Here is a 57,616-nt window from a genome sequence, read left to right on the forward strand (position 1 = left end):
TCCAGATCGGTCGCACCGGCGAGGACCACGGCTACTGGAGCGGCGACCTGACCGCCGACGTCGGCCCGACCCCGCTGCTGCGGCACCGCCTCGAACTCGGCGCGGACGCCCTCACCGACGACGCCTTGTCCAGCCCGCGCGCCCTGGAGAGCATCCTCACCTACCCCGACGACCGGCAATCGGAAACCACCGGCCTGGACGAGGCCCTGCTCCCATTGGCCGCGGGCGGCACACTCTTCACGCGCACCGCCCGCCTGCTCACGGTCTGATCGCCCGGGCTCCCGGAAATGCCGCCGGGCGGCACGCTGTTCGCGTACCGCCCGGTTGTCACGTCGATGGCTTGTGGCCGAACGACTCTCAGCACTCGGTGAGGTTCACGGCGAGTCCGCCGCGGGCCGTTTCCTTGTACTTGACGCTCATGTCGGCGCCGGTTTCCTTCATGGTCTTGATGACCTCGTCGAGGGAGACCTTGTGGGTGCCGTCGCCGCGCATGGCCATGCGGGCGGCGGTGACGGCCTTGACCGCGGCCATGCCGTTGCGTTCGATGCAGGGGATCTGGACCAGGCCGCCGACCGGGTCGCAGGTCAGGCCGAGGTTGTGTTCCATGCCGATCTCGGCGGCGTTCTCGACCTGTTCGGGGGTGCCGCCGATGGCCTCGGCGAACGCGCCCGCGGCCATCGAGCATGCGGACCCGACCTCACCCTGGCAGCCGACCTCGGCGCCGGAGAGCGACGCGTTCTCCTTGATGAGCATGCCGATCGCCCCTGCGGTGAGCAGGAATCGGATGATGCCCTCCTCATCGGCGCCGGGCACGAAGTTGACGTAGTGCGAGAGCACCGCGGGCAGCACCCCGGCCGCGCCGTTGGTGGGCGCGGTGACGACGCGCCCACCCGCCGCGTTCTCCTCGTTGACCGCCATAGCGTAGATGGTCGTCCACTCGGTGCGGTGCATCATCGGATCGCCCTCGGCGCGCAACTGCCGGGCCGAGGTGGCCGCGCGGCGGCGCACCTCCAGCCCGCCGGGCAGAATCCCCTCACGATTCAGCCCGCGGTTGACGCACTCCCGCATGACGTTCCAGATCTCTAGCAGCCCGGTGCGGATCTCCGCTTCACTGCGCCAAGCCTTCTCGTTCTCCATCATGAGAGAGGAGATCGAAAGCCCGGTCTCACGAGCGTGCTTCAGCAACTGCGCGCCGCTGCTGAACGGGTAGGCCAGCACCGTGGTGTCGTCCTTGTCGGGATCGGCGCACACCGAGTCCTCGTCCACCACGAACCCGCCGCCGACCGAGTAGTACGTCTTCTCCAGCAACGGAATCCCATCGCGGTCGTAGGCGAACAGCGTCATCGCATTGGCGTGGTACGGCAGCGCGCGCCGCATGTGCAGGATGAGCTGGGTCGGCTCGTCGAACGGAATCTCGTGCGTATCACCGATCTCGGTGCCCAGCAGCCGCAGCCGCTTGGTGCGGCGGATGCGCGCCACATCCTCATCGGCGACATCCGGATCGATGGTGCTGGGGGAGTGACCCTCCAGCCCGAGCAGCACCGCCTTGGGGGTGGCGTGGCCGCGGCCGGTCGCACCGAGCGAACCGAACAGTTCGACGCGGACCGAGGCGGTCTGGGACAGCAGGCCGTCTTCCTTCAGGCGGTTGGCGAAGAACTGCGCCGCGCGCATCGGGCCGACAGTGTGCGAGGAGGAGGGGCCGATACCGATGGAGAAGAAATCGAAGACTGAGAGTGCCATGACCAGACCTTTGACTGCTCGGGCTTTGGATGGGGGACGGATTGATCAGGCGGGCTGCAGATTACGGTCCGACTCGGTGCCGATCACGTCGTCGAGCGGAACGATCTCGTTCTCCTGCTCGGGCGCGGCGTCCAGCACCGGATCCGGACCGGGCAGACCCGACTCGTGGGCCTTCACGCCGGCACGCACGGCCCAGTAGTAGGTGGCCAGCGCGGCCACGGCGACCAGCGCGATATCGATGCCGCCCGGAATCAGGCCGGTGCCACCGAAATCGGGTGAACCCAGGGCGGACACGGTCGCCATGAAGATCAGGAAGGCGATCATCCACCAGGCCGGAGCCAGCTGCTGAGCGATGGTGCGCTCACCACGCTTCCACAGCACGGCCACCGCGATCGGCACGGACAGCAGCGTGATGAACACGATGCGGCCGGTATTGGGCCAGTGCGTCCAGTACAGCGCGCAGGCGGCCAGGGTGAAGGCCAGCGGGGTGATCACATTGGCCAGCGGAAGCCGGAAGGGCCGCGGCAGTTCGGGCTTGGTCTTGCGGAACACGCCCACCGCGATGGGGCCGATCAGGTAGGAGATGACCATGGCCGCGGAGACGATGCCGGCCAGCGCGTGCCAGCTGTGGCCGACGGTCAGCAGCAGGATCAGCGAGAAGGCGAGGTTCAGCCACATGGCCGGGCGGGCGGTGCCGTACTTGGGGTGCGACTCGGCCAGCTTCTTCGGGAAGAAACCGGTCTCGGCCAGGTTCTGCACCATGTACGAGGCCGAGGCCACGTTGGCGATATTGGCGCCCGACGGCGAGATGAACGCGCCGAACTGGAGCATGATGACCAGCCAGCCGAGCATCAGCAGCTTGGCGATATCGACGAACGGCGAGTTGAAATTGATTCCGACCCAGCCGTGTTCGGCGAGCTGCTCCGGCGGGACCGCACCGATGAAGGCGACCTGCAGCAGCATGTAGATGACCAGGCCGATCGACAGCGCGCCGACCAGCGCGGCCGGAATGGCCTTGCCCGGATTCTTCGCCGCGCCACCGAGATTCACCACGGCCTGGAAACCGTTGAAGGCGAACACGACACCGCAGGTGGACACCGCGGTGAGCACCGCGGCCCAGCCGTTGGGCGCGAAACCGCCGTAGCCGTGGAAGTTCTCGGTGTGGAAACCCGACGCGATCAGGGAGACGACCGCGAGCACCGGGATGCCGAACTTCACCGCGGTGAGCAGGTTGTTCACCTTGGCGAGCAGGCCGACGGACCAGTAGCAGCACAGCCACAGCACCACGGTCAGCACGAACGCCATGCCCATGCCCGCGAGCGTCAGCGAGCCGTCCTCCATCAGGCCCTGTGCCCAGGAGAAGCTCCACGACGACATGTACTGCGTACTGGCGATGGATTCGATCGGAATGAGCGCGGCGACGGCGATCCAAACCGCCCAGCCGGTAATGAAACCGAGCACCGGGCCGTGCGAGATGGAACCGAAGCGGGCCATGGATCCCGGGAACGGGTAGGCGGCGCCCACCTCCGCGTAGGACATGGCGATCAGTCCTATGAACACCGCACCGATCACCCAGGCGATAATCGCGGCCGGCCCGGCAACCTGGGCGGCCTGTCCGGCTCCGAAGAGCCAGCCCGATCCGAAGATCGAACCAATGCCAATCATGATCAGGGCGAAGAGACTCAGCCCTTTGCGGTTCGCGGTAGGTATTTCCATACCTTGGACACTACGGAGCAAACTCTCCGCGTTTAACGGACAAATGTCCTCAGTAGCACCGGTGTTGGATCACGTCAATGGCGCTCCCACCCGCTCTCCGGATCACATATTGGGCGCCCAGCACATGACCTGCAACACATTTTCGGGGTGTGAATTGGCGGATGCGCGCAGGCCGTCAGTGATCGGCGGCCCGCCGGTGAAAGGTCAGCGGCATGGCGTCGAGGTGGAAGGCTGTCGCCGTGGTTTCTCGATCGCGACTGAAAACGACTCGGGTGGTGCCCATTCCGAACGCGGTCAGATCCGCGCGGAAGACGTACGGGTCCTTGTCGTCGTCGGGCCACAGTGAAATGGCCCGGGACAGTTGGGGTATCGGGCTGATCACGCGCAGCGCGAGTGAGCCGCGGTGCACGGTGATGTGTGCCGCGGGGAGGAACCACTTCTGGATGTCGCGCAGTGCGCCGGGGAAGGTGTAGCGGCCACACAGCTCGGTCCAGAGCTCGGGACGCTGCGGCAGATCGGTTCGGATCGTCTCCGGCGCGACACCGAGCAGTGTCCGCATCAAGGCGGACATCTCGGTGCCCAGCCACTGCTTGCCGCCGCGCACGCCATTGGTGAACGCCAGGATGCCCACGTTGTCGTCGGGGGCCAGGGTCAGCTGGGAACTGAATCCGGAGACCAGCCCGTCGTGGTCGACGGTGGCGTGGCCGTCGAGGTCATGGCGGAAGAATGCCAGCCCCATGCCCGGAATGCGAGGATCCGGTTGATACTGCGGCGCGAACATGCTCGCGAGTGTCGCGGGCTGCCCCACCGATCCGTACTGATTGCGACCCGCACCCAGCAGAGCGGCGACGTAGCGGGCCATGTCGCGGGTGCTCGAATAGATCGCGCCGGCGCCCACGGTCACGATGTCGCGATCGGGCGGTACTCGTGGCGATGTCGGCCGATCCGTGACCGTGGAACCAGCACAGCTCCCCGTCTCGCACCACCGCCGCCGCGAAACCCACTGCGGCATGGCGATGCAGCAGCCGCTGCACCTCTCGGGATAGGTCGTCGCTTTCGGACACGATGGATCCTCCGCCCACTCGTCGCCCGTCCGAGCCATGGACCGGCGCCTCGGAGTTCGACCCTGCCCGAATGCGGGTCCCGGCACCGGAGTCCGCCGCCCTCGCCCGCCGGAACCAACGTCACCGGCGCACGCGGTGGTATCCCTCGCGTGCGCGGCGGGAACCGGACCTCACCGCCGGTTCCCACCGCGAGCGCACATCAGCTCATCGCAGAGCTTCGTTCAAGCGGGCTGTCGTCGAAAGGAATTCAGCGAAACACTCAGTCGCCGACGACGCGGGGTGGTGCGTTGAACGCATTCACCGCGCCCACAGCGGCACCGACCGCGGCACCCGCGGCGGCTGCGGGAATGGCGATGACCGCAGCGCCGAATGCGGCGCCGAGGGCGGGACCGGCGACCAGGCCGACCGGAACGAAACCGGCGCCGACGACGAGCCCCACGACACCGCCGACGGCGGCGGAGGTGAGCTCGATCGGGGCGGCGGTGGCGGCTCCGGCGACAGCGCCCAGGGCGGCGGTGCCGATGGTCTGCCCGGCAATGCGGTCGGAGCGGGAACGCTCCATGCCGATCGAGTCGAGGAAGGTGGCGAGATTCGCCTCGACCTGCGCGGCATTGTCATTGATCTGGATCGACTGTTCCTTGTCGATCCAGTCGGGAGCCGGGACCTGCACATCGCCGAACCGGAACATGCCGGGCGGCGGGGCGATCGGCGGCACGGCCGGAACCGGGGCGGGCGGGTGCAGCACGCCGACGGGGGCCAGGTAACTCTTGTCCGGTGCCTGTCGCGACCATTGGATGGAGCTCTTGGTATCGCCCGGAATGTGCAGGCCCTCATAGGGATTCACATTCGGGGAGTCGGCCGCGGGCCACTGGGGCTTGGGCGCGTCGTCGTGCTGCGCCACCGGAGCGACGTCGGACGGTGCGGCATTGGCTGCGCCGGATCCGACAATCGCCAGGACTAGCGGTACCGCGCCTGCCGCCACCACGTTTCCGACCTTGTTGCGATGGGGGTTCAGTGCTCGGTGCTTACCTGCGGCCATGCAATGCCTCTCTTCAGGGGAACATCGACGCTCGACATTCGAACCCACCGGTCACCCGGATTGGTGGGGAAACGGACGATCGAAAATCGTTGTCATAACTGAGAATTAGCTAACTGGCCGGTAGCTGGACACCGAAAAGGCCGGAATCCCTGGTGAGGGATTCCGGCCTCGTTAGAGCGGCTATCACCCGTCGATAGCTGATGCGTCGGCTACCGCGGTGCCCTCATCGACCGTGGTGGCCTCGTCGACCGGGCCGACCGGGGTGGCCGGAGCCAGGTAACCGTTCACAGCGCCCACGGCACCGCCGATGACGGCGCCAACCGTCGCGGCGGGCACCGCGATCAGGGTGGCGGCCGCCGTCGCGCCCACCGCCGGGCCGAAGACCCAGCCCGCGGGTGCGAACGGTGTGCCCGCCATCGCGCCGATGAACCCGCCCATGACCCCACCGGCGATCTCCAGCGGGGCGGCCACGCCCACACCCACCGCCGCGCCCACGGCCGCGGTGCCCACGGTCTGCGCGGCCATGCGATCCGAACGGCTCGGCTCGAAACCGGCCGAATCGTAGGTGCGGGCCAGCTCCGCCTCCGCGCCCGCGGCGAGCGCGTTCACCTGGGCGGCCTGCTCCGGATTCAGCCAGGCCGGAATGTCGACCTGGGTGTCGCCGAAGCGCAGCTTGCCCTCCGGTGCGGCGATGGGCGCGACATCGGGCGCGGCCATCGGATCGGGCTGGTGCAGCTTGCTCTGATCGACCGGCGCGAGCGGCGCGTTGGGGATGTCCCGCACGCCGGTGGCCGAATTGCGGCCGACCCGCACGGGCATGGCCGGAGCGGGCTGATCGACCAGGCTGCCCGGCTCGAGCGCGTCGGCCGGGGTGGCCTCGGCGGCAGCGCCCTCGACCTCGGCGGCGGTGGCGTCGAGGTAGGTGTGCACCCCGTCGGCCATGGTCTGCGGGACCGGCACCGCGATCTTGCCGAAGGGCGTGTCGATGACCACGCCCGGCTTCGCGTCGGTGCCGTCAGGCGCGGTGGCGGCGGGCTGATTGTCGACCACGGCCGGCTGGTTCTCGTCGGACGAAACCGGCTCGGCCGCACTGGTTCCCGCGGTGGCGAGGGCGGCGACCAGCGGAAGCGCGCCCGCGACCGCCAGGGAACCCAGGCGCCGTCGCACTGTGCTCGATTCGCGAACCAAATCGACCGGTTGGCGTTTGCCCATGAATGACCTCTCTCCCGAATGTCAACGGATGTCGAACATTCGGATCCGGCCGGTGTGCCGGATTGGTCGGGACACGCGGCCCGGTCAGGCCATTATTGATACCGCGCGGGAGGTTCGGTTCAGCCCGCGCGCTGTCCCGTGGATTCGCCGGGTTTGTCGGTCGCCACGGATTTGCCGTTCCCCGAGGAGGATTCGACGCCGATCTGCTTGGCCAGCTGCGCCGCCTCGGTGGGATCGTCGAGCGCCTCGAGCGCGAGCCGCGCGAACACCCACTGCTCGGTCGCGGCCATCTGACCGCGGTGGCGGCCCAGGAAGGAGACGAACCATTCGAGCACGGTGACGAAGCGGCTGCGGAAGCCGACCAGGTACCACAGGTGCAGGCCCAGCCACGCCAGCCAGGCGATGAAACCGCTGAACTCGAGCTTGCCGACCTGGCAGACCGCGTTGAACCGCGACACCGTGGCCATCGAGCCCTTGTCGAAGTACTTGAAGGGCTTGCGGTCCTCGACCTTCTGCTTGCCCGCGACCTCGGCCTTGATGGCCTTCGCCGCGTAGGTGCCGCCCTGGATCGCGCCCTGCGCCTGCCCGGGCACGCCCGGCACCGACATCAGGTCGCCGACCACGAAGACGTTCGGGTAGCCCTTGATGGTGAGGTCCGGCTCCACGATGACGCGGCCGGCCCGGTCGACCTCGGTGCCCTTGGACTTGTCGGCCAGGATCTTGCCCAGCCCGCTGGCCTGCACACCGGCCGACCACACCTTGCACGCGGATTCGATGCGCCGCACGGTGCCGTCCGGGTCCTTCACGGTGACGCCGCGCGCGTCCACATTGGTGACGATGGCGTTGAGCTGGATCTCCACGCCCATCTTCTCCAGCCGGTGCTGGGCCTTCATGCCGAGCTTGGGGCCCATGGGCGCGAGCACCGCGCCGGCGCCCTCGACCAGGATGACGCGGGCGTCGCGGGTGTCGATATTGCGGAAGGTGCCGTCGAGGGTGCGGTCGGCGAGTTCGGCGATCTGCCCGGCCAATTCGACGCCGGTGGGTCCCGCGCCGACCACCACGAAGGTCATGAACCGGTCGCGGGTCTCCTGATCGGTGGCCAGCTCGGCCTCTTCGAAGGAGCCCAGGATGCGCGCGCGCAGCTCGAGCGCGTCGTCGATGGTCTTCATGCCGGGCGCGTAGGTGGCGAAGTGGTCGTTGCCGAAGTAGGACTGCTGCGCGCCCGCGGCCACGATGAGGCTGTCGAACGGGGTGACGTAGTCCTGGTTGAGCAGGCGCGAGGTGACCTGGCCGCCCTCGACGTCGACATCGGTGACCTCACCCATGATGACCCGCACGTTCTCCTGTTTGCGCAGCACGATGCGGGTGGCGGGCGCGATCTCGCCGACGGACAGGATGCCGGTCGCGACCTGGTACAGCAGCGGCTGGAACAGGTGCGTGGAGGTCTTGGAGATGAGAGTGATGTCGACATCGGCCTTGCGCAGGTGCTTGCAGGCGAACAGTCCACCGAACCCGGACCCGATCACCACGACCCGATGGCGCTGTGCGACGGATTTCTCGGCGTTCATCTAGTTCCTGCTCCTCGCCAGACGGTGAAACTACGACAACTCACCCGTAACGGTAGTGCAGTGTGAGTCGCGACGACCAATCAGGACCGACCGAAAACAGACCTTTTAGACAACCTTCTCGAACATACAAGATCGGCGGTCGTTAGGCCGGGATTCCCGGGCGGTCCCGTGGCGAGGGTCCGTCAGTGTTCTCGGAACAGCTGTTCAGCGGCCGCTGAACAGCAATTGGGCCACGTGCGTGGTGGTTTCGGAGCCGTCGGCGTAGCCGCCCTGATCGCCCTGTTCGGTCATGATCGCGAGGGTGTAGCGCTCACCCGGCCCGGCGAAGCCGACCGAATTGACCACCCAGCCACCCTGTTCGTCGGACCAGCCGTTCTTGAGGCCCGGGTTCATGGCCGCGCCCGCGCCCCACACGCCCCAGTGCTGGTTGGTGTCGACTCGGCGCATGCGGTCGACGAGGTAGGCGCGGTCGTCGGGGTGCATGCGGGTCAGCACATTGTCCATGAGCCGGTCCAGGTCGGCGGGGGAGCACTGCTGGAAACCCCAGTCCGGGAACAGCTTGACCTGCTCGAGGGAGGTGGTGGGCGGCATGGGGACCAGACCGGTCATGCCGTTGGCGCGGAAGGCGTTGTTGAAGGCCATCCGATCGAAGCCGGCGTACTTGTTCCAGAGGATGTCGGCGGCATTGTCGTTCGAGGTAGCCAGCATGGACTCCATGAGCGCGCGGTCGTCGGGGCCCAGCTGGATGGCGCCGATGCGGGCGCGGTTCAGCAGATCCTCCGCGATTGCCAGCTTGATGGTCGACGCGGTCCAGAAGTTGGTGTCGGCGTTGCCATTTCGATAAACACCGCCGGTGACGCGGTCGCGCATGACATAGCCGGTGACGCCGGGGCGGCTGGCGATGTAAAGGTCGGCCGCGGCAATGCGGTTGCTCATATCGGCATCGAATCCGGCGACCGGACCGCGGGTATGGACGAGCCCATTCGCATTCGCGGGCGCCGCGCCCGCGATCGGGACGAAGGCGGGTGCGGCCGGAATCAGGGCCGCGGCAGCGAGGACACAAGCGGAGGAGGCCACGCGCCGGGCCTTGGGGGAACGCACGAGGGAACACAATAGAGGGGACAATGCCCGATACGCACGTCTTGCAGGACAACCGCGCTTCTGTTATCGAATCGACACTGTCGCACCGATTTTCGTGCTCGTCAGCGGAAAGCCGCCTGTAGCTCTTCGATACTGCGGCCATTGAGGCGATAGCAGTGCTCGAATGCCTCGGTGTGCCGCTCGCGCGGCCAGGACTGTAGAACCACGCCGCGCCCGTAATGTCGGGAGTTGACGAGTTCCCAGCGGTCTCCCACCCGGCGAACCGTGAAACCGGTTCTGGGCACCAGGGGAATCACCGACGCAGACATCGACGCGAACCAGCCTTTCGGTACAAAATCTCCAGCCTCACCAACGAAGACCTCCCCGAAACGCACTGTCGCATACCACACTCGAATTTCGGGGTGACGCGCCCTAGCAAACCATCGGCGTGTGGCAGGTGTCACCCGGCGAGCCGTGAGGCGTGGTGTTTGCATGTCGTTCGCCGACTGTATAAACACAGCACGTGCACATTCACCGGGCCGAACGGGCGGACACGCTTGCCGACGCGCTGGCCGAGCTGCTCAGCGATCCGCTCGGTGATCCGTTCACCCCGGAAGTGGTCGCGGTTCCCGCCAAGGGAATCGAGCGCTGGCTGACCCAGCGACTGGCGACCGTACTCGGTTGCGGGGGTGCGGCCGGAAGTGTCACCGGGGTTGACGGCATTTCGGCCAATATCGATTTCGCGGACCCGGCCGCCTTGGTGGCGACGGTGCTCGCGGAGGCGACCGGTGTGGATCCCGAACAGGATCCGTGGTCGCCGGAGCGCTTGGTGTGGACGCTGCTGCCGGTGCTCGACGAGGTGCTGTCCGAGTCGTGGGCGGCGGTGCTGGCACGGCATCTCGGGCACGGGGACGCGGGCGGGTACCGGGTCGGGCGCCGGTACGCCACGGCGGCGCGGATCGCGTCGCTGTTCGACAGTTATGCCGCGCAGCGTCCGGCGATGATGACCGACTGGGCCGACGGCCGCGATACCGACGGGGCCGGGAATGCGCTGCCGCCGGATCTGCTGTGGCAGCCGCTGCTGTGGCGGCGGCTGCGCGGGGTGGTGGGGGTGCCGAGTCCGGCCGAGCGGCTGGGCGCGGCGTGTGCGCGGCTGCGGGCGGAGCCGTCGATCGTGTCGCTGCCGGAACGGATTTCGCTGTTCGGGGTGACACGGCTGACCACCGATCAGCTGGAGGTGCTCTCGGCACTGTCGTCGGGGCGGCAGGTGCACCTGTGGCTGGTGCATCCCAGTCCGGCGCTGTGGACCAAGCTGGCCGATGCCGAGGTGATCCCGAATTCCGGTGTGCGGGTGCGGCATCCGCTGCTGGCGGCGCTGGGGCGGGATGTGCGGGAGCTGCAGCAGCGGCTGTCGGGCTACGACCACATCGATACCTATCATCCGCGGCCGGAGGCGGTGGGGCCGCGGACACTGCTGTCGGAGCTGCAGGCGGCGGTGCGGCAGGACCGGTGGTCGCTCATGCCGGAGCCGAGCCTGGCCGACGGGACGATCGCGGTGCACTCGTGTCATGGGCCGTCGCGGCAGGTCGAGGTGCTGCGGGATGCCTTGCTCGGAATCTTCAGCGCCGACCCGACGCTGGAGCCGCGCGACGTCATCGTCATGTGCCCGGATGTCGAGAGCTACGCGCCGCTGGTGCGGGCGGCGTTCGGGCAGTGGTCCCTGGACGGGGCCGAGCCGGGGCATCCGGCGCACGGGTTGCGGGTGCGGCTGGCCGACCGGGCGCAGCGGGCGGTGAATCCGCTGCTGGATGTGGTCGGGACACTGCTGGAGTTGGCCGACGGCCGCGTCACTGTGACGGAGGCGCTGGATCTGTGTGCGGCGGAACCGGTTCGGCTGCGCTGCGGATTCGACGACGACGATATCGAGCGGCTGCGGGAATGGGCCACCGAGACCGGCGCGCGGTGGGGGATCGGGCAGCGGCAGCGGCAGGCGTTCGGGCTGGGGGACTTCGCGCAGAACACCTTGAACGCGGCGGTGGATCGCATTCTGCTGGGGGTGGCGGCGGGCGAATCCAGCGAGGACTGGCTGGATCTGGTGCTGCCGCTCGATGACGTGGACAGCAATGACATCGATCTGTCGGGGCGGTTCGCGGAATTCGTGGACCGGCTGGCGGTGTGCCTGCGGGATCTGCGCGGGTCCACGCTGGAGGAACCGGCCGGGTCGGCGCGGCCGGCGGCGGAGTGGGCGGCGGTGCTCGGGCGGGCGCTGGATCTGCTGACCGAGGTGCCGGTGACGCAGGGGTGGATGGCGGTGCAGGCACGCCGGGAGCTGGCCACGGCGCTGGAGCCCGCAGGGCGGATTCCGTTGCGGCTCAGTGATATCGGGGCCTTGTTGACGGCGCGGCTGGCTGGGCGGCCGTCGCGGGCCAACTTCCGGACCGGGGAGCTGACGGTGTGCACCATGGTGCCGATGCGGTCGGTACCGCATCGGGTGGTGGTGCTGCTCGGACTCGATGACGAAGTGTTCCCGCGTACGGGTGGTGTGGACGGTGACGATGCGCTGGCGCGGCATCGGCTGCCCGGGGATCGGGATCCGCGCAGTGAGGATCGGCAGTTGCTGCTGGACGCGATCATGGCGGCCGGGGAGCGACTGGTGTTGCTGCACACCGGATCCGATCCGGTGTCGGGTGCGCATCGGCCGCCCGCGATCCCGCTGGCCGAACTGCTCGACACCGTGCGCGCGCACGTCGGGGCGGCCGCCATGGATCGGGTGGTGACGCGACACCCGTTGCAGCCCTTCGATCGTCGCAATTTCCGGGTCGAGGAGCCGTTCAGTTTCGACACCGTCGCGCTGGCGGGTGCGCAGGCCGCGGGGCGTGCGCCGACGCCGCGGCCGCTGTTCCTGCCGACACCGCTGCCGGAGGTCGAACGCGGTGATGTGGAGCTCGCGGATCTGGTGTCCTTCGCCGAGCATCCGGTGCGGGCATTCCTGTGGCAGCGCTTGGGGATTCGCGTGCCCGAGGAAGAGGAGGAGATCGCCGATCGCCTCCCCATTGAGCTCGACGGGCTCACCAAATGGAATATGGGCGAGCGCATGCTGAGCGCGCGGCTCACCGGCGTCGACCCGAATGTGTTGCGGGCCGCGGAATGGCGGCGCGGCACGCTGCCGCCGTTCAGCCTGGGCGCGGCCGTGCTCGACGAGGTGGAGGGGACCGTCGACCAGCTGGTCCGCGTCGCCCGGCCGCTGCACGAAATCCCTTCCCGCACCATCGATATCGCCGTCGACCTGGGTGAGGGCCGCCGCCTCACCGGCACCGTCCCCGACGTCCACGACGACGCCCTGCTGCGCACCACCTACTCGCGCCTCGCGCCCAAACATCGCATGGCCGCCTGGATCCGGCTGCTCGCCCTGGCCGCGACCGGCACCCACCAGAGCTGGCGCGCCCTCACCATCGGGCGCGGCAAACACAACCGCCCCGCCTGGCAATCCACCCTCACCGCCCCGCCCGCGGCCCTGTCCCGCGGCATCCTGCGCGAACTGGTCGCCATCCGCGACGAGGGCCTCACCGAACCACTTCCCATCGCCCCCGCCGCCTCCGCCGTCTACGCCGAACGCCGCCTCGCCGGCGGCACCCCCGACGACGCCCTGCTGGCCGCCGAACAGGAATTCGACGGCCGCTTCGGCGAGAACACCGACCGCTACCTCCGCCACATCCTCGGCCCCAATCCCCGCTTCCACCAGCTCACCGAAGCCGCCGCCCCCGCCCTGCCGGGCATCGAATCCGAACCGACCCGTTTCGGCGAACTGGCGCGCCGCCTGTGGAATCCGTTGCTCACCAACGAGAATCAAGGCCAACCGTGACCGCCCCGAGGAGGAACCCCCTGTCCGGCACCCCGTCCCGTCATTCCGGCCTGTCGACGGCCGGAATCCGCCCGCGTGGATTCCGGCCGCGCCGGGACGACCAGGGGAGCCCCGCGTGACCGACGACCTGTTCTCCCTCACCGACCCGGACCTGGCCCCGCGCCCGGCCACCCGCGGCCGCCGACGCACCGACGGCTCGGCGGGCGAGGCTCGACGCCATCGCGAGGCCGCCCCGACCCAGCCCGAAGTGCCCGACCTGTTCGCGCTCTCGTCCGAGTCCGAGCCGCGGCCGGGGCCTGCCGCCGCCGATGACACGTCGACGGGCCAGACGTTGTGGGATGCGCCTCGCGCGGCCGGAGATTCGGCCGACCAGGCGGAAACCACTGCGCCGGAGCCGGATCCGGCGGCCACTGACCCCGACCCGGCTCCGGCGGACGGGATTTTCGCGGCCGGGCACGATGCCCACGCCCCGGCCGCCACGGCCGTCGGCGACGGGCTCTGGGACGCGGAGCCGAGTGGCCTCATGCCGGGCGCGGCTGCTGTGCCGGACGGTGCACCGGGTGGTCGATCCAGTGCGACCAGCGGCGGATCTGATGTGGCGCCGGGGAATTCGGAGTCGCGGTTCGAGTTGACCGGGGTATTGCCGCAGGGGACGACCGTGCTCGAGGCGAGTGCGGGGACGGGGAAGACGTACGCCATTGTGGGGTTGGCGGTGCGGTTCGTGGCCGAGATGGGGGTGGATGTCTCGGAGTTGCTGCTGGTGACGTTCAGCCGGGCGGCCACGCAGGAGTTGCGGGAGCGGACTCGGGATCGGTTCGTCGGGGTGGCGACGGCGTTGGCGGATCCGGAGCGGGCGCTGGCTTCGGGGGATGAGCTGATTCGGCATCTGGCGCAAGGGAATCCGGGGGAGATCGCGGCGCGGCGGGAGCGGTTGCTGGCGGCGCTGTCGGATTTCGATGCGGGGACGATCGCGACGACGCACAGCTTTTGTCAGCGGATGCTCGATGAGCTGGGGCTGGCGGGGGAGCAGGATCCGGGGGTGCGGCTGGTCGAGGGGATCGAGGATGTCGTCTCTACGGTGGCCGATGATCTGTATCTGAGCCGGTATGCGCGCGGGGGTGCGCCGTTCGGGCCCGCGGATGCGCAGCGGCTGGCCGCGGCGGCGGTGGGGGATCCGCATGCCAAGCTGCTGCCGGAGCCGGAGGGCGAGGACGATCCGGCGGCGGAGCGGGTCGGGTTCGCGGAGGCCGTGCGGGTGGAAACGGCTCGGCGGAAACGGCTTTCGGGATTGCGGGACTTCGACGATCTGCTGGTGCTGTTGCACGAGGTGCTGGCCGATCCGGAACACGGGCCGCGGGCGTGCCAGCGGATTCGGGACCGTTACAAGGTCGCGCTGGTGGACGAGTTCCAGGACACCGATCCGTTGCAGTGGGATATCTTGCGGCGCGCCTTCCACGGGCATTCGACGCTGGTGCTGGTCGGGGATCCGAAGCAGGCGATCTACGCCTTCCGGGGTGCGGAGGTGCTGAGCTATCTGGATGCGGTGGCGCATGCCGACAGCAAGCGGGAGCTCACCACCAACCGGCGCAGCGACGCCGGGCTGCTGACCGCGCTCGAGCATCTGCAGGGCGGGGCGGCATTGGGGCACAAGGAGATCACCGTGCATCGGGTGGCGGCGACGCGGCCCTTCTCGCGGTTGTCCGGGGCGCCTGAGCGGGTGACGCCGATGCGGTTGCGGTGCCTGCCGCGTAGTGGCGCGGGGCCGCTCAACAAGTCCGGGTATCCGACCGTCGGGCGGCAGCGGGAGCGGGTCGCCATCGATGTGGCGGCCGATATCGTCGGCCTGCTGGAATCCGGGACGCGCATCAATGCGGGCACGGCCGACGAAAGGCCGATCGGGCCCGGGGATATCGCGGTGCTGGTGCGCAATCGCAATCAGCTGGAGATGGTGCGCAAGGAGCTGGAAGCCGCCGGTGTCGCGTCCGTGCTGGCCGGTGGCGCAAGCGTTTTCGGGACACCCGCCGCCACCGAATGGCTGTGGGTGCTGCACGCCTTGGAGCAGCCGCACCGTGGGGATCGGGTGCGATTGGCGGCCGGGACGGCCCTGCTGGGATTGAGCGCGGAGGAGATCGACGCCGGGGGAGCCGATCTGGTCGGCCGCCTCAGCGCCGAACTGCGTGATTCGGCGCGGCTGTTCGCGCGCGCGGGTTTCGCGGCGGTCTCCGAAAAGCTGGCCGCCGAAACGAAACTGGCTCCGCGGCTGCTCGCCCTCGAAGGCGGGGAACGTCAGCTCACCGATCTGCGGCAGATCGCACAGTTGCTCGACGATGCCGCGCTGCGTGAGGGACTCGGCTTGTCCGCGCTGACGCGCTGGCTGGCCGACCGCGTGCGTGACCCCGCTTCCGGCAGCGTGGCCGACCGCAGCCGCCGTCTGGATCGTGATGCGGCGGCCGTGCAGATCGCCACCGTGCATGCCAGCAAGGGGCTCGAATTCCCGGTCGTGTACCTGCCTTTCGCGTGGGACGCGGCCAAGCTGCGCAATCCGCCGACCCTGCTGTTCCATGACGAGCAGGGGCGTCGCGTGCTGGACGTCGGCGGGCCCGACGCGCCCGGCTACAGCTCGCGCCGACTGCGCGCGGAGGCCGAGGAGCAGGCCGAGGAACTGCGGCTGCTGTACGTGGCGTTGACCCGTGCGGGTGCGCAGGTGATCGCCTGGTGGGCGCCGTCCTACGACACCCAGACCGCGCCACTGCACCGCATGCTGCTGGGCCGGGAACCTGGCAGCCCGGCCATTGCCGACAAGGTGCCGGTGCCCGCGGATTCGGTAGTGCTGGAACGGATTCGGGAGTGGGCGACGACCGCCGAGCCCGGCGTGATCGCCATCGAACCGGTGCGTGAGTTCACCCGTGCCCGCCTGCCGCACGACGACACCGCCACCGCCGCGGTGCCTTTGGCGGCCGCGCACTTCGACCGGACGCTCGATCATGCGTGGCGGCGCACCTCCTACTCGGCGCTGACCGCGGGCGCGCACGACGCGCTGCCCGCCGCCGATCTGCCCGAGGGCGGCGGTGTCTCCGATGAACCGGCCACGCCCTCGGTGCTGGCCGATGAGCTCGACGTGTTCGCGGGAGCCATGCCCTCGCTGATGAATTCGCTGCCCTACGGTGCGGAGTTCGGCACCCTCGTGCACGAGGTCCTCGAATACGTCGATACCGACGCGCCCGATCTGGCGGCCGAGATCCGGACCCGCTGCCTGCACGCGGTCGGCGAGCAGATGTTCGACGCGGATCCCGACGTGCTGTCGGGCGCGCTGCTGGCCGTCATGCACACGCCCATCGGGGACGGGACGCTCGCGGACTTCGCGACCCGGGATCGGTTGAGCGAGCTCGATTTCGAACTGCCGCTCTCCGGCGGTGATACCCCGACTGGTGCGCGAGTCACCGTCCCGCGCATTGCCGATCTGTGGCGTCGCCATGTGCCCGCCGGGGATATCTTCGAGCCGTACGCCGATCAGCTGGCGCACCTGGACGACACACCGCTGCGCGGATTCCTCACCGGCAGTATCGATGCCGTGCTGCGCACCACCGGGCCGCGGTTCCTGGTCGTCGACTACAAGACCAACCGGCTCGGGACCGGCGATCTCACCGTCGCGCACTACACGCGCGAGCGGATGGGCGCGGAGATGATGCGCTCGCATTATCCGTTGCAGGCGATCCTGTATTCGGTTGCGCTGCACCGGTATCTGCGTTGGCGGCTGCCGGGCTACGACCCGGCGCAGCATCTGGGCGGGATCCGGTACCTGTTCGTGCGCGGCATGGTCGGGCCCGAAACCCCCGACGGCTGTGGCGTTTTCAACTGGATGCCGCCGGTTGCGCTGATCGTCGAACTGTCCGCCCTGCTCGCCGGTGATACAGAGGTGGTGGGACGATGACCTCGATTCAGCTCGCGCAGCGCGGAACCGGGCTGCTGCAGGTGTTCAACAACGCCGGTGTGCTGTCGGCGGCCGATGTGCATGTGGCGCTGCGGCTCTCGCGACTCGGCGGGGAGCGGTCGGAGGCGGCCGTGTTCGCGACCGCGCTGGCGGTGCGCGCCGTACGATCCGGGTCGGTGTGCCTGGAAGTGCGGCGCATGCACGAGATCGGCGTGGACGCCGAGGGCACCGAGGAATCGGCCATCGACCCGGCGACGCTGCCGTGGCCGGACGTCGAATCCGTCATCGCCGCACTGCGGGTCAGCCCGCTGGTCACCGGCAGCCCCGCCGGGCCGCTGCGACCGCTGCGACTCATCGACCCGCCCGGCTCCGACGCCGGGCCGCTGCTCTACCTCGACCGGTACTACCGGCAGGAGGAGACCATCCGCCGGGTCCTCACCGAGCGGGCCGCATCGCATCCGATGGTGGACGCGGAACTGGTTCGGCGCGAACTGGATCGGCTCTTCCCGGACCAGACCGGACCCGGCGAACCGCCTGACCGGCAGCGGCTGGCGGCCGCGCTGGCCGCCACCCAGTGGACGACCGTGGTCGCCGGTGGCCCCGGCACCGGCAAGACCCACACCATCGCCCGTGTGCTGGCGCTGCTGGTCGCGCATCAGCAGGCCGTGCCCGGCGCGCCCGCGCTGCGCATCGCCCTCGCCGCGCCCACCGGCAAGGCCGCGGCGCGCATGCAGGAGTCGGTGCGCGAACAGGCCGGTGACATCGGCCTGCCCGAGCTCACCGCCGCCACCCTGCACCGCCTGCTCGGCTGGCAGCGCGGCGGGGCTGGGCGTTTCAAGCACAACGAATTCAACCGCCTGCCCTACGACGTCATCGTGGTCGACGAAACCTCCATGGTGTCGCTGACCATGATGAGCCGCCTGCTGCCCGCCGTCCGCCCCGACGCCCGCCTCGTCCTGGTCGGCGACCCCGACCAGCTCGCCTCCGTCGACGCGGGCGCCGTCCTCGCCGACCTGGTGGCGGGACCGGTTCCCGGACAAGCGAATCCGGCCCTGGACGCCGTGCTGGGCGGCGAGCTGCGCGACACCGCCGCCCACCCGGATGCCCTGTCGAGCCGCGAACGAGAACGCCTCCGCGGCGGCATCGTCCGCCTCACCCGCGGCCGCCGCTTCGGCGGCCGCATCGCCGAACTGGCCGTCGCCATCCGCGCCGGCGACGCCGATACGGCCTTGTCGCTGCTGGCCGACGGCGGCCACGAACTGTCCCTGTACGCCCCCGACGACATCACCGAGGTCCGCGCCGACGTCCTGCGCGCCTCCCGCGAAGCCACCGACGCCGCCCTCGCAGGCAACGCGACGGCGGCGTTGACCGCCCTCGAATCCCACCGCCTCCTCTGCGCCCACCGCCAGGGCCCCTACGGCGTCGAACGCTGGGACCGCCTCGCCGCCGGCTGGGTCACCGCGGCAGGCATCACCGCCGATCCCGGTGCAGGCCACTGGTATCCGGGCCAACCGTTGCTGGTAACCGCCAACGACCACGAGGCCCGCATCTACAACGGCGACACCGGCGTCATAGTCCGCATGCCCGACGGCACCCTCCGCGCCGCCCTCCAACGAGGCACCGACCCCTACCTAGTCCACCCCACCCAATTCCCCGGCGTAACAACCGTCTACGCCATGACCATCCACCGCAGCCAGGGCAGCCAATACGACACAGTCTCGGTAATCCTCCCCGGCCCCGAATCCACATTGCTCACCCGTGAGCTCCTCTACACAGCCATCACCCGCGCCCGCCGCCACGTCCGAATCCTGGGCACCCCCGACTCCATCCACTCCGCCATCTCCCGCCGAGTCCTCCGAGCCAGCGGCCTCCGCAACCCCGACTGAGCTCGATGAACATGCATTCACGCAGGCAAACGTCGAGAAGACACCTCCACCAGTGCATTCTCGTGCGATAGAAGGCGCGCTTAGGGTGGGTGGATGGAAAGGGATGTGCGGCAACGTCATTCTTCGTCGTTCGGTACAGCGGCGGCGGCCTATGCGGAGCACCGACCCGATTACGCACCGGCCGCGGCGCGCTGGGCGCTGGCGTCGGCGCCCGGTCCACGCGTGCTCGACCTCGGCGCTGGGACGGGCAAGCTCACCGGCACACTGATTGCGTTGGGCGTCGATGTCATCGCCGTCGAGCCGGATCCCGCAATGCTGGCCGAATTGCGCCGCGCGTTACCGGCGATTCGCAGTCTTTCGGGCAGCGCCGAGTCGATACCGCTGCCGGACGCGTCGGTCGACGCTGTGCTGGCCGGAAATGCCCTGCACTGGTTCAACATGGCCATCGCGGGACCGGAGATTGCGCGGGTTCTCGCACCCGGCGGCGTCCTGGCAGGCTTGTGGAACGTGCTGGACAACCGGATCGACTGGGTTTCCGGGCTCGAACGTGTCAGCGGCCGGGCGGCCATCGGACCCCGGGACACACTCAGCAGCTGGCGCACCGCGACAGCTGGGATGCACCTACCCGGCTCGGGTGCTGTTGCCCGGTTCGGCACGCCAGAACAGGCCGAGTTCACCCACTCACAGCGTCGCACCGCGGACTCCCTCGTTGCGACAATTGCCACGCGCGCAGGCATATTGGTCATGCCCGAGCAGGAACGACAGGCCGCGCTCAGCCGCATCCGCGAGTTTCTCGCAACCAGACCAGAAATCTCCAGTGGCGAATTCTCACTCCCGATGCTGACCGGCGTGCTGCGCACCCGTCGGCTGTCGGGACGCGTTTCCGGCGACTGATTCGATCAATCGCTACGAGGCCCTATCCGGCGTGCTCGAATGCGCGCCGATAGATTTCATCGATGATCGGGTTCTTGGCGAGGTTGTAGTCGGCGGGAGAGTCGCTTGTTCGCGTCGCGATCTCGCGCTTGGCGTTGGCATAGAGATCTCGATCTTCGGCGTGGTCGCGCAGCCAGTCCCGGAATACCAGGTGCCGGATATGCTCAGAAGCATTGGGGCTGAAGACATGTAGGTTCACCGCAGGGTCGGCCCGGATGAGCATCCGATGCTGATGCCAGTCTGGCTCTCGCAGGATCAGACGGTAACCCGCCTCCTCCAACTCAGTGAGGTAGCAGGACTCATCTGCCGAGTCAGCGACGATGAGGTCGATGTCGATGATCGGCTTGGCAGCCATCCCCGCAATCGCGGTGCTGCCGACATGCTCAACCGCCAGCGCCCTCTCGCCCAGCGCCTGTCGGATCAGATCGGCCTGTTCACCGAACAGCGTCGGCCAGCGCGGATCGTAGGCAGCGAGAACGATCGGCTCGACCCGTGGCGGCCCGCCGTCGACCCAAGCGGCCGCCATTTGCTCGGGAGTGCTTACCAATCGCTGTGTTACCTCGGGTGGAAACGACACCGCACTCAATCTCCTGGCCTCGAAACAACAAGTTGTCCAGGCTAGCGCATCGAACACCGTCGTCGCAGGCCGCAGTACTGGCAAAGGCCAAGTCCGCCAACGCCTACAGTCCGGCCTCCGTTCGTACCGCGCATCGGTACCCGCAGGCCCTTGACCGGTAGTTCATGCCCAGCCGGCAGGGTTGGATGCCGACTCCCGCGAAATGCCGGAACCGGTGTCGGGCGGCTTCGGGAGCTGCGAGGTCCGACCTACAGGTGCCGACCGCGAAGGGTCGAGGCCCCCTGCGATGTATTCGGGGCAACGAAATATGAGCAACCGCCAGGCCATGAGTTCGTACTGCACGAACGCGTACGGAGCCAGAATCAACAGATCATCAGTACAGGGCCCAGTATTGTGAGCATCCGTGCCCGTGCGCTCTGCCTGGTCGCGGTGATCACCGACCAGCGAGCAACTGATGCACTGTGGCGGTCGGGAGCCGATCAGTCTGGCGTCGGGTGCAGATTGAGCATGAACTCCACGACCGTGCCAACGCCGAACAGTATGGCCAGTACCAGCATGCAGATACCGATAGAGCAGGCGACAAACACTGCGACGTGGATACCGGTATCGCGTATGAGCGGACCCACTCCCTCTTTACGTGCCGCGGATACCACCGCGGCACCGATCGAAACCGGTGCCAGCACCAGCCCCAGAACGATGAAGGCCGTCAGAATTCCGTTCACCCCCTAGCGGATGCCGACCATACCGGAGACTCGATCCTCTCGCAGTCCACCCAATCAGCAGTATCCATACGACGGCAGGTCACTTGGCCGTACTGATTCGGGGTGGTCGAATGTCCTGCGGACCCGGAACAGCTCGGGGCCGTCGCAGTATCCGCATATGCCGAGTTCAGGGCCGGTTAGGTCTGGTGTCTTGACTTCGGGCGCACGCGCGCGACCATCATCGTATTGGCGTGTTGCGGCGCTCGAATCGAGGTACAGGCATGTCACAACCGAACGTCGACCGCGACGGACTCGCCGCCGACCTGGAGCGAGCACGAACCGACTTTCACCATCTGCTCGAGAGCACCGGTGCCGATGAGTGGGCTGCCCCGACCATCGGCACCCGCTGGACCAACGAAGAGCTGTTGTTCCATATGGTATTCGGCTACATGATCGTTCAGAAGCTGCTGATCCTCGCACGGATATTCGGCCGTCTGCCCACCGGCGCGAGCCGCGCGAACGCACGATTGCTGAATGCCGTGACCGGACCGTTCGACGTGGTCAACTTCTATGGCTCCCGCCTGGCCGCGCGTGTGTACAACCGGCGCAGGATGGGCGCGAAGATGGATCGGGTCATCGCGTCGTTGCAGCGTTCACTCCGACGGTCGGACGCGGCGAAGTTCACGCGCGAAATGCACTATCCGAGCCGCTGGGATCCGTACTTCCGGGGGTCGATGTCCCTCGCCGAGCTCTACCGATATCCGGGGCGACACTACGACCACCACCGAAAACAGTTGACCGTCAGCGGCATCCGCGAACCCTGGTCCGATGCACCGAACGCACCCTGATGCCTTGTGGTGCGCTGGCCGAACCGGCCAGCGCGAGGCCCGATATCGCCGGTGCGGTCGCAGCGAATGCCCGTTTAAGATCCTGGTGTGCAAGAGGATTCGCGGATCTGTCGTCCACCGGCGCGCGAGGGCGTCGGTCACCGGATCTGCGGGGAATGATGTTCTGGGTCTTCGCGGCGGTGTTGTCGGGGTTGTTCGCCTGGCGCGTGTACACGGTAGGTATGAGGCGTCGCCGGTCGGTTCGTGCGCTTGCTACGGTGATCGGCCATCGACAGCGGTACATCCGGTCGGAGGAGAATCCGAACTTCTGGCAGTTACTGGTTGTCGTCGAGTTCCAGACAACCGGCGGGCAATGGCAGCGCGCGGAGACGCCCGCGGCGTACTCGATCGACCGAGGCGAATACCCCCGCTTCCACAGCGGTGAACGAGTCGAGATCACCTATGACCCGAAGGCGCCCAGCCGCATTCGTATTTTCCGGCCGCGTGGACGAATCGTAGAAAGCTTCACGGATCTGCTACCGGCCTGGATCCCGCGGGAATTATCGAGGCGGACCCCTGGCACGGTACCCGGGTTGCTGGAACATCTACGCACGGCATCGGCAAGCACACCGTACTCGTTCACGGTGCTCGAGAACCGTTTCGGCCGTGCCGAGTTCATCATCGAGCTCGATCCGACAGACCCGCGATGGTCGGTGATGTTCGAGCGCTATCCCGCCGCTCACCCCTTCTCGGTTCACGGACGTATCCAAGCCCGGAACAGGCCGCATCGAGGCATTTGCCCGCTGGCCCGATCCGACACCGGAGTCACCTCGGAATAGCGGGCGGCGAGCTGCAGGCCCAAATCCAGGAGTTGTTCGACCGGATAGTGATTTCGGTAAGGCAGGCCAGATCACAGAGTTCGGCGAGCACCTCGAGATGGTGCAGAGTTTCACAGCGATCGAGGCGATCGGGTGGCTGTGGAGAGAAGCCGAAGCCGCCGGGTTCGCACCGGCAGTACATCAAACGCGACGCATGGCCGACCTGGCGGGTGTCATTGCAGGCGCAGCCGCCTTGATCGGCCTCGTCGTGTGGGGACTGCTCGAACTCGTTCGATGAGCCCCTGGTCGGAGCTGTCCCTTCCAACCGCCCACGCGGCGTCCGGCCGGAGCACAGGCCAGGACTGGGCATTTGGCGTATCTGATTGGAATCGAGCGCATGAGGTCCATCGGGCCGGCTGAGGTCTCGCCACGTCCAATTGCCCTGGGCCGCCATGCCGACCAGATTCGGTGGGGTGGTTCGACATCGATTCGTGGGATGAGGGTCCGCGCATCGGGGAAACCGAACTGGTTGCGCTGTGTGAACGGCTCGCGGGGTACTTCGTGGGCGGTGGCAGAATCGGGTGATGACGGACGCCAGAAGGCAACGCTATCAACGGCTCTCGGGCTTTCTGCGAAATCGGACGGACGGTGAACTCGTTGAGCTTGTAGGGACGGGGCTGTCCGTTGGCGTCGGTGTGGGTGGGGAGTCGTCGGTCGTTGAGGTCGATGGTGTGGCGGTGTTCGTCAAGCGCATCCCGTTGACCGAGCGGGAGTTGGAGCATCGTGGCTCGACCGCGAATCATTTCGAGGTACCGCTGTTCTGCCAGTACGGGATTGGTGGGCCGGGGTTCAATGGGTGGCGGGAGTTGGCTGCGAACGAGGTTGCTACCGAGGCTGTTTTGGGCGGTGAGGCACGGTTGTTTCCGGTGCTTTATCACTGGCGGGTGTTGCCCGGGCGGTCGGCGGTCGCGGCCGAACATGCTGATATCGACGTGGTTGTGGCAGCGCAGGGGGAGTCCGCAGCGGTTCGGGCCCGTCTGGAAGCGCTTGTCGTGGCGCCCGGCTCGCTGGTGTTGTTCAGTGAGTACATCCCGTATGCGGTGGGAGATTGGTTGCGGGAGAACCCGGTTGGCAAGGCCGTGGTTGTCGAGCGACAGCTGGTGGAGATTGTCGCGTTCCTTCGGGGCCGCGAATTGCTGCACATGGACGGGCATTTCGGCAACATCCGCAGTGATGGGGAGTGCATCTATCTCACCGACTTCGGTCTGGCCACCTCCCCGCATTTCGACCTGTCGCTCGTTGAGCACGAATTCGTCGAGCGCCATGTCACTTACGACGCCGACTACACCGCGACGCGACTGGTCAACTGGATCGTCACGGATATCTGTGGAGTCCCGACCCGGCCCACCGGCGGCCCGGTCGCCCGCAACGAATACGTGGTCGAGTGTGCTGCGGGCCGAATCCCGGACGGCGTACCGCCTGCTGTGGCTGCGATCCTGACCCGGCACGCTCCCGCGGCCGCGATGATGAACGCCTTTATGTGGGATCTGTTCGCCGGCGAAATCCACACGGAGTACCCGGGCGGCAACGTCGCCGGAGGTGCGGGGCGTGAGGGTAACCTGGCGGTGCGTGACGTCGGGAGGGGTTATGGGGGAATCGGAGCCTGATCAGGTGGCGGATTACGTTGTGTCCGAGGATGGGACGCGGATCGCGTATCTGAGTGTGGGGAGTGGGCCGGGGGTGGTCGTGGTACCCGGGGCGCTGTCTGTGGCGAGCGGGTATGGGCGGTTTGCGCGGGCGTTGGGCACCGGGTTCACGGTGCACACGATGGAGCGGCGGGGGCGTGGGGAGAGCGGGCCGCAGCGGGTGGGGCACGGGGTCGAGGCGGACTGTGCGGATCTTCGTGCTGTACAGGACAAAACGGGCGCGGGGCTGGTGGTTGGGCACAGCTATGGCGGATTCGTCGCGTTGGAGGCGGCTCGGGCGGATTCGGGGATTCGGAAGGTGGCGGTGTATGAGCCGGGGCTGTCGGTGGACGGGTCGATGCCGACCGAGTGGATGGAGCCGTACGAGAAGTACTTGGCTCAGGGCAAACCCTTCGACGCTTTCGTCGAGTTCGCTCGGAGTATGAGTCCGGATCATGTGCGGAGGATTCCGCGGTGGATGTTTCGGCGGATGATGCCGGTGATCATGAAGGCGCCCGAGCGGGACACGGTGTTCGGGCAGTTGGCGCAGAATCTGGTGGAGCATCGGCAGTATGTGCGGTTCGACAGTACGTATCGGCACTATGCGGAGATCACCGCGGAGGTGCTGTTGCTCGATGGGGACAAGGACAGGCGGGGCTGGACCGATGGCGATCAGGACTTCCTGGCGTCGGTGATTCCCCACCATCAGCGCGCGATCCTGCCCGGTTTGGATCATTTCGGGATCGACAAGGGGGATCCGGAGGGGGTTGCGGCCGTGGTGGGGGAGTTTTTTTCGATACGCTGAGGCTATGGCCACTACGCCCGAGCACGTCGATGTGCTGATTGTCGGGGCCGGGTTGTCCGGTATCGACGCCGCTTACCATTTGCAGCGCGCCTTTCCGGGGCGGACCTACGCCATTCTGGAGATGCGGGAGGCGAGTGGCGGGACCTGGGATCTGTTCCGGTATCCGGGGATTCGGTCGGATTCGGATATGTTCACGCTCGGGTACCGGTTCCGGCCGTGGCTGGGGGACAAGGCCATCGCGGACGGTGATTCGATCCTGGCGTATGTGCGCGACACCGCTGCCGAGAACGGGATCGACCGGCATATCCGGTATCGGCACAAGGTGGTGCGGGCCGAGTGGTCGTCGGAGGACAACCGGTGGACGGTGACCGTCGATCACGACGGCGAGACCGTGGTCATGACGGCAAGCTTCCTGTTCAGCTGTTCGGGCTACTACCGCTACGACGAGGGCTACACGCCGGACTTCGCTGGGAAGGAACGCTTCTCGGGCCCGATCATCCACCCGCAGCATTGGCCGGGGCATGTCGATGTCGCGGACAAGCGGGTCGTGATCATCGGTTCGGGAGCCACCGCCGTCACGCTCGGTCCGGCGCTGGTCGAGCAGGGCGCGCACGTCACGATGCTGCAGCGCTCGCCGTCGTACATCATCTCCATGCCGGCCCGCGACGAATTCGCCAACCGCGCACGCAAATTCCTGCCCGCCCGCACGGCCTACGCACTGGCCCGCGCCAAGAACGTCGGTCTCAGCACCCTGATGTACCAACTGTCGCAACGCTATCCGAAGCGGATGAAGGCGTGGATCCGCGGCTGGCAGCAGCGCTGGCTGCCCAAGGGTTACGACATCGACACGCATTTCACCCCCAGCTACAAGCCATGGGATCAGCGACTGTGCCTGTCGCCCAACGGTGATCTGTTCCGCGCCATCCGCAAGGACCAGCTCGACCTGGTCACCGACCGCATCGACACCTTCACCGATACCGGCCTGCATCTCGAGTCCGGCCGCGACCTCGACGCCGACATCATCATCACCGCAACGGGTTTGAACCTGATCCCGTTCGGCGGCGTCGAACTGGTCGTGGACGGCCGCAAGGTGAATCTCCCCGACACCATGGCCTACAAGGCGATGATGCTCTCCGACGTCCCCAACTTCGCCTTCATCATCGGCTACACCAACGCCTCCTGGACCTTGAAGGCAGACCTGGTGTGCGAGTACGTGGTTCGCCTCCTGAAGCACATGGACAGCCACGGGTACGCGCGCGCCACCCCGATCCGCGACGCGTCCGTCGGCACCGCCCCGTTCCTGAACTTCGAACCCGGCTACGTCCTGCGCTCCCTGGACATCCTCCCCAAACAGGGTGACCGCGCCCCCTGGAAACTCCACATGAACTACCTGCGCGACCTCCCGAAACTCCGCTACGGCAAGATCACCGATCCCGCCATGCGCTTCGAACGCGCCTAGCAGCCGGGGATTCGAGCCTTCAGGCCCTGCACGAGGTGGTCGAGCAGGGCTCGGGTGCGGCGCGGCAGGGCCGGGGTGTCGGTGTAGGTGGCGTAGATGTCTGCGCTCGGCGTCGGAAACTCGGGTAGCACCTGGACCAACGTGCCCGCGCGGAGCATGGGCGCGACCTGCCACAGCGAGCGCATGATCAGGCCGCGCCCTTCGAGACACCAGCGGGTGATGACGTCGCCGTCATTGCTCACCAGATTGCCGGTGACCCGCAGCGCGGTGTCCGGCTCGTCGAATCGCCAGAGCGCGTAATCGCTGTCGTTCTCGCGCAACACGAGACAGTTGTGCCCCTCCAGGTCCGACAGCTGCCGCGGTGCCGGATGCCGCCGCAGGTATTCCGGTGCCGCGCAGACGATTCGGCGATTGCGGCGCAGCCGCCGCGCGGTCAGCCGCGAATCCGGGAGCGAGCCGACGTGGATATCGAGGTCGAACCCGGTCCCCGCGATATTCAACGGCACCGACGACAGCTCCAGATCGACCTGCACCGCCGGATGCACGGCCACGAATTCGGCCACCAGATCGGCGATATGGGCGCGGCCGAGCCCGATCGTGGAACGCACGTGCAGGCGCCCGCGCAGATCGGCGTGCTGCCCCGCGAGGGAGTCCTCCAACTCCTCCAGCTGCGCGGCCAGGCGAGCGGCACCGGCGGCATACCGCTCGCCCTCCGGGGTGAGCGTGAGCCGACGGGTGGTGCGCTGCACGAGGGGGACACCCAGCCGCGACTCCAGTTGCGCGAGCCGCTTGCTCACCGCCGACACCGACAGGCCGAACGCGCGCCCGGCCTCGGTGAGACTGGCCGAGCGGGCCACGACATCGAAGAACAGAATGTCGTCACTGGGACTGCCGCGCACCCGAACCTCCCGTCGTTCTTTCCATTTCGGAAAGAGTCTCTTGCGCATTCCGTACTATCGGCGCCGAGTGACCGGAGCCTACCGTTGTGATCCAGCCGACAGCAAAGAAGTCGGATCGCAGCGAGGAGACAAGACAATCATGGCGAGCGTGCACCGAATCGCGGTAATTCCGGGCGACGGCATCGGAAAAGAAGTGGTGCCGGAGGGAATCCGGGTACTGGAGGGTGCGGCCGCGACCCACGATTTCACCCTCGAACTCGAATACTTCGATTTCGCGAGCGCCGACTACTACACCGCGCACGGGAAAATGCTGCCGGACAACTGGTTCGACCGGTTGAAGTCCTTCGACGCCCTCTACTTCGGCGCTGTCGGCTGGCCCGACGTCGTCCCCGACCACATCTCCCTGTGGGGCAGTCTGCTGCAATTCCGCAGGCACTTCGACCAGTACGCCAACCTGCGCCCGGTGCGCCTGCTGCCGGGTGTGGCGAGCCCGCTGGCCGGGCGCGCACCCGGCGACATCGACTTCTACGTGGTGCGCGAGAACACCGAGGGCGAATACTCCAACGTCGGCGGGCGAATCTTCGAGGGCACCGACCGGGAAACCGTTGTCCAGGAGACGATCATGACCCGCACCGGGGTGGACCGCATCCTGCACTACGCATTCGAATTGGCCGCCCGCCGACCGCGCCGGCACCTGACCTCGGCGACCAAGAGCAATGGCATTTCCATCACCATGCCCTATTGGGACGAGCGACTGGCGGAAATGAAACGCCACTATCCCGAGGTCGAGGTCGACCAGTACCACATCGATATTCTGGCCGCGCATTTCGTGCTGCACCCGGATCGATTCGACGTGGTCGTGGCCAGCAATCTGTTCGGCGATATCCTCAGCGATCTCGGCCCCGCGTGCACCGGGACCATCGGCATCGCGCCGAGCGGGAACATCAACCCGGAGCGCCGCTTTCCCAGCCTGTTCGAGCCCGTGCACGGCTCGGCCCCCGATATCGCCGGGCGCGGCATCGCCAATCCGATCGGCCAGATCTGGAGCGCGGCCATGATGCTCGACCATCTCGGCGAGCCCGACGCGGCCGCCGCCGTCCTGACCTCCATCGAGACCGTGCTCGCGCGGGGCGAGGCGCTCACTCCCGACCTGGGCGGCACCGGAACCACCGAATCGCTGGGCAAGGCCGTGCGGGCAGCATTGGAAATCCGGTGAGCGAGCATGAGTTCCACCGATAAGGTCCGCCGCCCGAACCGCTTCGCGATTCCGGAGGTCGGCGGGGTGCCGCTGCTGCTGCCCGTCATCCTCACCGCGCTGGTACTGCTCGCCGGAGCGCGACGCGCCATCCCGGAGAACATGATCGGCGGATTGGCGGTGATCGTCGGCCTGGGCATGCTGCTCGGCCCGCTGGGCAACCGCCTGCCCGTCATCTCCCGCATCGGCGGCGGCGCGCTGGTCTGCCTGCTGACGCCGTCGATCCTGGTGTACGCCAAGGTCTTCGACGGCAACACCGTGCGCGCGGTCACCGCGCTGATGAAGCAGGCCAACTTCCTGTACTTCGTGATCGCCACCCTGGTGGTCGGCAGCATCCTCGGCATGAGCCGAAAACTCATGGTGGGCGGGCTGATCCGCATCTTCCCGCCGCTGCTGGCGGGGACCGTCGCCGCCGTGGCGGCGGGGCTCGCGGTGGCGATGGCCTTCGGCTACAGCCTGCACCGGGCGCTGTTCTACATCGTGATCCCCATCATCGGCGGCGGCATCGGTGAGGGGGTCATCCCGCTGTCCTCGGCCTACGCCTCGGCCCTGGGCGGCGAAGCCGGAAGCTATGTGGCGGAACTGATTCCGGCGGCCATCATCGGCAATATCGTCGCGATCATCACCGCGGGCGTCCTGCGCCGACTCGGCGACAAGCGCCCGGAGCTCGACGGCGGCGGGCGACTGGTCCGCGGCCCGGAACCCGAGATACTCACCGCGGCAACGGAACCGGCTCCGGCCCGCGAACCGAACTACGCCCTCGGCGTACTCATGATCACCGGCCTGTTCGTGTTCGCCGCCCTGCTGGAGAAGCTGATCCACCTCCCCGCCCCGGTCCTGGTCATCGTGACGGCGGTGATCTGCAAACTCGTCGGCGTCTTCCCGCCTGCCGCGGAAGCCGACGCCCGCGCCGTCTACACGATTATCGCCCGCTGGTTCATCTTCCCCACCATGGTCGGCCTCGGCATGGTCTACCTGCCGCTGAACAACGTGGTATCCGTCCTGTCGATCGGCTATGTGATCGCCTGCGCCGCAGTCGTTCTCGCCATGGCCCTCACCGGATACCTGGTCGGCCGCGCCATCGCCATGTACCCCGTCGACGCCGCCCTGGTCACCGTCTGCCACAGCGGCCTGGGCGGCACCGGCGACGTGGCCATCCTCTCCGCCGCCGACCGCATGAACCTGATGCCCTTCGCCCAGATCTCCACCCGCCTGGGCGGCGTCACCACCGTGATCTCCGCGACCTGGCTCATCCGATTGCTCGGAGCGGGTTAGCCGGGTCGACCCCGGACGTGTCAAGCGGCCCCTGCCGGGTATCGACCAGGTGTGACCTTCGACTTGACGCCCACCGCCGCCCAACACGACCTGGTGAAGCGGGTGCACGAGTTCGCGAAGGACCACGTCCGGCCCGTGGCCTCGCATTACGACCGGACGCAGGAGTTTCCGTGGCCGGTGCTCGAGGAAGCCGCCGAGCGTGGCTTCTACAGCCCGCTGTTCTACCGCGACCTCATCGGCGACCGCACCGGGCTCTCGCTGCCGATGTTCATGGAGGAGCTGTTCTGGGGATGTGCCGGCATCGGATTGGCGATTGTGATGCCGGCACTCGCTCTGTCCGCGATCGGGCAGGCCGCCACCCCCGAGCAGATGCTGCGCTGGGCGCCCGAATGTTTCGGCACCCCAGGGGATTTGAAGCTGGCGGCGCTCGCGATCTCCGAACCCGAGGGCGGCAGCGATGTGCGCAACCTGCGTACCCGCGCCGTCCGCGACGGCGACGACTGGGTGATCGACGGCCACAAGATGTGGATCGGCAACGGCGGCATCGCCGATGTGCACGTCGTGAACGCGGTGGTCGACGAACAACTCGGGCATCGCGGCCAGGCGCTGTTCGTCGTCCCCGGCGGCACACCGGGCCTGGAATTGGTCCGCAAGCTGGACAAACTCGGTTGCCGGGCCTCGCACACCGCCGAGTTGCGGCTGAACCGGGTGCGCGTGCCGGGCGACCATATGCTCGGCGGTGCGGACAAGCTCCAACAGCGACTGGCCAGGACACGCTCGAAGGGCGAGGGCCGCGGCAGCTCGCCGACCCTGGGCACCTTCGCCCAGACGCGCCCGATGGTCGCCGCGCAGGCGCTCGGAATCGGCAGGGCCGCACTGGAATATATGACCGACTACGCCAACCACCGCGAGGCCTTCGGAGCGCCGATCATCGACCACCAGGGCATCGCGTTCCCGATCGCGGACCTCGCCACGCGCCTCGATGCCGCCCGGCTGCTCACCTGGCGCGCCGCCTGGATGGCCGCCAATCACGTGCCCTTCACGCGCGGTGAAGGCTCGATGGCCAAGCTGGCCGCCAGCGAAGTCGCGGTCGACGCCACCGAACGCGCCATCCAAACCCTCGGCGGCTGGGGATACATCACCGACCACCCGGTCGAGAAGTGGTACCGGGACGCCAAGCTCTACACCATCTTCGAAGGCACCAGCGAGATCCAGCGGATCGTGATCAGCTCCGCCCTGGGCGCCGCCGAAGGCAAACCCCCGCTGCACGTCGAACTCGAGCCCTCCGGTGGCACACTGAACAAGATGTTCGGCCGCGGCACCGAAATGCGCACCAAGGCCGCCACCGCCGCATTGACCATGAAAGACCGCATGCCCGAACCGATCAGGCGGGCCGCCATGAAGGTGCTACGCCCGCCACACTGAGCCACCCGACCGCGTTCGAGGAGGACCCGATGCTGCCGGTGATCTACTCGATGACCGTGTCGGTGGACGGCTTCACCGCCGCACCCGGCGACGACATCGGCTTCACCGTCCCGGATGAGGAGTTGTTCCGCTTCCACCTCGAGCAGACTCGCGATGTCGCCGGATTCGTTTGCGGACGTCGTCTCTACGAGGCGATGCTGGTATGGGAGACCGCCGAGCAGACCATGACCGACCCGGCGCAGCTCGAGTTCGCGCGGGTCTGGCGAGCGATCCCGAAAGTCGTGTTCTCCAGCACGCTGACCTCGGTGGTCGGCAACGCCCGCCTGGCCACCGCCGACCTGGCCACCGAGCTGGACCGACTCCGAAACCGACCCGGTGACGGCGTGGTATCCATCGCAGGACCGACCCTGGCGGGGGCAGCCATCCTCACGGACCTGATCGACGAGTACCGCCAGTTCGTCTACCCGACCATCCTCGGCGGCGGCACGCCGTACTTCCCACTGCTGCCCAAACCCCTGGAACTGCGGCTGACCGAGTCCCGGGCACTGAACCTCGGTGTCGTCTACCTCCGCTACCAGCGCATCCGCTGACCTCGAATACGGGCTACTCCGCAGGGAATTCGATGGCGGGTTCTTGATCGGAAGCCAGCAGGAAGTGGGCGAGGAAGACGACATCCTCATCCAGAGCATCGAATTGGGCGATGCGAAGGGCCTCGGGCTCGAAGAAGACATCGCCGGGGCGCAGCACGACCAGCGGCTCGCCCTCGATGCGGAAGGCCACCGAACCCGAGACGACGCTGCCGACCACGGGACCGTTGTGGGTGTGCAGCCCGGCGGCGGTGCCCGCGGGCATCGAGATGCGGCGGGTCTGGATCCGGTCGGTGAGCTTGGCCGGGGCGACCGGGACATCCATGATGACGGCTCGCGTCACGGCCGAGAAGGACAGGGGCGGAGTGGATTCCGGCATGAGGCGAGCCTAGCCGCGGAAATCGTATATCGCTAACCGGCTAGTGCGGTTATCGGGCCTCGGTGCCCGACTCGAACAGCCCCGGAATCGTGAGCGCGTACTCGATGTCGTCACGAATGCCGAGCATGGCCAGCACGCCGCGCACCATCGTCAGACGGGCGGCGTCGATGGTGGCCTGATCCGGCTCGCCGTGCGGGGCCGCCGCGGAGATGCGGTAGACGACGAATTCGCAGATCTGCAGCGAAGTGTCGAGATCCAGATCGGCGGGAGCGGGGCGGCCCAGCGCGATCACCTTGGCGCGCACCAGGGTTCGGATATCGGCGATCGCCTCCTCGCGATACGAGGAGACCGGCGAACCCGGATCGTGCAGTTCGGCGAACAGCGGAGCCAGCATCGTGCCGTGTCCGCCCGCCCAGTGCAGGTACGCCTCGATCATGTTGATGCCCAGCTCGACCGGCTGCTCGGTACGGTCCAGGGCATCGCGGATGCCGCCCACCAGATCCTCGTTGGAAATGGCCAGCAACGCGTGCAGCGGCTCGACGGCATTGGCGAAATACCGGTAGAAGGTCGGCCGCGCGAGCCCGGCCTTCTCGATGATGCGTGCCACGTTCAACCCGCGCGAACCCTGTTCGGCGAAGACCTCCGCGGTCGCCAGCACGATGCGGGCGCGCACCTGGTCGGCCTGCTGCTCGGTCTGCGGCGGGCGGCCGCGACGGGCCGCCTTCGCGGTTGACCCGTCCGCTGCCTTCGGGGTTGACATGGTGGGCGTCACATCGATTAATCTAACACCAGTGTTCATGTAACACCGATGTTCACTTAATAGCGGATACGACTCCCCGAGAGGGCGACCAATGACGACAGCCCCGCAGCTGGCCGCGGCCGACGCACTTGATTTCGACCTGGTCCAGCGGCTGCTCGGCCACGCCGTCGCGGACGGCGCGCCCTCGGTGGAGGTCTTCGCGCCCGCCACCGGAGCCAAGGTCGTCGACCTGCCGCAGTCCTCGGTCGCCGATATCGACGCTGCGTTCGCGACCGCGCGCGCCGCACAGGAGAAGTGGGCCCGGGTGCCGGTCGGGGAGCGGGCCGCGCTGCTGCGCCGCATTCACGACCTGGTGCTCGCCGAGCAGGACACCATTCTCGACATCGTGCAGCTCGAGACCGGCAAGTCGCGCGTGCACGCCTTCGACGAGGTCTCCGATGTCGCGGTGAACACCCGCTTCTACGCCGCCGAGGGCAAATCGATTCTGGCGCACCGCAAGCCGCGCGGGGTCATGCCGGTGCTCACCCAGGTGGAGGTGCGCAACCGGCCCAAGGGCGTGGTCGCGGTCATCTCGCCGTGGAACTACCCGCTGGCCCTGGGCGCCTCGGACGCGCTGCCCGCGCTGCTCGCCGGCAATGCCGTCATCGGGCGCCCGGACAACCAGACCGCGCTGACCCTGCTGTGGGCCATCGATATCGCCGAGCGCGCGGGCCTGCCCAAGGGGCTGTGGCAGGCCGTGCTCGGGCGTGGCGCGGTGGTCGGCACCGAGGTCATCGCCCGCGCCGACTACGTCGACTACACCGGGTCCAGCGCGACCGGGCGGACCATCGCCCAGCAGGCGGGGGAGCGGCTCATCGGCTACTCGCTCGAACTCGGCGGCAAGAATCCGCTGCTGGTGCTCGAGGACGCCGACGTCTCGGCCGCCGCCAAGATCGCGGTGCGGGCCTGCTTCGCCTCGGCCGGGCAGCTGTGCGAATCGATCGAGCGAATCTACGTGCACGACAAGGTGTATGACCAGTTCACCGCCGAATTCGTCGCGCACACCAAGGAACTCGGGCTCGGCAAGACCCTCGACTTCTCCTACGAGATCGGGTCGCTGACCTTCCCGCGTCAGATCGACACCGTCGGCAAGCATGTCGACGACGCGGTCGCCAAGGGCGCGAAGGTGCTCGCGGGCGGCAAGGCGCGCCCGGACCTGGGCCCCTACTTCTACGAGCCCACCATCCTCGAGGGCGTGCGCGAGGGCATGACCGTCTACCGCGAAGAAACCTTCGGACCGGTCGTTTCGCTCTACCGCGTGCACAGCGACGACGAGGCCGTCGCCCAGGCCAACGACACCGCCTACGGACTCAACGCCAGCGTCTGGAGCAAGGACATCACCCGCGCCCGCGAGGTGGCCGCACGCGTCCGCGCCGGTTCGGTGAACGTGAACGAGGGCTTCATCGCCGCCTGGGGTTCGGTCGCCGCGCCCTCGGGCGGGCTCGGAATCTCCGGCACGGGTCGTCGCCACGGGCCCGAGGGCCTGCTGAAATACATCGACACCCAGACCATCGCGGTGCAGCGGGGCCTGCCCATCGCACCGCTGCCGGGTATGTCGGAACAGCTGTGGGCCAAGACCATGACGCTCTACCTGGGCGTCATGAAGACACTGCGGCAGAAGTGATTCCGCCGTCCATTCGACAGGGGTACAGAGGGGCATGAAGACCGTAGCGGGCAAGAAGGTCCTGGTCACCGGTGCGGCCATGGGGCTGGGCAAGTCCTTCGCCCAGCGCGCGGTGGCCGAACAGGCCAGCGATGTGGTGCTGTGGGACATCAATGAGACCGCGCTGAAGGAGACCGCTGCCGAACTGGCGGCCCAGGGCACCAGCAGGATTCACCACTACGTGGTGGACGTCTCCGACCGCGACGCCATCGCCGAGGCGGGCGCGGCCGTGCGCGGTGAGGTCGGCGGTATCGACGTGCTGGTCAACAACGCGGGCATCGTGCGCGGCAACGGGTACTTCTGGGAGACGTCGAACAAGGCCGACATCGACAAGACGATGGCGATCAATTCCCTTGCGCCGATGTACATCACCCTCGAATTCCTGCCCGCCATGGTGGCCAACACCGGCGTCGAGGGCCGCGTGCTCAACATCGCCTCCTCCGCGGGCCTGGTCGCCAACCCGCGCATGAGCGTCTACGCCGCCTCGAAATGGGCGGCCCTGGGCTGGTCCGACTCCGTGCGCCTCGAGCTGGAACAGTCCGGCAACGAGCACGTCAAGTTCACCACCGTCTGCCCCACCTACATCAACACCGGAATGTTCGACGGCGCCAAGGGCTTCTGGTTCACCCCCATCCTCGACCAGGAGGAAGTCGTCGACACCTCCTGGACCGAAATGAAAAAGGGCTCCGCCCTGGTAGTCCTCCCCTGGACCTCCCGCCTCAACCGCGCCATCTCCGGCCTCCTCCCCCTGAAGATCCGCGACTTCTACCTGAACACCGTCGGCGTCTACCACTCCATGGACGAATTCACCGGCCGCAAGTAACAACCAGCCCCCTCAGGCCCGCGCGAGCCCCCTCGCGCGGGCCTGACTCGTCCCAATCCCACCCCATCCCGCTCCGCGACCCTCGAGAATGCACTGGTGTACAGGTCTTCTCGACGTTCGGCTACGCCAGTGCATTCTCGGCGCGGGGTGGGGTGTTTTTGTGGGGTGTGAGGGGGCGGGGGGATGGATTGGAGGGGGTGTGGATGGTGCGGGTTAGTGTCCGGGGGCAGTCGCCGATAAAGTGGTGGTGGATGACTGGTTCTACCGCTGTTGCTGTGCCGAAGTCGCTGGACCGCCGTTTGGGGCGGGTGATGTGGCTGGTTCCCGCGTTCTGTGTGGGCTTCACCGTGCTGTGTTTGACGCGGCCTGTGTGGCCGTTCAAACAGATCACCGGCGGGTTCATCGACCTACAGGTGTATCGGCTGGGGGTGCAGACGCTGTGGCACGGCGGGGATATGTACGGCCAGTTGCCGCAAACCACCATCGGGATCGGGCTGCCGTTCATTTATCCGCCGTTCTCGGCCCTGGTGCTGTCGCCGTTCGCGTGGCTGCCGTGGCAGGCGGCGAGGGTCGGGTTCTTCGTGACCTCGGTGGCCGCGCTCGCGCTCTCGTTCTATCTGGTGGCGCGCAGGGTGTGGCCGGGGGAGAGCCGGAAGCTGCTCGCGCTGTGGGTGACCGCCTGCGCGACGCCGCTGGGTCTGCTGCTGGAACCCACGCATTCGACGCTGGACTTCGGCCAGGTCAACCTGCTGCTGATGGTGCTGGTGGTGGCCGACTGCCTGACGGAGAAGCCGAAATGGCGGCGCGGCATGCTGCTCGGCATCGCCGCGGCGGTGAAGCTGACCCCTGCGGCGTTCGTGCTCTACTTCCTGATCCGGCGTGACTACAAGGCCGCCGCCACCGCCGCGATCACCGGTGCCGCGGCGACCGCGCTCACCTTCGCCGTGCTGCCGCACGCGTCGATGAAGTACTGGTTCGGCGGGCTGGGCAACGTCTCCGGGCTCAGCGGTTCGGCCTTCCACACCAACCAGTCGATTCAGGCGGTCCTGGCCCGATTCGACATTCACAAGCCGCTGCTCACGATCCTGTGGCTGGTGCTGAGCGCCGCACTGCTGGCGTTGGTGGTGCCCGCCATGCGCCGCGCGGCCGACTTCCCGCCGCTGGCGCTCGCCATCAACGCCGTCTTCACCCTGCTGGTGTCCCCGATCTCCTGGTCGCACCACTGGATCTGGATCGCCCCGGCCCTGCTGGCAATGCTCGGCTACGCCACCCGCCAGCCCTGGCCGCAGGCCGGCAACTGGTACCTGGTCACCGCGATCACCACCGCGGTCTTCGTGATCGGCCCCCAGAACTACCTCCCCGACGGCGAACACCGCGAAACCCACTGGACCCCTTGGCAGCACGTCCTCGGCAACACCTACGTGTGGTTCAGCGTCCTGCTGGTGGCGCTGTTCCTGTTCAGCACCCGGCGTGAGAAGGCAGACCGGCAGACCTCTGCACCACCGGCAGCCGAGCCGCTGAACCGGTAGCCGACAGCTGATATTGCGGTAGCAGACCGCTATGGCCCGCGCGAGAATCCTCGTGCGGGCCTTGCTCGTTCATGAATCATTAACACTGTTCGTGGTTGGCTCGATAGCCACGTGACGGTGACCGCGCGCGTCGACGGTCCGTGCCATACTCGGCCGGGCCGGGCGCACGCCCTGAGGGAGGACGAGAACTTAATGGGCCTGTTCGACATGATCCGCGGCGAATTCGTCGACATCATCGAATGGTTGGACGACACCCGCACCACGCTGGCGTGGCGGTTTCCGCGCTACGAGAACGAGATCAAGAACGGCGCCGAGCTGATCGTGCGGGAGGGGCAGCAGGCAGTTTTCGTCTACCGGGGGCAGCTCGCCGACAAGTTCGGGCCCGGGCATTACACGCTGACGACCGAGAACATGCCGATCATGTCCACCCTGCAGGGGTGGCGGCACGGGTTCAACTCGCCGTTCCGGTCCGAGGTGTACTACGTCAATACCCGCGCGGTCACCGATATGCGATGGGGCACACCGCAACCGGTCACCGTGCGCGATCCCGACTTCCGGATGGTGCAGATCCGCGCCAACGGCACCGCCAATGTGCGGGTCACCGATATCGAGGTGTTCCTGCGCCAGATGATCGGCACCAATGCCGAGGTCGACGCCGATGTGCTCAGTGAGCAGCTGCGCGGCAATGTGGCGCTGGCGTTCTCGGACATGGTGCTCGCATCGGGGCTGGGCGCCATCGACCTTCAGGGCCGCCAGGTCGAACTGTCCGGCAAGCTGGGCGAATTCGTCAATCAGCGGCTGTCCGGCTTCGGCATCGGGGTCGAGGGCGTCACCATGACGATCTCGCTGCCCGAGGAGATCCAGCAGGCCATGACCCGCGGCGTCGCGCGCGGTGTCGAAGCCGGCGGCTTCATGAACAACGTCGACCTCAACCGCTACCAGCAGATGCAGGCCGCCGACGCCATGCTCGCCGCCGCCCAGAACCCCGGCGGCGGAATGGGAGCCGCCATGCAGGCCGGAATGGGCGTCGTGCTCGGCGGCCAGATGGCCGGAGCCATGCAGGGCGCCGTGCAACCCCAGCAGGGCGGCTACGCCCAGCAACCCGCCCCCGCCGCTCCGCAGCAGGCCGCCCCGCCGCCGCTCCCGGGCCAGCAGCAGTTCCACTTCGACAACGGCGGCCAGCCCGCGGGCCCGTTCCCCATCGACCAACTGCGCCAGTACGTCTCGTCCGGCAACCTCACCCGCGACACCAACGTCTGGACCGAGGGCATGCCCGGCTGGCAACCGGCCGCCAGCGTCCCGGCCCTGCAAGCCCTGTTCGCCACCCCGCCTCCGCTCCCGGGCACCCCGCCGCCCCTGCCCCCGCAGTAGCGTTCCGCGCCACCGCATCCCGAGCCCGGCCGACCCAGCACACGAACGAATGACCGATCGCGACCCCCAAACCCGCGATCGGCCCTTCGCGCTGCCCACCGACTCGGTGCCCGAACCACCTTCCCCAACACAGCGAGACCCCGAGTCCGCCGCACCGAGTGAGCTTCGATGACCAACCCCCAGCCCCCGCACCACCCGTCCACCCCGCCACCCCTCCCCGGCAGCGACCCATCCTCGGCTCAGACCGCCGACCCAAGCCAGTGGACGCCGCCACAACTGCCCGGCCAACTGCCGCCCGCGGCACCTGCCCCGGGGTCGGCACTGCCGGGTACTTCGGCCCCGGACTCGGCTGGCCCACAGCCGCTGCCAGGCGGTGGCCCGGCGAACGGCCAAACCGGCCAGCCGGGGCCAGTCGGGGCCCGCCAGACGATGGCGCCGGGTACCTACCTCGGTCCCGGGTTGCCGCCGCAGTTTCAGCAGGCTTCCGACACATCGGGTGCCGGCGCGGGAGTGGCTGCGCCGCCGCCGCTTCCGGCTCCAATGGCGCGACCCATTGCGGATCCGGTACCTGTCACGTCGCCCCTGCCTTTCGCGGTGGGCTCGGGACGTCCGGTGCCGCCGCCATTGCCCGGTACAGCCGTTCCCGCACCGGCGGGGCCGCCGCCGCTGCCCGGCGGGTTCGCGACGAGTCAGAGTGGCCAGGCTCCGGTTGTTGTGGCTCCGGCTATTGTGCCCGGGGTCGAATTCGGGGGTGCTGCACCTGTGGGAAATGGTGTGGCGCCGCAGGTTCCGGCGACGCCGGATCGGGCGATGTTGCACAGCACCGAGTTGACTCGGACTTATCCGTGTTCGGCTTGTGGGGCGCAGTTGGTGTTCGATCCGGTGGGGCAGGATTTGTTGTGTCCTAGTTGTGGGAGTCGGGCGGCGGTTAGTGCGCCGAATGTGGCTGTGGAGGCTCGGGAGTTGGGGCCGGCTATGGCGGCGTTGCGGGAGCGGCAGGCTGGGCAGGCGGGGCCGCAGGTTACGGGGGAGTGGGAGGTGAAGTGCCAGAACTGCGGCGGGACAACCGGGTTCAGTGGGAGTCTTACCGCTACTCGGTGCCCGTATTGCGCTACGCCTATTCAGCGGGATGACGTGCACAATGCGCCTGCCCGGCTGCCGGTGGATGGGGTGGTGCCGTTCCTGGTGGGGGAGAAGCAGGCTCGGGAGCTGGTCGATAAGTGGGTTTCGAAGAGGTGGTTCGCCCCTTCGAACTTCAAGAAGTATCGGCGGATCGGGGCCTTTTCCAGTTTGTATACCGCGTATTTCACCTATGACGCGGATACCGCCAGTTGGTATCAGGGTGAGCGTGGGGACGACTATCAGGTTCGGGTCGGGACCGATGAAGACGGGGATCCCATCTACGAGACGCGGACTCGGTGGTCTTCGGTGGCCGGTGAGGTCAGCAACGAGTTCGCCGATCTGCCGGTCCTGGCCAACGACAACTTGAACCGCGATCGGATTCGGGCGTTGGAGCCGTGGCCGGTGGAGCAGGCGCGGGCGTACTCACCGGAGTATGTGGCGGGGCATCTGTGCCGCACCTACGACAAGGACGCCGAAGAGTCGTTTCCGGAGGCGCAGCAGCGGATCGACGCGGCCATCGAATCGAGTGTGCGCGCCGATATCGGCGGCGACCATCAGCGCATCGATCAGCTGAACACCTCGTGGAATTGGCTGGCGTACAAGCATTTGCTGCTGCCGATCTGGCTGCTGACCGTCGTGTACATGAACACCACCTACCAGGTGTACATCAACGGCCTCACCGGCGAAGTGTCCGGCGACCGCCCGTGGAGCAAGGTGAAGATCGCCGCCGCGATCCTGGCGGTGCTCTCGATCATCGCGGTGATCATCGGTATCTACGCCGCCTCGCGCGGCCACCACACCCCGGCGCATCCGACCGGACCGGGGCACAGCACCGTCGCCCCGCGTCCCACCACCCATCGTTGAAAGTGAGCTCACCATGCTGGTTTTCGTGCTCGTAGTGCTGATCCTGCTGGCGGCGGTGGTGGGCGGGATCATGCTGCTGTCCTCCCGTCAGAAGCGGGCGACGGCCGACGCCAACCAGGTCATCCCGGGGACCCCGACCCGCGCCCCGGCCTCGTGGGCGGGTTCGCACGATCCCGAGCCGCGCCTGCATCGCCGCCTGCGCGACGCCATGACCGCCGTGCGCACTGCCAACTCCCTCGACGACGGCACCACCATCGTGTTGCGCGCCGAACTCGAGCAGGCCGCCCTGGCCTGGGACGACCGCCTGGTTGCCATTGCCGCCCTGCCCGCCGCCGCTCGCGAGGAGCAGCGCGCCACCGCCGCCAAGGGGGTCGAGACCATCGAAGCCGCTGTGGCGCAATATGTCTCGGCCGCAACGCAGCGGACCGCCGCCGACGTGACCGCCGGGCTCGCCGCGGCGCAGGCGCAACTGGAGATCCAGGCGGAGATCCGCAAATCCCTGGAAGCGGGCTGAAAATCCCTGGAAGCGGCTGAGCTTCCGGGGACGGGATGCGCTCGCGGCGGGTCGCGGGCAGACTGTGGACAACTACCGTCGTGTCGATAATCGGAGGGAATCATGGCGGATGAGGACGCGCGCAAGCTCGCGATCCGGTCGTTGGAGCTCATGGCGGACGGGGAGCTCGCCGATTTCGAGGCCGTCATCCACCCCGAGGCCGTGAACCGCGAGTCCCGGGCCGAGCCGCCCGCCGCGCGGGGCCGCGGTCCGGCCGCGTTCTACGGCTCGGCGCAATGGCTGCGCTCGGCCTACAGCGATATGCGGTGGGATATCAACGAAGTCGTCGTCGACGGCGATCTCGTCGTGCTGCACACCACCATGCACGGCCGCCAGACCGGCACCTTCGTCGTCTACGGGCCGGATGCCAAGCCGGAGCAGGCCTTCCCGTCCACCGGCAAGACCTTCGCGGTCACCCAGTCGCACTGGCTGCGCATTGCCGACGGCAAGATCATCGAGCACTGGGCGAACCGCGACGATCTGGGGCAGGCGACCCAATTGGGTTGGGTACCACCGACTCCGGTCTACCTGGTGCGCATGCACCGTGCGCTGAGTGAGGCCCGTAAGGCCGCCGGGTAGCAACCGCGAACAGCGGCTCAGTCGGAGTTCGAATCCAGTTCCGCCAGTGAGCGAATGACGGTGACGCCGGGGTCCGCCGCGACCCCGAGCCCACTGCGATCCAGCCAATACGCCCGCAGCCCAGCGTCTCTGGCCCCGAGCGCGTCCACGTCGTACCGGTCACCGATATACGCGACCTCCTCGGGCTCCAATCCGAGCATCGCGCACCCCGCGTGGAAGATGCTCGGATCCGGTTTGGCCGAACCGAATTCGTCCGAGCAGAGGATCGCGTCCTCGAAATGGTGCAGCAGCCCCACGGTGCGCAATTTCCCGGTCTGATACGGCAGCGACGCATTGGACACCACCCCCAACTCGACCCTGCCGTCGAATGCGCGCAGCGCCGGTGCGACATCCGGAAAGGCCGTCCACGCGGTGTCCCGATAGGCCGAATACGCGGCGAACCACGCCACCGGATCCTCGACCGCCACCCCGATCTCGGCCAGGAATCGCTGCGTCCGCACCAGTTGCTGCCCCTTGAAGGTCAACTCCCCGGCCAGAAACCGCGGATACTCTTCCTCCTCGATCGCCCGCCACAACGCCACCGCCGCATCGGCCGATTCGAACCGATCCAGCGCCCCCTCCGCCGCCAGATGCTTCAAGATCCCGATCCGCGCCGTCCCCGAATAGTCGATGAGCGTGTCATCCACATCGAACAGCACCCCGCGAATAGTCATGCCCGCCTGCCGATCCCGTTCATCTCGCCGCCCCGATCCGCGCTCATCCGCGCGTCCCGATCACCACGGTCGCGCCCAGCTCCTCGCACTCCGCGACCCGTGCGATCAGCCCGTGGGACCGCATGACCTCCACCGCAACCGGCGCCTGCTCTTCGCTCTCCTCCACGAGCAAATGCCCACCGGGAGCCAGCCATTCACCCGCCACCGCCGCGATCCGCCGCAACACGTCCAACCCATCCACCCCGCCATCCAACGCCCGCCGCGGCTCATGATCCCGAGCCTCCGGCGGCATCCCCGCGATCTCCCCAGACGGCACATACGGCGTATTCGCCAGCAGCACATCCACCCGCCCCCGCAGCTCCGCAGGCACAGCTTCGAACAAATCCCCCTCGAACACCCGCCCGCCCACCGCCTCGAGATTCTCCCGCGCGCATTTCACGGCAGCAGGCTCGATATCAGCCGCGGTCAACTCGACCCGAACCCCCTCGGCAGCCAGCTCTTTCGCGAACGCCAACCCCAGCGCACCACAGCCACAACACATATCGACCGCGACGACGGCCCGCGGCGGCGGTGCGGGTGACCGGACGGTGTCTCCTTCCGGCCCGGTGTGCTCCGCGCTCGTCTGCACCGCCGGATCTACGCCGCCATAGTGGATCCCAGCCGAGATCGCGCCGGAAGCGCCCATGAGCCCCGCGGTCGCCCCGGATCGCTGGAGCGCGGTGCCGAGCGCGCGCCCTAACTCGACGGCCTGGTCGACCAGGAACACGGTGCGCTGGCGCGGCACGAAGACGCCCGGCGCGACGGTGACCCGCAGGCCGCGGAACTCCGACCAGCCCAGGAGGTGTTCCAAGGGGAATCCGGCGATGCGCTGGGCCACAAGCGATTCCAGGAGGTCCGGGTCGCTGGTCGCATGGAGGAGTAGCGCGGCCTCGTCCTCGGCGAACACGCATCCGGCGGCGCGCAGACGCGCGACCAGGGTGCCGGTGTCGGGGAAGCTCACCGCGCCATTGTGCACGGCCGGGCAGTTACCCGGGTTCGGCAGGGTCCGGGCACGGCCGGGTCGAGTTATCGGCTGAGGTAGGCCGTTCGGGTGCGGGTGCGGGCCTCCTGCCCGGTGATGGCGGCGGGCAACACAGGTGGGAAGTATTCGGGCCACCGGCCGTATGCCGATGACCCGTTGGTCGAATTCCGCCGTGCGGGGGGAACTCTCTGTCAGCGCTCGGTGGGGAGGCGGAGGACTCGGCTGGCGTCGAGGTAGATGCCGCGCTGGCTGTTGCGGGCCGGGGGCGGGAGTTGGGAGACCAGCTGTTCGAGGGAGGTGGTGGCGCCGATGACCGGCATGCCCGCCACGATGAAGTCGGCGACGGCGCGGCGAATGTGGTTGGGGGAGGTCACCACAATGGCGCTGGTGGCGCCGGCGTCCCGGAGCATCGAGACGCCGAAGAGGGCGTTCTGGACGGTGGAGCCGGCGCGGTGGTCGGTGAGGATGCGGCTGGACGGGATGCCGTGGCCGATGAGCCAGCCCTGCATGGCCGCGGCCTCGGTGATGCCGTTCTGCGGGTTGCCGCCGGTTACCAGGATGGGGGACATGGGGGAGGCGATGGCCTGCAGCCAGGCCGCCTGGAGGCGGTTCACCAGCTCGGGGCGCATGGACCCGTCGGGCAGCAGCCCGTAACCCAGGACCGCGATGCCGGTCTGCGGGCCCGCGATCGCGGGGATCGGGTTGGGGAGGGTGCCGACGGCGGCGCCGATGGCGCGGAACAGATTCCGCGTCCCGTCGGCCAGCTTCCCGTCGATGGCGTTGAGCCGGTTCAGCGCCACCTCGCGGGTGATCAGGTCCCCGGTGTAGTCCGACCAGATCGCCTGCAGCGACAGCGCCTGCGCGTCATCCGGTGACTCGGTGAGTAATTGGCGCAGGTCGGCCAGACCGGCGCCCTCATTGCCACTGGTGAAATTGTCCTGCGCCGAGTTGTAGAGGGCACCGGGATCCGCATGCGCGGTGCCGGTGCCGAGAATGGTGAGCGCTGCGGCCGCCGCCGCGAGCAGAGTGGGAAAACGCCTGGCGATCTGCACTGCTGTCGACCTTTCGGAGGGTGTCATGCATTGCGTTGCTGGCTATCTATTCAATTTGCTGGCTATTGGCTCAGATCCGAATGGAGACACGATACGACTGACCATCGCGGTTGTCGGGTATTTGCCGAACAGATTTCGCGCGTTTGATCCACGTCACATCTGGGAACGCGCGCGAACCGTCGGGCCCGCGAGAAACCCACCACCACTGGACCGACCGGTCTGCCTGTGCACGCCTCGCAATCCCTTTCCGGTCGCGCGATAGGCTGTGCATCCGTGGATACGACTTCGCTCATCGGCAAGGATCTCGCCGCCGCCCTGAACACCGACACCAAGGCGCGCGCCGCCGCCCTCACCGAAAAGGGCGCCGCACCCCGCCTGGCCCTGGTGATCGCGAACGACGATCCGGCCAGCGCCTGGTACGTGAAGTCGCTCAACCGCGCCGCCGACCGTCTCGGAATCGCCTGCGAGAACGTCGATCTCGGCGTCGACGCCACCGCCGAGGAGATCCGCGCCAAGCTCACCGAGCTGTCGGAGGACGCGACCGTCGACGGCATCATGCTGCAGACCCCGCTGCCCAAGGGCGTCGGCCTCGACGACGTGAGCATCGCCATCGCGGCCGCCAAGGACGTCGACGGCGTCAGCCCGCTGTCGCTGGGCCTGCTCGCCTCCGGGCTGCCCGGCTTCCCGCCCGCCACCTCCGAGGCGGTCGTGGAACTGGCCAAGTTCCACAATGTTCCGCTCGCGGGCCGCCTGGTCACCGTCGTCGGCCGCTCGAATGTGGTGGGCAAGCCGCTACTTCAGCTGCTCCTCGCCGAGAACGCGACCGTCACCATCGCGCACTCCCGCACCGCCGACCTCCCGGCCGTCACCACCCCCGCCGATGTCGTGGTCGCCGCGGTCGGCCGCGCGGGCCTCATCACCGGCGAGCATGTCCGCGAGGGCGCGGTCGTCATCGACGTCGGCACCAACGAGGACGAGAACGGCAACATCACCGGCGACGTGCACGCGGATTCGGTCACCGGCAAGGCCTCGGCCCTGAGCCCCGTCCCCGGCGGCGTCGGTCCCGTCACCACCGCCCTGCTCATGCGCCACGTGGTCCAGGCCGCCGAATCCGCCCGCTAGCGAACAGTTCCCGTCATCCCGGCATGCTTTTGGCCGGGATCCACCCGTACTGGTGTGGATCCCGGCCAAAAACGCGCCGGGATGACGAGCGAGTCACCAGCGGGTGGTGGACGAGCAGATCACCAGTGGGTGGTGACGGGGTCGCCGATGGAGACGTTGTCGTAGTACCACTCGGCGTCGGCGGGGGCGAGGTTGATGCAGCCGTGGCTGACGTTCGCGTTGCCCTGGGAGTCGACCGACCAGGGGGCCGAGTGGACGTAGACGCCACCCCAGGTCAGGCGTTCGGCGAACTCACCGGTGATGAGGTAGCCCTCGGGGTCGCTGAGCGGGATGCCGATGGTCCGCGAGTCGAAGGTGACCGAGCGTTCGTGCGACAGCACCGGGAAGGTGCCGACCGGGGTTTCACGGCCGGGTTTGCCCATCGAGGCGGGCATGGTGCGGGCTACCCCGTCGATCCACACCGTGAAGGTGTGGTTGGACATGTCCGCATCCGCGGTGGTGCCGCCATTGGTTTGGAACTTGATGTGCTCACGGCCCGCGAAGACCGTGATCGGGGACCTGGTGGGTAGATAGTTGGCCGGCGTCCACATGAGTTGCCGGTCGTCGAGCCAGGAGAACGTTCCGGCGAGGGAGTTCCCGGCCCGGACATCGACCGTGCGCTCGGCCTTCGCACGATCGGTGACCGCGGACGCGAACTGCACGGTGACCGGGGCCGCGATGCCGACCGTCTGGCCGGGACCGGGCGAAATCGCTTGAACCGCTGGGAGACCGGTGGTGGTGAGAACCGCACCCGCGGCTCCGGATCCGAACGCGGCAGCCGCCGCGACAAAACTTGCGACGAACAGCGAGCGAAGCGCTTTCCGCATCGTTCCATCCCTTCGAGAGGGTGTGGGCCTGGGTTCCTCAGCCTATGACTTGATCATCTGTCCCATTCGGAAATGTTCCCGGTTCGTAACCATTGTCCCGGCGTGGGAGCTATGTGAAAGTTCGTGTCGGCAGGTAGAAGGGCGGAAAACGGCTGTACCCCGCTCCATAACGGAACGGGGTACAGCGCAAGCTGATTCGACGCGTGCCGGTGTGACGGCCTCGAGACTCGACGGGTGCTGGCCGCGAAACCTCAGCGGGTGATGGCCGCGACGACGTCGTCGTGCAGCGCGTCGGCGCGGGCGATGACTTCCTCGATCTGCTTCAGCACGGGTGCGAACTCAGCGCCCGCCGCGCCGTCGAGGGAAGCCACATTGATGGCGATGTTCAGCTGCGAGCTGGCCGCCGCCGAGCGCGCGCAGTCGGCGGCCGCGCCGATATCGGTGACCACGTTCGGATTGCCGATCGGCAGCAGTTCGCTTGCCAGCGAGACGATTTCGTCGGCCTCGGCGACCACGGCCGCGGGCACGCGGGCGGCCTGCAGCAGCGCGGCGGTAATGGCCTCGGCGCGCGCGGCCTGCTCGGCCTCGGTCTCCTTGGGCAGCTTGTAGGCGTTGCCGACCCCGGTGAAGGCGGCGGCATCGGCGTCGGCCAGCGCCAGCGAGCGCTCGCGGGCGGCGTCGGCGGCCTCGATGATGCGGTCGATGACCGGGCGGTTCTCGGCATCCTTGGCGCGGGTGGTGTAGCGCGCGACCATGGCGACCAGCGCCGCGCCCTGGGCCGCGTGCAGCGCCGCGACCGCGCCGCCGCCGGGGGCGGGGACCTTGGCGGCCAACTGATCCAGGTACCCCCGCAGTGTCGAGTCACCGAAGCCGGTGGTGTCCTGAGTCATGAGGGGTGGCCTCCCTTGGCAGTACGGGGAATTGGAGTGAGTGCGCCGCTAACCGTACCGGCGCTGCGGTGCCTACCGGCAACCCACCCGCCGACCTATGCAAATAGTTGGGTAAGGTCCCGGGCATGCGTATCGGACTGTCGATCAATTACACCGACGGCTTCAAGGAGATCGCCGCCGAGGTCGCCGACCTCGAACGGGCGGGCCTGGACATCGCGTTCGTGCCCGAGGCGTATTCGTTCGACGCGGTGAGCGCGCTCGGCTACCTGGCCGCGAAGACCGAACGGATCCAGCTGGCCTCGGGCATCCTGCAGCTCTACACCCGCACCCCCACGCTGACCGCCATGACCGCGGCGGGCCTGGACTACGTCTCCGACGGCCGCTTCATCCTGGGCCTGGGCGCCTCCGGCCCGCAGGTCATCGAGGGCTTCCACGGCGTGAACTACGACGCGCCGATCGGCCGCACCCGCGAGGTGCTCGAGATCTGCCGCAAGGTGTGGAAGCGCGAACGCCTGGAATACCAGGGCAAGTACTACAACATCCCGCTGCCCGAGGGGCAGGGCACCGGCCTGGGCAAGCCGCTCAAGCTCATCAATCACCCTGTACGCGAGAACATTCCGGTGCTGCTGGCCGCGCTCGGCCCGAAGAACGTCGAGCTGGCCGCGGAAATGGCCGAGGGTTGGCAGCCGATCTTCTTCCTGCCGGAGAAGGCCGACGCCGTGTGGGGCGAGTCGGTGAAAGCCGGTCTGGCCAAGCGTGATCCGGCGCGCGGCGACCTCGAGATCTTCGCCGGCCCGGCGCTGGCGATCGGCGACAATGTGGACAGCTGGCGCGACGGCGTCAAGCCGCATCTGGCCCTCTACATCGGCGGCATGGGCGCCAAGGGCAAGAACTTCTACCACACGCTGGCCACCAAGTACGGCTACGGCGCCGAGGCCGACCGGATCCAGGAGTTGTACCTGGCGGGCCGGAAGGAAGAGGCCGCCAAGGCGGTTCCCGACGATCTGGTGCGTGACACCAACCTGATCGGTTCGGCCGGGTTCGTGAAGGAGCGGGTGCAGGCGTTCCGCGAGGCCGGTGTCACCGTGCTGAACGTGGTCCCGATGGCCGGATCCACCGCCGAGCGCGTGAAGCTGATCGAGCAGCTGCGCGAGCTGAGCTAACCCGCCTCCCCGGGCCTTCAGCGGGCGGCTGAGAGCCGCCGACCGCCATGCACCCGTGCCGGCGGTTGAGAGCCGAACCGATTTTGGACGTCCCCGGGGAGTTACCCGGAACTTACGAGATCAGTTGTCGCGCTGGGAGCCCCGGTCCGGTTTGCCGGACCGGGGCTCATATCTCAGCGCAGGGAGGCCAGCGCCTCGTCCAGTGTCGGATGCAGCGCGAACACCTGATCCAGGCTCGTCACCTTCAATTGGCGGCTGGTGGCGGGTCCGTCCGCCACCACCGCGATGCGGGTATCGCCGGCGCGTTTGTGCGCGCCGACCAGGACCGCCATGCCGGCCGAGGCCAGGAAGCTCACGGCGGTCAGATCGATCACGAGCGCGGCGGGCGTGCCCGCCAGGGCGGCGTCGACCGCGTTCTCCAGCGCGGGGGCGGTCGCCAGGTCGACGTCACCGGCCACGGTGAGGACCGTCGCCTCGGCGCGTTCGGTGACCGAGGTGGTCATCGTGTCGGCGAATGGATAGCCGTCTCCGGAAGTGTTGGTCACGTTTGTCAATCTGCCATGCTCCGTCCGTTCGTGCTGCATCGTCTACCACATCGGTACTCGTTCGGTAGTCGTCGTTATAGCGAAAACCACAGGTACCGCACTCTTTCGGAGTGATCCGAAACCGCCCGCCGAAGTGGTGCCGGCGGGCCCTGATTCACATGCGCCCGGCCGCGGAGAATGAAACGGCCATTAGTCGCACCGACATCCGCACCCGCGTGCCCGGCCCGGAACTGTCGATGTCGAGATGATCGGTGAGTGCGCGCATCATGGCGATGCCGCGCCCGCGATGACCGGGATCCGCGGGCAGCGGCCGCCAGAGACCGGTATCGCTCACCTCGATGGTGAGGGTGTCCACGCCGCAATCCGCCGTGAGGCGCACCCGGCCCGGCTCACCGTCGAGGTAGGCGTGCTCGATGCTGTTGCTGCAGGCCTCGTTCGCGGCCGCGACCAGATCCACGGCGGTGTCGTGGGGGACCGCCGCGGCCGAGAGCCAGGCCCGCAGCGCGCGCCGGAGTCCGGACAATTCACGGGCCTCGGCGGGCACGTCCAGGCGCAGGGTCTTGGGCGGCTGGCGGTAGACGACCATGGCCACGTCATCGTCGTAACCGCCGGTCGGCCGCAGCCGCGAGAGCACCGAATCGACCACTTCGCGCGGCAATTGCCCGGCGACGCGGGCCAATTCGTCGGCGAGTTCGACGAAGCGGTCGGCGATATCGACATTGCGCTGCTCGACGAGGCCGTCGGTGAACAACACCAGCGTGGAGCCGGGAGCCATCGGGGTGGTGGCTTCGGGGCGGCGCGGAATGTCGAAGGTGGCCAACGGAACCGCGCGACCGCCCTCCAGCAATCGGCCGCGTTTGCCGGGTTCGGCGAGCACCGGGGGCATATGCCCGGCATTGGAGTAGCGCACCAGACCACGCACGGGATCCAGGATCGCCGCGCACACGGTCGTGCACATGGCGCCCGGAATGCGGGCCGCGACGGTGTCCAGTTCGGCCAGCAGCTGCGCCGGGCCCGCGCCGCGCAGCAGCAGAGCGCGTGCGGCCGTGCGCAATTGGCCCATCACGACGGCGGCGGACAGGCCACGGCCGACGCAGTCGCCGACGACCACGCCGATGGTGCCGTCCTCGAGGCGCACCACGTCGTACCAGTCGCCGCCGATCTCGAGCGGCGGCAGCGCGGGCTCGTAGTGCACCGAGAAGCGCGGCGGCAGTTCGATCGGGCCGAGCATGGCGCGCTGCAGGGTCAGGGAGGTGGAGCGCGCCTGATCGAAGTTGCGGGCGCGCTGCACGGCCAGGCTCAAATGACCGACCAGCAGCGAAAACAGCGCCCAGTCACCGGGAGTGATGACGCGCGGCGCGGCGAAGCGCAGCCACAGCGCCGAGTCACCGCTCTCACCCAGGGGCGCGACGATGCCCTCGGAACTGGTCACGCCCTCCGGGATCGCGAACATCGTCCGCCCGGGTTGCAGGCGGGCCCGATCCAGCAGCGCCCGGGCGCGGGCGTCGAGCACCTGGCGGGATTCGCCGCCGCCGTGCAGCACCCGTTCGGGCAGGTGGATCGGCTGGGTGTCGTGCGGCGCGACACCGGCGCCGGTGTACGGGTTGTCCTCGGAGACATACAGTTCGGGCCCCGTGTGCCGATTGGGCCAGACCGAGACGACGGCGGCCTCGGCCCCGATCGCACGGCGCAGCTCCTCGAGCCCGACGGTGAGCACCTCCACCACACTCGTCGCCGCGGCGACCGCCGTCGCGAGCCGCGACACGGCCTGATCGCGCGCCTGGGCATCGTGCTCGGCGGTGACATCGCGCAGGGTGCCGACGAAGATCCGTTCGCCGTCTTCGGGTTTCACCAGCGAACTGGTCGACACCGCCAGCCACAGCCGCCGCCCGTCCCGGTGCTGGATGGGCATCACGAAGCGGGCCGCGTCGGTGCCCAGATCCGGATAGCGCGGGGCCTCGGGCACGGTCCACGGGTGGGGGAGCGCGTACGGAATCCCGTCCGGGCCGTAGCCGGTCAGGGCGCCGAACGCCGAATTCACCTCGACCAGCGTGCCATGGGAATCGACGACGAAGAATCCGTCCTGCAGCGACTCCACCAGCGCGGTGCGGAAGGCGTCGCGCCCGGCGAGATCGTCGGCGCGCGAACGCTGTTGCTCATAGCGCCGGGTGCCGTCGAGGAAGCCGCGGGTGGCCACATCCAGTGCGGCCATGGTCTGCAGCAGGAATTCCAGCGCCGCCTCGGTGCGGTCGGTGCCGTCGGGGACGGGCATGATTCCGTCGTGCTCGAGCAGCCGGTAGTGGTGTTCGGTGAGGTCGAGAATGCTCACACCCTCGACCAGCGCCCGCCGGCCGAGCTCGAAACCCTCGGACAAAGTGGTCTGGTTCGGTGCGCGCAGATGCAGCCGCAGCGCGGCGGCATAGTCCTCGCGGAACGCGGCCAGGACCGCACTCACGCGGTATCCCCGCTCATGGCTTCACCGTCGGAATCGGTTGGGACGGATGGGAATGCCCGCGATGCCGGGCGGCCAGCACCAGCGCGTCATCGGTATCCTTGGCGTGCCGGGCGAGGATGTCGGCGGTGATCTCCGAGGTCGGCTTGGACAGGTCCACCGAGTCCGCGAAACTGCTCGTGATGCCGTCGGTCGACATGAGCAGCAGATCACCGGGGCGCACCGCCACGGTCTGCGGTTGCAGATTCGGCGGCAGCAGATAACCCACGATGCCGCCGGTCAGCAGCACGCTGGCGCGAATGGCCGGCTTGCCGGGAGCCACCGCGACAATGCGGGATTCGACATTGCCGACGCCGAGCCAGTGCACGCGATCGCGAGAGTCGAACAGCGCCAGGGAAACCGCCGCGCCGCGGGTATCGGCCATGGCGCGATGGCACAGCAGCATGAGCACATCCAAGGGCTCCGCGCGGTTCTCCGAGAGCACCTGTGCCGCTCGATCGGAGGCGTCCGCCGCGGCCGCGCCGTGGCCCAGACCGTCCAGTACGGCGAAGAGCACCGAACCCCCGCCCGCGTCGAGAATGACCGACCGGTCACCCGAAACACGTTGCCCGGGTAGTGCGCGACCGGCGACGGCCCATTCGACCGCGCCGATGAAACCGTCCTCACGCACCGGTGGGCACCCACTTCCACATTTCGACGAGCGTGCCGTGCCCGGGTTCGGATTTGATCAGCATGCCGTCCATCAGGCGCTTGGAACCCGGAAGACCCAGCCCCAGACCGCGTCCGGTGGAGTAGCCGTCCTCCATGGCGCGTGAAATGTCCGCGATGCCGGGTCCATTGTCCTTGGCCTGCACCACCATCGAGCGCCGGCCGTCGCGCTCCTGAACCCCGAGATGGATCGCCCCGGTGCCCGCGTAACTCGTGATATTGCGCGCCACTTCGGAAATGGCGGTCGCGATCATGGTGCGATCGGAGAGCGAGAACCCGAGTTTGGCAGCCAACTCCAGCCCCGCTTGCCGAGCGGTCACGATGTCGTTGGACACGTTCACCGCGATCACCACGTCGTCAGCGGCCACGATCACGACCGTCTCGTTGGCTGCCCTTCTGGGTCTTCTTGTTCAACCACGACAGACCTTCCTCGAGGTCCAGCGCGGTGTGCATGTCCTCGAAGGTCAAGCCCAATTGCACCATGGCGAAGGCGACTTCGGGCTGCAGGCCCACGATGACCGTTTCCGCACCGCGCAGCTTGGTCATGTGGGCGATGGTACGCAGCGATCTGGCGGCAAAGGAGTCCATTACGTCGATTGCGGTGACATCGACGATGATGCCCTGGGCACGATATCTGCTGACATAGGTCATCAGATCGTCTTGCAGGCGTTCGGTATCGGCGTCGGTGAGTGCGGACTGCACCGACGCGATCAGGTATGTGCCTTGTTTGAGAATGGGTACCGGCATCTGCCCCGCCCTGGATTACCGTCCGTCGCGATCGGTGACACGCGACACCTCGTAGCCGAGCAAACGCTCCGCTTCCTCGATGCCACCCTGGAGGTCACCGACGGCATTCATCTTCGACAGATCCAGGCCGATGGTGACAAGGGTAAGCGCGATCTCCGACGACAGGCCGGTAATGATGACATTCGCACCCATGAGACCGGAGGCGTCGACCGTCTGCACCAGGTGGTTGGCCACCGTGGAGTCGATGGCGGGCACACCGGTGATATCGATGACGACGACCTTGGCGCGGTTGGCGCGGATAGCCCGCAGCAACTGCTCGGTCAGCTGACGGGCGCGCTGGGAGTCCAGCACACCGATGATGGGGAGGATCAGCAGCTGCTCGCGCACCTGGAGCACGGGCGTCGACAGCTCGCGGATGGCTTCCTGCTGCTGGCGGATGACGCGCTCGCGCTCCTGCACGAAGGACACGGCCACGGTGTTGGCGATGCGGTTCGCGGCCGGTTCGTAGGCGTCGAGCACCAGCTTGAGCAGCTCGAAGTCGGACTGGTACTTCTCGAAGAGGCTGCGCGCCAGCACGTCTCGCAGCAGGAGCACGATGCCGACGACCTCGTCGGTCTCGACTCCTCTGGGGATGATGCGTTCGGACAGATCGCGCGCGTAGGCCTGCAGCGCTTCGACGCTACCGGTCTCGAGCACCTCGACGTAGTTGTCGTAGACGGAGGTGGCTTCGGAGAAGATCTCCTCGGGCGTCATCGCGGTGAGGAGCTGGGCGTCGGTGATGCGACGGGCCCACTCCTCGCGCAATTCGGTGCGGTTCTGCCGCAGGTGTTCGACGAGCTGCGGAAGCAGATTGTCGACGGGACCCGCGGGCAGTGAATCCGCCGAGAGACCGATGGACACGTCGGACATGAAAACTCCTGCCCCTTTCGCTAAGGCCAGGTCGGGTGCTCACTTCGACGATCGGGTAGCCGATCGTGTGCTCGGTGCCGACCGCCGTCGGAAGCCGGTGCCGAGCCTAGTCTTACCCAGTACCCAATGGGTGCCAAACCAAACGCTGGTGGCGTGGCAATTGGTCACGTGGTCTGCTCTCCGCGGGTTTCCGGTCTTCGGTGATGGGCCAGCAAAGTGTCGTATATGTCGGCCAGCGCCGTGAGCTGGCCACGATCCAGCACATCGACCATGTGACGACGCACACTCTCGACATGCGAGGGAGCGGCGGAATCGAGGACCCGCGCGCCCCTTTCGGTGAGTACGGCGGCGGTGCGGCGGGCATCGTCGGGAATCGATTCGCGGGCGACCAGTCCGCGCTTCTCCATGCGCGTGATCTGGTGCGAGAGCCGCGATTGCGACCACTCCAGCACCGCGGCGAGTTCGGCGAAGCTGCGGCGGTGGTCGGTGGCGTCGGCCAGGCGGGCCAGCACGGTGTATTCCACGTAGGTGAGATTGGATTCGCGTAGGGAATCACGCCCGACCGCGGCGGCGATCAGGTCACGGGTGAACACGTACCCCAGCCACGCGCGCATCTCGACATCGTCGAGCCAACGGGTTTGCGCCACAGTTCCACTCCCGGGTTCCGCAACCATGCTATTCCTCCCCGCCGCCGACAAGCGCATCATGCACAGGTAACACCCGCCCGGTTGAAGGTGCAACCTGTACCTGTTCGCAACGGCCTGTCGAGCGATCGATAGAGTCACTCTGCTTGAACCGTCGGCTGACCAGCCCCCAGCCCTGCTCGAGGAGTGCGATTCGTGACCGCGCCTGACTTCCTGTATTCGGATCTGCTGCCCATCGGCAAGGACGAGACGCCGTACCGGCTGCTCACCACCGAGGGTGTGAGCACGTTCGAGGCGGGTGGGCGGACCTTCCTGCAGGTGGAGCCCGAGGTGTTGCGGATGCTCACCGCGGAGGCCATGCACGACATCAGCCATTACCTGCGGCCGGCGCATCTGGCCCAGCTGCGCAAGATCATCGACGATCCGGAGTCCAGCGGCAACGACCGGTTCGTGGCGCTGGATCTGCTGAAGAACGTGAACATTTCGGCGGGCGGCATCCTGCCGATGTGCCAGGACACCGGCACCGCCATCGTGATGGGCAAGAAGTCCGAGGGCGTGCTCACCGGAGCCGATGACGCGGAATGGATTTCGCGCGGCGTGTTCGACGCCTACACCAAGCTGAACCTGCGCTACTCGCAGCTCGCGCCCATCAACATGTGGGACGAGAAGAACACCGGCAACAACCTGCCCGCGCAGATCGAGTTGTATTCGCAGGCGGGCGATCCCGCGCAGCCGTCGTACAAGTTCCTGTACATGGCCAAGGGTGGCGGGTCGGCCAACAAGTCGTTCCTGTACCAGGAGACCAAGGCGATCCTGAACCCGGATCGCATGCTGGAGTTCCTCGACGAGAAGATCCGCTCGCTGGGCACCGCGGCCTGCCCGCCGTACCACCTGGCGGTCGTGATCGGCGGCACCTCGGCCGAATTCGCCTTGAAGACGGCCAAGTACGCCTCGGCGCACTACCTGGACAACCTGCCGACCGAGGGCTCGATGGCCGCGCACGGCTTCCGTGACCTCGAGCTCGAGGAGCAGGTCTTCAAGCTGACCCAGTCCTTCGGTATCGGCGCGCAGTTCGGCGGCAAGTACTTCTGCCACGACGTGCGCGTGATCCGGCTGCCGCGTCACGGCGCGTCGTGCCCGGTGGCCATCGCGGTGTCCTGCTCGGCGGACCGTCAGGCGCTGGCCAAGATCACGCCCGAGGGCGTGTTCCTCGAGCAGCTGGAACGTGAACCGGCGCAGTATCTTCCGGAGCAGACCGACGCCATCCTCGGCGGCGATGTCGTGAAGATCGACCTGAACCGGCCGATGTCGGAGATCCGCGACGAGCTGTCGAAGTACCCGGTGAAGACGCGGCTCTCGCTGACCGGTCCGCTGGTCGTGGCGCGCGACATCGCGCACGCCAAGATCAAGGAGCGTCTCGACGCGGGCGAGCCGATGCCGCAGTACATGCGGGACATGGCCGTCTACTACGCCGGTCCGGCCAAGACCCCCGACGGCTACGCCTCGGGCTCCTTCGGTCCCACCACCGCGGGCCGCATGGACTCCTATGTCGACCAGTTCCAGGCCGCGGGCGGCTCGCACGTGATGCTGGCCAAGGGCAACCGTTCCGCGCAGGTCACCAAGGCGTGCAAGGAACACGGCGGCTTCTACCTCGGCTCCATCGGCGGCCCCGCCGCGCGGCTCGCGCTGGACTGCATCAAGTCCGTCGAGGTGCTCGAATACCCCGAGCTGGGCATGGAAGCGGTGTGGAAGATCGAGGTCGAGGACTTCCCGGCCTTCATCGTCGTCGACGACAAGGGCAACGACTTCTTCGCCGAGACCTCCAAGCCGATCGCGCTGCGCGTGCGGGAACGGTCCAAGGAGCGCGTCTGACGGCCGAAACGCGCGTCGCGCAATAGAATTCGTCGGCCACCCCGGTCCCTTGACCGGTTCGGGGTGGGCCAACGGTGAAGTCCGAGCCAGGAGGCGAGTGCATGCGTGCGGTGAGCGCGGAGGTAACGGGGACCCAGCGGCGGGCCGGTGCGCGCCGCGCGGCCGCCGTGGCCGTGCTGGCCAGCGCGGGCCTCGTCGGCGGCTCCCTGACCGCCGTCGCCTCGGCCCGCCCTGCCGCGCAGGGCCTTTCGGCCGGGGCGACCCTGAACACCGAGCGCGTACCTACCGCCGACTCGGCTCCGGCCAGCCATTCGGCCCCCATCACTCACTTTGTCGGCGACGCGAACTCGATCCCTGTCGGCCAATTGTTCCCGGTCGCCCAATCGATTTCCGTCGCCACCGCCATTGCCTCCGGCACCGACGGCCTCGACCCGCGGCTGTCCGCCGCCTACAATGCCGCGGCCGCCGAGGCGTACGCCAACGGCATTTCGCTGTGGATCACCTCCGGCTATCGCACTCCGGCCGAGCAGGAAGCGCTGTGGGAGGACGGCCTCCAGACCTACGGCAGCCCCGAGGCCGCCCGCCGCTGGGTCCTGCCCCCGAACGAATCCACCCACGTCACTGGCCAAGCCATCGACGTAGGCCCCCGCGAGGGCGCGCAATGGCTCGAAGACAACGGCCCCCACTGGGGCCTGTGCCGCATGTACGACAACGAATGGTGGCACTTCGAACTCGCCACCGCCCCCGACACCCCCTGCCCCACCCGCCTCCCCGACGCCAGCCTCCGCTGACACCCCCCGGGCCGTGATCCCCTCCCCCTGAGCGCAATTCACGCCCCACCCGGTTCGGCGAATCGACGAGAATGCACTAGAGCAGACGACTACTC

50 protein-coding genes (1 of these 50 cut by a window edge) are annotated in these 57,616 nt (G+C 67.8%); 25 read left to right on the plus strand and 25 right to left on the minus strand.

The features are described from left to right. Positions 1–269 carry the 3' portion of an urease accessory protein UreD gene (locus ON43_RS15490; protein WP_040808187.1) on the plus strand. 382 nt of this gene lie to the left of the window's left edge, so 269 of the gene's 651 nt are visible here — the last part of the coding sequence; its start codon lies off the left edge, out of view; it ends in the stop codon at positions 267–269. Between the two features lie 88 nt (positions 270–357). Here the strand turns inward: ON43_RS15490 and ON43_RS15495 are convergent, their stop codons facing one another. The 8 genes from ON43_RS15495 to ON43_RS15530 all read right to left on the minus strand — a co-directional run bounded on the left by ON43_RS15495 (position 358) and on the right by ON43_RS15530 (position 9,814). Beyond that, on the minus strand, positions 358–1,740 hold the full coding sequence (locus ON43_RS15495) for an L-serine ammonia-lyase (protein WP_040808027.1): 1,383 nt from the start codon (positions 1,738–1,740) through the stop codon (positions 358–360). 45 nt (positions 1,741–1,785) lie between these two features. Continuing rightward, positions 1,786–3,456 (minus strand): APC family permease, encoded by a 1,671-nt coding sequence (locus ON43_RS15500; protein ID WP_051178478.1) that lies wholly within the window; start codon positions 3,454–3,456, stop codon positions 1,786–1,788. Positions 3,457–3,631: 175 nt separating this feature from the next. Then, complete coding sequence (locus ON43_RS15505) at positions 3,632–4,558, minus strand: serine hydrolase domain-containing protein (protein WP_083913437.1); 927 nt, start codon at positions 4,556–4,558, stop codon at positions 3,632–3,634. A 221-nt stretch (positions 4,559–4,779) separates the two neighbouring features. Continuing rightward, the gene (locus ON43_RS15510) at positions 4,780–5,559 is read right to left on the minus strand and encodes a hypothetical protein (protein WP_063712553.1); all 780 of its coding nucleotides are present in this window, start codon (positions 5,557–5,559) and stop codon (positions 4,780–4,782) included. 183 nt (positions 5,560–5,742) lie between these two features. Beyond that, positions 5,743–6,726 (minus strand): hypothetical protein, encoded by a 984-nt coding sequence (locus tag ON43_RS42525; RefSeq protein WP_157514052.1) that lies wholly within the window; start codon positions 6,724–6,726, stop codon positions 5,743–5,745. A gap of 164 nt (positions 6,727–6,890) precedes the next feature. After that, positions 6,891–8,339, minus strand: coding sequence for an NAD(P)/FAD-dependent oxidoreductase (locus ON43_RS15520; RefSeq protein ID WP_051178481.1), 1,449 nt, complete (start codon positions 8,337–8,339; stop codon positions 6,891–6,893). A gap of 204 nt (positions 8,340–8,543) precedes the next feature. After that, positions 8,544–9,452 carry a serine hydrolase gene (locus ON43_RS15525; protein ID WP_040808028.1) on the minus strand — a complete coding sequence of 303 codons (909 nt, stop codon included), beginning with the start codon at positions 9,450–9,452 and terminating at the stop codon, positions 8,544–8,546. A gap of 89 nt (positions 9,453–9,541) precedes the next feature. Continuing rightward, positions 9,542–9,814, minus strand: a complete 273-nt coding sequence (locus tag ON43_RS15530; RefSeq protein WP_245568604.1) for a hypothetical protein — start codon at positions 9,812–9,814, stop codon at positions 9,542–9,544. A gap of 128 nt (positions 9,815–9,942) precedes the next feature. Between ON43_RS15530 and recC the strand changes: the two genes are divergently transcribed. The 4 genes from recC (at position 9,943) to ON43_RS15550 (ending at position 19,992) form a co-directional block, all read left to right on the plus strand. Further along, a complete protein-coding gene (gene recC, locus ON43_RS15535) occupies positions 9,943–13,281 on the plus strand; it encodes an exodeoxyribonuclease V subunit gamma (RefSeq protein ID WP_040808031.1) in 3,339 nt (1,112 codons plus the stop codon). A gap of 523 nt (positions 13,282–13,804) precedes the next feature. Beyond that, complete coding sequence (locus tag ON43_RS15540; protein ID WP_083913452.1) at positions 13,805–17,212, plus strand: UvrD-helicase domain-containing protein; 3,408 nt, start codon at positions 13,805–13,807, stop codon at positions 17,210–17,212. Continuing rightward, entirely contained in the window at positions 17,209–19,098 is a 1,890-nt protein-coding gene (gene recD / locus ON43_RS15545; RefSeq protein ID WP_040808032.1) for an exodeoxyribonuclease V subunit alpha, read from the plus strand. Before ON43_RS15540 ends, recD begins: the two co-directional genes overlap by 4 nt. 222 nt (positions 19,099–19,320) lie before the next feature. Further along, the gene (locus tag ON43_RS15550) at positions 19,321–19,992 is read left to right on the plus strand and encodes a class I SAM-dependent methyltransferase (protein ID WP_245568605.1); all 672 of its coding nucleotides are present in this window, start codon (positions 19,321–19,323) and stop codon (positions 19,990–19,992) included. Positions 19,993–20,014: 22 nt separating this feature from the next. Here ON43_RS15550 and ON43_RS15555 read toward each other — a convergent pair whose 3' ends face one another. After that, positions 20,015–20,557, minus strand: coding sequence for a GrpB family protein (locus ON43_RS15555; RefSeq protein ID WP_051178482.1), 543 nt, complete (start codon positions 20,555–20,557; stop codon positions 20,015–20,017). Between the two features lie 530 nt (positions 20,558–21,087). Then, positions 21,088–21,330, minus strand: a complete 243-nt coding sequence (locus ON43_RS15560; RefSeq protein WP_040808037.1) for a hypothetical protein — start codon at positions 21,328–21,330, stop codon at positions 21,088–21,090. 260 nt (positions 21,331–21,590) lie between these two features. On the opposite strand from ON43_RS15560, the gene ON43_RS15565 reads away from it, so the two are divergent. From ON43_RS15565 to ON43_RS15590, 5 genes are all read left to right on the plus strand, one after another. Next, on the plus strand, positions 21,591–22,157 hold the full coding sequence (locus tag ON43_RS15565) for a DinB family protein (RefSeq protein ID WP_040808039.1): 567 nt from the start codon (positions 21,591–21,593) through the stop codon (positions 22,155–22,157). 155 nt (positions 22,158–22,312) lie between these two features. Continuing rightward, positions 22,313–22,975: a DUF3592 domain-containing protein gene (locus ON43_RS15570; RefSeq protein ID WP_157514053.1), complete on the plus strand. Its 663-nt coding sequence runs from the start codon at positions 22,313–22,315 to the stop codon at positions 22,973–22,975. 563 nt (positions 22,976–23,538) lie between these two features. After that, positions 23,539–24,621, plus strand: coding sequence for a serine/threonine protein phosphatase (locus ON43_RS15580; RefSeq protein ID WP_218003274.1), 1,083 nt, complete (start codon positions 23,539–23,541; stop codon positions 24,619–24,621). Further along, positions 24,602–25,444, plus strand: coding sequence for an alpha/beta fold hydrolase (locus ON43_RS15585; protein WP_051178483.1), 843 nt, complete (start codon positions 24,602–24,604; stop codon positions 25,442–25,444). Before ON43_RS15580 ends, ON43_RS15585 begins: the two co-directional genes overlap by 20 nt. Positions 25,445–25,448: 4 nt before the next feature. Beyond that, positions 25,449–26,903, plus strand: a complete 1,455-nt coding sequence (locus tag ON43_RS15590; protein WP_040808047.1) for a flavin-containing monooxygenase — start codon at positions 25,449–25,451, stop codon at positions 26,901–26,903. On the opposite strand, the gene ON43_RS15595 is transcribed toward ON43_RS15590, so the two are convergent. Then, positions 26,900–27,802, minus strand: coding sequence for a LysR family transcriptional regulator (locus tag ON43_RS15595; protein WP_040808049.1), 903 nt, complete (start codon positions 27,800–27,802; stop codon positions 26,900–26,902). The two genes, ON43_RS15590 and ON43_RS15595, sit on opposite strands and share 4 nt — an antisense overlap. Before the next feature lie 139 nt (positions 27,803–27,941). Here ON43_RS15595 and ON43_RS15600 point away from each other — a divergent pair, with 139 nt between their 5' ends. The 4 genes from ON43_RS15600 to ON43_RS15615 are packed head-to-tail and all read left to right on the plus strand — an operon-like array spanning position 27,942 to position 32,347. Then, the gene (locus ON43_RS15600) at positions 27,942–29,018 is read left to right on the plus strand and encodes a tartrate dehydrogenase (RefSeq protein ID WP_040808051.1); all 1,077 of its coding nucleotides are present in this window, start codon (positions 27,942–27,944) and stop codon (positions 29,016–29,018) included. Between the two features lie 6 nt (positions 29,019–29,024). Beyond that, a complete protein-coding gene (locus ON43_RS15605) occupies positions 29,025–30,332 on the plus strand; it encodes a 2-hydroxycarboxylate transporter family protein (RefSeq protein ID WP_040808052.1) in 1,308 nt (435 codons plus the stop codon). Between the two features lie 51 nt (positions 30,333–30,383). Then, on the plus strand, positions 30,384–31,757 hold the full coding sequence (locus ON43_RS15610) for an acyl-CoA dehydrogenase family protein (RefSeq protein ID WP_040808054.1): 1,374 nt from the start codon (positions 30,384–30,386) through the stop codon (positions 31,755–31,757). A gap of 29 nt (positions 31,758–31,786) precedes the next feature. After that, positions 31,787–32,347 carry a dihydrofolate reductase family protein gene (locus tag ON43_RS15615; RefSeq protein ID WP_040808056.1) on the plus strand — a complete coding sequence of 187 codons (561 nt, stop codon included), beginning with the start codon at positions 31,787–31,789 and terminating at the stop codon, positions 32,345–32,347. A 13-nt stretch (positions 32,348–32,360) separates the two neighbouring features. Here ON43_RS15615 and ON43_RS15620 read toward each other — a convergent pair whose 3' ends face one another. Together ON43_RS15620 and ON43_RS15625 are read right to left on the minus strand one after the other, a co-directional pair. After that, on the minus strand, positions 32,361–32,723 hold the full coding sequence (locus tag ON43_RS15620; RefSeq protein ID WP_051178484.1) for a cupin domain-containing protein: 363 nt from the start codon (positions 32,721–32,723) through the stop codon (positions 32,361–32,363). A gap of 49 nt (positions 32,724–32,772) precedes the next feature. After that, a complete protein-coding gene (locus ON43_RS15625) occupies positions 32,773–33,495 on the minus strand; it encodes a TetR/AcrR family transcriptional regulator (protein ID WP_306304967.1) in 723 nt (240 codons plus the stop codon). Positions 33,496–33,574: 79 nt separating this feature from the next. Here ON43_RS15625 and ON43_RS15630 point away from each other — a divergent pair, with 79 nt between their 5' ends. The 7 genes from ON43_RS15630 to ON43_RS15660 all read left to right on the plus strand — a co-directional run bounded on the left by ON43_RS15630 (position 33,575) and on the right by ON43_RS15660 (position 42,026). Beyond that, positions 33,575–35,146 carry a succinic semialdehyde dehydrogenase gene (locus tag ON43_RS15630; protein WP_040808059.1) on the plus strand — a complete coding sequence of 524 codons (1,572 nt, stop codon included), beginning with the start codon at positions 33,575–33,577 and terminating at the stop codon, positions 35,144–35,146. Positions 35,147–35,180: 34 nt separating this feature from the next. After that, entirely contained in the window at positions 35,181–36,008 is an 828-nt protein-coding gene (locus ON43_RS15635; RefSeq protein WP_040808060.1) for an SDR family NAD(P)-dependent oxidoreductase, read from the plus strand. Between the two features lie 251 nt (positions 36,009–36,259). Continuing rightward, positions 36,260–37,537, plus strand: a complete 1,278-nt coding sequence (locus ON43_RS15640) for a glycosyltransferase 87 family protein (protein WP_083913440.1) — start codon at positions 36,260–36,262, stop codon at positions 37,535–37,537. A 117-nt stretch (positions 37,538–37,654) separates the two neighbouring features. Beyond that, positions 37,655–38,908 carry an SPFH domain-containing protein gene (locus tag ON43_RS15645; RefSeq protein ID WP_245568606.1) on the plus strand — a complete coding sequence of 418 codons (1,254 nt, stop codon included), beginning with the start codon at positions 37,655–37,657 and terminating at the stop codon, positions 38,906–38,908. A 1,134-nt stretch (positions 38,909–40,042) separates the two neighbouring features. Continuing rightward, a complete protein-coding gene (locus ON43_RS45755) occupies positions 40,043–40,894 on the plus strand; it encodes a hypothetical protein (protein ID WP_174416469.1) in 852 nt (283 codons plus the stop codon). A 13-nt stretch (positions 40,895–40,907) separates the two neighbouring features. Beyond that, positions 40,908–41,408 carry a hypothetical protein gene (locus tag ON43_RS15655; RefSeq protein WP_040808065.1) on the plus strand — a complete coding sequence of 167 codons (501 nt, stop codon included), beginning with the start codon at positions 40,908–40,910 and terminating at the stop codon, positions 41,406–41,408. A 102-nt stretch (positions 41,409–41,510) separates the two neighbouring features. Next, entirely contained in the window at positions 41,511–42,026 is a 516-nt protein-coding gene (locus ON43_RS15660) for an ester cyclase (protein WP_040808068.1), read from the plus strand. A 17-nt stretch (positions 42,027–42,043) separates the two neighbouring features. Here the strand turns inward: ON43_RS15660 and ON43_RS15665 are convergent, their stop codons facing one another. The 3 genes from ON43_RS15665 to ON43_RS15675 form a co-directional block, all read right to left on the minus strand. Further along, positions 42,044–42,739: an HAD family hydrolase gene (locus tag ON43_RS15665; RefSeq protein ID WP_040808070.1), complete on the minus strand. Its 696-nt coding sequence runs from the start codon at positions 42,737–42,739 to the stop codon at positions 42,044–42,046. Between the two features lie 43 nt (positions 42,740–42,782). Beyond that, a complete protein-coding gene (locus tag ON43_RS15670; RefSeq protein WP_040808204.1) occupies positions 42,783–43,739 on the minus strand; it encodes a putative protein N(5)-glutamine methyltransferase in 957 nt (318 codons plus the stop codon). Between the two features lie 212 nt (positions 43,740–43,951). Beyond that, positions 43,952–44,839, minus strand: coding sequence for a YdcF family protein (locus ON43_RS15675; protein WP_083913441.1), 888 nt, complete (start codon positions 44,837–44,839; stop codon positions 43,952–43,954). A 246-nt stretch (positions 44,840–45,085) separates the two neighbouring features. Between ON43_RS15675 and ON43_RS15680 the strand changes: the two genes are divergently transcribed. Then, a complete protein-coding gene (locus ON43_RS15680) occupies positions 45,086–45,934 on the plus strand; it encodes a bifunctional 5,10-methylenetetrahydrofolate dehydrogenase/5,10-methenyltetrahydrofolate cyclohydrolase (RefSeq protein ID WP_040808073.1) in 849 nt (282 codons plus the stop codon). A 119-nt stretch (positions 45,935–46,053) separates the two neighbouring features. Here the strand turns inward: ON43_RS15680 and ON43_RS15685 are convergent, their stop codons facing one another. Together ON43_RS15685 and ON43_RS15690 are read right to left on the minus strand one after the other, a co-directional pair. Further along, positions 46,054–46,800 (minus strand): L,D-transpeptidase, encoded by a 747-nt coding sequence (locus ON43_RS15685; protein WP_040808074.1) that lies wholly within the window; start codon positions 46,798–46,800, stop codon positions 46,054–46,056. 251 nt (positions 46,801–47,051) lie between these two features. Then, positions 47,052–47,690: a cyclodeaminase/cyclohydrolase family protein gene (locus tag ON43_RS15690; protein ID WP_040808075.1), complete on the minus strand. Its 639-nt coding sequence runs from the start codon at positions 47,688–47,690 to the stop codon at positions 47,052–47,054. 125 nt (positions 47,691–47,815) lie between these two features. On the opposite strand from ON43_RS15690, the gene ON43_RS15695 reads away from it, so the two are divergent. Further along, positions 47,816–48,853, plus strand: a complete 1,038-nt coding sequence (locus tag ON43_RS15695) for an LLM class F420-dependent oxidoreductase (protein WP_040808077.1) — start codon at positions 47,816–47,818, stop codon at positions 48,851–48,853. 173 nt (positions 48,854–49,026) lie between these two features. On the opposite strand, the gene ON43_RS15700 is transcribed toward ON43_RS15695, so the two are convergent. The 7 genes from ON43_RS15700 to ON43_RS15730 all read right to left on the minus strand — a co-directional run bounded on the left by ON43_RS15700 (position 49,027) and on the right by ON43_RS15730 (position 54,861). Next, the gene (locus ON43_RS15700; protein ID WP_040808207.1) at positions 49,027–49,356 is read right to left on the minus strand and encodes an STAS domain-containing protein; all 330 of its coding nucleotides are present in this window, start codon (positions 49,354–49,356) and stop codon (positions 49,027–49,029) included. A 196-nt stretch (positions 49,357–49,552) separates the two neighbouring features. Beyond that, positions 49,553–51,853 carry a SpoIIE family protein phosphatase gene (locus tag ON43_RS15705; RefSeq protein WP_040808079.1) on the minus strand — a complete coding sequence of 767 codons (2,301 nt, stop codon included), beginning with the start codon at positions 51,851–51,853 and terminating at the stop codon, positions 49,553–49,555. A gap of 13 nt (positions 51,854–51,866) precedes the next feature. Further along, positions 51,867–52,520: a SpoIIE family protein phosphatase gene (locus ON43_RS15710; protein WP_040808081.1), complete on the minus strand. Its 654-nt coding sequence runs from the start codon at positions 52,518–52,520 to the stop codon at positions 51,867–51,869. Further along, positions 52,513–52,926, minus strand: coding sequence for an ATP-binding protein (locus ON43_RS15715; RefSeq protein WP_373283450.1), 414 nt, complete (start codon positions 52,924–52,926; stop codon positions 52,513–52,515). Before ON43_RS15715 ends, ON43_RS15710 begins: the two co-directional genes overlap by 8 nt. Next, the gene (locus ON43_RS15720) at positions 52,916–53,305 is read right to left on the minus strand and encodes an STAS domain-containing protein (protein WP_040808082.1); all 390 of its coding nucleotides are present in this window, start codon (positions 53,303–53,305) and stop codon (positions 52,916–52,918) included. Before ON43_RS15720 ends, ON43_RS15715 begins: the two co-directional genes overlap by 11 nt. A gap of 15 nt (positions 53,306–53,320) precedes the next feature. Then, positions 53,321–54,214 carry an STAS domain-containing protein gene (locus ON43_RS15725; protein ID WP_033085408.1) on the minus strand — a complete coding sequence of 298 codons (894 nt, stop codon included), beginning with the start codon at positions 54,212–54,214 and terminating at the stop codon, positions 53,321–53,323. A gap of 164 nt (positions 54,215–54,378) precedes the next feature. Then, complete coding sequence (locus ON43_RS15730; RefSeq protein WP_051178486.1) at positions 54,379–54,861, minus strand: MarR family winged helix-turn-helix transcriptional regulator; 483 nt, start codon at positions 54,859–54,861, stop codon at positions 54,379–54,381. 192 nt (positions 54,862–55,053) lie between these two features. Here ON43_RS15730 and ON43_RS15735 point away from each other — a divergent pair, with 192 nt between their 5' ends. Then, positions 55,054–56,730: a fumarate hydratase gene (locus ON43_RS15735; RefSeq protein WP_051178494.1), complete on the plus strand. Its 1,677-nt coding sequence runs from the start codon at positions 55,054–55,056 to the stop codon at positions 56,728–56,730. Between the two features lie 365 nt (positions 56,731–57,095). After that, positions 57,096–57,521 carry a M15 family metallopeptidase gene (locus ON43_RS46210; protein WP_040808211.1) on the plus strand — a complete coding sequence of 142 codons (426 nt, stop codon included), beginning with the start codon at positions 57,096–57,098 and terminating at the stop codon, positions 57,519–57,521. Positions 57,522–57,616: the final 95 nt, after the last annotated feature.

Source organism: Nocardia concava NBRC 100430 (assembly GCF_000308815.1).
GTDB lineage: Bacteria > Actinomycetota > Actinomycetes > Mycobacteriales > Mycobacteriaceae > Nocardia > Nocardia concava.

Bases quoted from the DNA above. Each gene is read 5' to 3' on its own strand.
- ON43_RS15495 (WP_040808027.1), bottom strand. From the start codon at position 1,740: ATGGCACTCTCAGTCTTCGATTTCTTCTCCATCGGTATCGGCCCCTCC.
- ON43_RS15500 (WP_051178478.1), bottom strand. From the start codon at position 3,456: ATGGAAATACCTACCGCGAACCGCAAAGGGCTGAGTCTCTTCGCCCTG.
- ON43_RS15505 (WP_083913437.1), bottom strand. From the start codon at position 4,558: ATGGCTCGGACGGGCGACGAGTGGGCGGAGGATCCATCGTGTCCGAAA.
- ON43_RS15510 (WP_063712553.1), bottom strand. From the start codon at position 5,559: ATGGCCGCAGGTAAGCACCGAGCACTGAACCCCCATCGCAACAAGGTC.
- ON43_RS15520 (WP_051178481.1), bottom strand. From the start codon at position 8,339: ATGAACGCCGAGAAATCCGTCGCACAGCGCCATCGGGTCGTGGTGATC.
- ON43_RS15540 (WP_083913452.1), top strand. From the start codon at position 13,805: ATGCCGGGCGCGGCTGCTGTGCCGGACGGTGCACCGGGTGGTCGATCC.
- recD (WP_040808032.1), top strand. From the start codon at position 17,209: ATGACCTCGATTCAGCTCGCGCAGCGCGGAACCGGGCTGCTGCAGGTG.
- ON43_RS15555 (WP_051178482.1), bottom strand. From the start codon at position 20,557: ATGGCGGCCGCTTGGGTCGACGGCGGGCCGCCACGGGTCGAGCCGATC.
- ON43_RS15565 (WP_040808039.1), top strand. From the start codon at position 21,591: ATGTCACAACCGAACGTCGACCGCGACGGACTCGCCGCCGACCTGGAG.
- ON43_RS15570 (WP_157514053.1), top strand. From the start codon at position 22,313: ATGATGTTCTGGGTCTTCGCGGCGGTGTTGTCGGGGTTGTTCGCCTGG.
- ON43_RS15580 (WP_218003274.1), top strand. From the start codon at position 23,539: ATGACGGACGCCAGAAGGCAACGCTATCAACGGCTCTCGGGCTTTCTG.
- ON43_RS15585 (WP_051178483.1), top strand. From the start codon at position 24,602: ATGGGGGAATCGGAGCCTGATCAGGTGGCGGATTACGTTGTGTCCGAG.
- ON43_RS15590 (WP_040808047.1), top strand. From the start codon at position 25,449: ATGGCCACTACGCCCGAGCACGTCGATGTGCTGATTGTCGGGGCCGGG.
- ON43_RS15600 (WP_040808051.1), top strand. From the start codon at position 27,942: ATGGCGAGCGTGCACCGAATCGCGGTAATTCCGGGCGACGGCATCGGA.
- ON43_RS15605 (WP_040808052.1), top strand. From the start codon at position 29,025: ATGAGTTCCACCGATAAGGTCCGCCGCCCGAACCGCTTCGCGATTCCG.
- ON43_RS15615 (WP_040808056.1), top strand. From the start codon at position 31,787: ATGCTGCCGGTGATCTACTCGATGACCGTGTCGGTGGACGGCTTCACC.
- ON43_RS15620 (WP_051178484.1), bottom strand. From the start codon at position 32,723: ATGCCGGAATCCACTCCGCCCCTGTCCTTCTCGGCCGTGACGCGAGCC.
- ON43_RS15630 (WP_040808059.1), top strand. From the start codon at position 33,575: ATGACGACAGCCCCGCAGCTGGCCGCGGCCGACGCACTTGATTTCGAC.
- ON43_RS15635 (WP_040808060.1), top strand. From the start codon at position 35,181: ATGAAGACCGTAGCGGGCAAGAAGGTCCTGGTCACCGGTGCGGCCATG.
- ON43_RS15640 (WP_083913440.1), top strand. From the start codon at position 36,260: ATGACTGGTTCTACCGCTGTTGCTGTGCCGAAGTCGCTGGACCGCCGT.
- ON43_RS15655 (WP_040808065.1), top strand. From the start codon at position 40,908: ATGCTGGTTTTCGTGCTCGTAGTGCTGATCCTGCTGGCGGCGGTGGTG.
- ON43_RS15660 (WP_040808068.1), top strand. From the start codon at position 41,511: ATGGCGGATGAGGACGCGCGCAAGCTCGCGATCCGGTCGTTGGAGCTC.
- ON43_RS15665 (WP_040808070.1), bottom strand. From the start codon at position 42,739: ATGACTATTCGCGGGGTGCTGTTCGATGTGGATGACACGCTCATCGAC.
- ON43_RS15675 (WP_083913441.1), bottom strand. From the start codon at position 44,839: ATGACACCCTCCGAAAGGTCGACAGCAGTGCAGATCGCCAGGCGTTTT.
- ON43_RS15685 (WP_040808074.1), bottom strand. From the start codon at position 46,800: ATGCGGAAAGCGCTTCGCTCGCTGTTCGTCGCAAGTTTTGTCGCGGCG.
- ON43_RS15690 (WP_040808075.1), bottom strand. From the start codon at position 47,690: ATGACTCAGGACACCACCGGCTTCGGTGACTCGACACTGCGGGGGTAC.
- ON43_RS15695 (WP_040808077.1), top strand. From the start codon at position 47,816: ATGCGTATCGGACTGTCGATCAATTACACCGACGGCTTCAAGGAGATC.
- ON43_RS15700 (WP_040808207.1), bottom strand. From the start codon at position 49,356: ATGACCACCTCGGTCACCGAACGCGCCGAGGCGACGGTCCTCACCGTG.
- ON43_RS15720 (WP_040808082.1), bottom strand. From the start codon at position 53,305: ATGCCGGTACCCATTCTCAAACAAGGCACATACCTGATCGCGTCGGTG.
- ON43_RS15725 (WP_033085408.1), bottom strand. From the start codon at position 54,214: ATGTCCGACGTGTCCATCGGTCTCTCGGCGGATTCACTGCCCGCGGGT.